Origin of the sequence: uncultured Kriegella sp. (assembly GCF_963975415.1) — a bacterium.
Classification (GTDB): Bacteria; Bacteroidota; Bacteroidia; order Flavobacteriales; family Flavobacteriaceae; genus Kriegella.
In genome coordinates this window covers 230,686-288,356 of sequence record NZ_CAXBGN010000004.1, presented here as the reverse complement: position 1 = coordinate 288,356, position 57,671 = coordinate 230,686, and the positions used below count along the sequence as shown (strand labels likewise).

Annotated in this window: 55 protein-coding genes (2 of these 55 only partly in view); 24 read left to right on the top strand and 31 right to left on the bottom strand. The window is 41.1% G+C overall.

Annotated features, from left to right (window positions below):
• From AACZ88_RS10870 to AACZ88_RS10850, 5 genes are all read right to left on the bottom strand, one after another.
• Positions 1 to 1,058, bottom strand: the 5' portion of a protein-coding gene (locus AACZ88_RS10870; RefSeq protein ID WP_339709837.1) for an adenylosuccinate synthase. It extends 214 nt beyond the left edge of the window; 1,058 of the gene's 1,272 nt are visible here — the first part of the coding sequence; its start codon is at positions 1,056 to 1,058; its stop codon lies beyond the left edge, outside the window.
• A 16-nt stretch (positions 1,059 to 1,074) separates the two neighbouring features.
• On the bottom strand, positions 1,075 to 1,530 hold the full coding sequence (locus AACZ88_RS10865; RefSeq protein WP_339709835.1) for a transcriptional repressor: 456 nt from the start codon (positions 1,528 to 1,530) through the stop codon (positions 1,075 to 1,077).
• 47 nt (positions 1,531 to 1,577) lie between these two features.
• On the bottom strand, positions 1,578 to 3,782 hold the full coding sequence (locus tag AACZ88_RS10860) for a RelA/SpoT family protein (protein WP_339709832.1): 2,205 nt from the start codon (positions 3,780 to 3,782) through the stop codon (positions 1,578 to 1,580).
• Positions 3,783 to 3,924: 142 nt separating this feature from the next.
• Positions 3,925 to 5,157: a M48 family metallopeptidase gene (locus AACZ88_RS10855; RefSeq protein WP_339709829.1), complete on the bottom strand. Its 1,233-nt coding sequence runs from the start codon at positions 5,155 to 5,157 to the stop codon at positions 3,925 to 3,927.
• A gap of 94 nt (positions 5,158 to 5,251) precedes the next feature.
• Positions 5,252 to 6,061 (bottom strand): RNA methyltransferase, encoded by an 810-nt coding sequence (locus AACZ88_RS10850; RefSeq protein WP_339709826.1) that lies wholly within the window; start codon positions 6,059 to 6,061, stop codon positions 5,252 to 5,254.
• Between the two features lie 86 nt (positions 6,062 to 6,147).
• Here AACZ88_RS10850 and AACZ88_RS10845 point away from each other — a divergent pair, with 86 nt between their 5' ends.
• The 9 genes from AACZ88_RS10845 to AACZ88_RS10805 all read left to right on the top strand — a co-directional run bounded on the left by AACZ88_RS10845 (position 6,148) and on the right by AACZ88_RS10805 (position 12,832).
• Positions 6,148 to 6,957 (top strand): DUF6503 family protein, encoded by an 810-nt coding sequence (locus AACZ88_RS10845; RefSeq protein ID WP_339709824.1) that lies wholly within the window; start codon positions 6,148 to 6,150, stop codon positions 6,955 to 6,957.
• Between the two features lie 63 nt (positions 6,958 to 7,020).
• On the top strand, positions 7,021 to 7,263 hold the full coding sequence (locus AACZ88_RS10840; RefSeq protein WP_339709820.1) for a MoaD/ThiS family protein: 243 nt from the start codon (positions 7,021 to 7,023) through the stop codon (positions 7,261 to 7,263).
• Complete coding sequence (locus AACZ88_RS10835; RefSeq protein WP_339709817.1) at positions 7,263 to 7,682, top strand: molybdenum cofactor biosynthesis protein MoaE; 420 nt, start codon at positions 7,263 to 7,265, stop codon at positions 7,680 to 7,682. Before AACZ88_RS10840 ends, AACZ88_RS10835 begins: the two co-directional genes overlap by 1 nt.
• A gap of 83 nt (positions 7,683 to 7,765) precedes the next feature.
• A complete protein-coding gene (gene moaA / locus AACZ88_RS10830) occupies positions 7,766 to 8,749 on the top strand; it encodes a GTP 3',8-cyclase MoaA (RefSeq protein ID WP_339709814.1) in 984 nt (327 codons plus the stop codon).
• A complete protein-coding gene (gene moaC, locus AACZ88_RS10825) occupies positions 8,750 to 9,223 on the top strand; it encodes a cyclic pyranopterin monophosphate synthase MoaC (protein WP_339709811.1) in 474 nt (157 codons plus the stop codon).
• On the top strand, positions 9,156 to 9,806 hold the full coding sequence (locus tag AACZ88_RS10820; RefSeq protein WP_339709808.1) for an NTP transferase domain-containing protein: 651 nt from the start codon (positions 9,156 to 9,158) through the stop codon (positions 9,804 to 9,806). Before moaC ends, AACZ88_RS10820 begins: the two co-directional genes overlap by 68 nt.
• Positions 9,803 to 10,876 carry a HesA/MoeB/ThiF family protein gene (locus AACZ88_RS10815; RefSeq protein ID WP_339709805.1) on the top strand — a complete coding sequence of 358 codons (1,074 nt, stop codon included), beginning with the start codon at positions 9,803 to 9,805 and terminating at the stop codon, positions 10,874 to 10,876. The genes AACZ88_RS10820 and AACZ88_RS10815 overlap by 4 nt, the downstream gene beginning before the upstream one ends.
• Positions 10,854 to 11,636, top strand: coding sequence for a sulfite exporter TauE/SafE family protein (locus tag AACZ88_RS10810; protein ID WP_339709802.1), 783 nt, complete (start codon positions 10,854 to 10,856; stop codon positions 11,634 to 11,636). The genes AACZ88_RS10815 and AACZ88_RS10810 overlap by 23 nt, the downstream gene beginning before the upstream one ends.
• Positions 11,633 to 12,832, top strand: a complete 1,200-nt coding sequence (locus AACZ88_RS10805; protein ID WP_339709800.1) for a molybdopterin molybdotransferase MoeA — start codon at positions 11,633 to 11,635, stop codon at positions 12,830 to 12,832. Before AACZ88_RS10810 ends, AACZ88_RS10805 begins: the two co-directional genes overlap by 4 nt.
• 46 nt (positions 12,833 to 12,878) lie before the next feature.
• On the opposite strand, the gene AACZ88_RS10800 is transcribed toward AACZ88_RS10805, so the two are convergent.
• Entirely contained in the window at positions 12,879 to 13,340 is a 462-nt protein-coding gene (locus AACZ88_RS10800) for an Lrp/AsnC family transcriptional regulator (RefSeq protein ID WP_339709797.1), read from the bottom strand.
• A gap of 156 nt (positions 13,341 to 13,496) precedes the next feature.
• Here AACZ88_RS10800 and metE point away from each other — a divergent pair, with 156 nt between their 5' ends.
• On the top strand, positions 13,497 to 15,812 hold the full coding sequence (gene metE, locus AACZ88_RS10795) for a 5-methyltetrahydropteroyltriglutamate--homocysteine S-methyltransferase (protein WP_339709794.1): 2,316 nt from the start codon (positions 13,497 to 13,499) through the stop codon (positions 15,810 to 15,812).
• A gap of 131 nt (positions 15,813 to 15,943) precedes the next feature.
• Here metE and AACZ88_RS10790 read toward each other — a convergent pair whose 3' ends face one another.
• On the bottom strand, positions 15,944 to 17,011 hold the full coding sequence (locus tag AACZ88_RS10790; RefSeq protein WP_339709791.1) for a DUF3810 domain-containing protein: 1,068 nt from the start codon (positions 17,009 to 17,011) through the stop codon (positions 15,944 to 15,946).
• Positions 17,012 to 17,174: 163 nt separating this feature from the next.
• On the opposite strand from AACZ88_RS10790, the gene AACZ88_RS10785 reads away from it, so the two are divergent.
• Positions 17,175 to 18,635: an aminoacyl-histidine dipeptidase gene (locus AACZ88_RS10785; RefSeq protein WP_339709788.1), complete on the top strand. Its 1,461-nt coding sequence runs from the start codon at positions 17,175 to 17,177 to the stop codon at positions 18,633 to 18,635.
• Positions 18,636 to 18,638: 3 nt separating this feature from the next.
• On the opposite strand, the gene AACZ88_RS10780 is transcribed toward AACZ88_RS10785, so the two are convergent.
• Complete coding sequence (locus AACZ88_RS10780) at positions 18,639 to 20,027, bottom strand: TlpA disulfide reductase family protein (protein WP_339709786.1); 1,389 nt, start codon at positions 20,025 to 20,027, stop codon at positions 18,639 to 18,641.
• A 118-nt stretch (positions 20,028 to 20,145) separates the two neighbouring features.
• Between AACZ88_RS10780 and AACZ88_RS10775 the strand changes: the two genes are divergently transcribed.
• On the top strand, positions 20,146 to 20,613 hold the full coding sequence (locus tag AACZ88_RS10775) for a CBS domain-containing protein (protein WP_339709784.1): 468 nt from the start codon (positions 20,146 to 20,148) through the stop codon (positions 20,611 to 20,613).
• A gap of 87 nt (positions 20,614 to 20,700) precedes the next feature.
• On the opposite strand, the gene AACZ88_RS10770 is transcribed toward AACZ88_RS10775, so the two are convergent.
• The 3 genes from AACZ88_RS10770 to AACZ88_RS10760 are packed head-to-tail and all read right to left on the bottom strand — an operon-like array spanning position 20,701 to position 23,430.
• On the bottom strand, positions 20,701 to 21,852 hold the full coding sequence (locus tag AACZ88_RS10770) for a peptidylprolyl isomerase (RefSeq protein ID WP_339709782.1): 1,152 nt from the start codon (positions 21,850 to 21,852) through the stop codon (positions 20,701 to 20,703).
• A 10-nt stretch (positions 21,853 to 21,862) separates the two neighbouring features.
• The gene (gene gldI / locus AACZ88_RS10765; protein WP_339709780.1) at positions 21,863 to 22,423 is read right to left on the bottom strand and encodes a gliding motility-associated peptidyl-prolyl isomerase GldI; all 561 of its coding nucleotides are present in this window, start codon (positions 22,421 to 22,423) and stop codon (positions 21,863 to 21,865) included.
• The gene (locus AACZ88_RS10760) at positions 22,414 to 23,430 is read right to left on the bottom strand and encodes a bifunctional oligoribonuclease/PAP phosphatase NrnA (protein ID WP_339709778.1); all 1,017 of its coding nucleotides are present in this window, start codon (positions 23,428 to 23,430) and stop codon (positions 22,414 to 22,416) included. Before AACZ88_RS10760 ends, gldI begins: the two co-directional genes overlap by 10 nt.
• Positions 23,431 to 23,612: 182 nt before the next feature.
• Here AACZ88_RS10760 and AACZ88_RS10755 point away from each other — a divergent pair, with 182 nt between their 5' ends.
• Positions 23,613 to 24,032, top strand: a complete 420-nt coding sequence (locus AACZ88_RS10755) for a nucleoside-diphosphate kinase (RefSeq protein WP_339709776.1) — start codon at positions 23,613 to 23,615, stop codon at positions 24,030 to 24,032.
• Between the two features lie 48 nt (positions 24,033 to 24,080).
• On the opposite strand, the gene AACZ88_RS10750 is transcribed toward AACZ88_RS10755, so the two are convergent.
• Genes AACZ88_RS10750 through AACZ88_RS10740 form a run of 3 tightly spaced genes read right to left on the bottom strand, consistent with a single transcriptional unit; the run spans position 24,081 to position 25,877 of the window.
• On the bottom strand, positions 24,081 to 24,377 hold the full coding sequence (locus tag AACZ88_RS10750) for a DUF721 domain-containing protein (RefSeq protein ID WP_339709774.1): 297 nt from the start codon (positions 24,375 to 24,377) through the stop codon (positions 24,081 to 24,083).
• Positions 24,377 to 24,796 carry a hypothetical protein gene (locus AACZ88_RS10745; RefSeq protein ID WP_339709772.1) on the bottom strand — a complete coding sequence of 140 codons (420 nt, stop codon included), beginning with the start codon at positions 24,794 to 24,796 and terminating at the stop codon, positions 24,377 to 24,379. Before AACZ88_RS10745 ends, AACZ88_RS10750 begins: the two co-directional genes overlap by 1 nt.
• 1 nt (position 24,797) lies before the next feature.
• A complete protein-coding gene (locus tag AACZ88_RS10740) occupies positions 24,798 to 25,877 on the bottom strand; it encodes a DNA replication/repair protein RecF (RefSeq protein WP_339709770.1) in 1,080 nt (359 codons plus the stop codon).
• 127 nt (positions 25,878 to 26,004) lie between these two features.
• Between AACZ88_RS10740 and AACZ88_RS10735 the strand changes: the two genes are divergently transcribed.
• The 7 genes from AACZ88_RS10735 (at position 26,005) to AACZ88_RS10705 (ending at position 32,210) form a co-directional block, all read left to right on the top strand.
• Entirely contained in the window at positions 26,005 to 26,775 is a 771-nt protein-coding gene (locus AACZ88_RS10735) for a tetratricopeptide repeat protein (RefSeq protein WP_339709768.1), read from the top strand.
• Positions 26,776 to 27,258: a 6,7-dimethyl-8-ribityllumazine synthase gene (gene ribH / locus AACZ88_RS10730; protein WP_339709765.1), complete on the top strand. Its 483-nt coding sequence runs from the start codon at positions 26,776 to 26,778 to the stop codon at positions 27,256 to 27,258.
• Between the two features lie 156 nt (positions 27,259 to 27,414).
• Positions 27,415 to 27,714, top strand: coding sequence for a riboflavin synthase subunit beta (locus tag AACZ88_RS10725; protein WP_339709762.1), 300 nt, complete (start codon positions 27,415 to 27,417; stop codon positions 27,712 to 27,714).
• Complete coding sequence (mutL, locus tag AACZ88_RS10720) at positions 27,714 to 29,561, top strand: DNA mismatch repair endonuclease MutL (RefSeq protein WP_339709759.1); 1,848 nt, start codon at positions 27,714 to 27,716, stop codon at positions 29,559 to 29,561. Before AACZ88_RS10725 ends, mutL begins: the two co-directional genes overlap by 1 nt.
• Complete coding sequence (locus tag AACZ88_RS10715) at positions 29,562 to 30,296, top strand: rhomboid family intramembrane serine protease (protein WP_339709757.1); 735 nt, start codon at positions 29,562 to 29,564, stop codon at positions 30,294 to 30,296. It begins immediately after the preceding gene.
• A 2-nt stretch (positions 30,297 to 30,298) separates the two neighbouring features.
• Positions 30,299 to 31,174, top strand: coding sequence for a rhomboid family intramembrane serine protease (locus AACZ88_RS10710; RefSeq protein ID WP_339709755.1), 876 nt, complete (start codon positions 30,299 to 30,301; stop codon positions 31,172 to 31,174).
• 205 nt (positions 31,175 to 31,379) lie between these two features.
• Positions 31,380 to 32,210 (top strand): endonuclease/exonuclease/phosphatase family protein, encoded by an 831-nt coding sequence (locus tag AACZ88_RS10705; protein ID WP_339709753.1) that lies wholly within the window; start codon positions 31,380 to 31,382, stop codon positions 32,208 to 32,210.
• On the opposite strand, the gene AACZ88_RS10700 is transcribed toward AACZ88_RS10705, so the two are convergent.
• From AACZ88_RS10700 to udk, 9 genes are all read right to left on the bottom strand, one after another.
• Positions 32,187 to 32,510, bottom strand: a complete 324-nt coding sequence (locus AACZ88_RS10700) for a DUF6122 family protein (protein ID WP_339709751.1) — start codon at positions 32,508 to 32,510, stop codon at positions 32,187 to 32,189. The two genes, AACZ88_RS10705 and AACZ88_RS10700, sit on opposite strands and share 24 nt — an antisense overlap.
• Positions 32,503 to 33,135 (bottom strand): WbqC family protein, encoded by a 633-nt coding sequence (locus AACZ88_RS10695; RefSeq protein WP_339709748.1) that lies wholly within the window; start codon positions 33,133 to 33,135, stop codon positions 32,503 to 32,505. The genes AACZ88_RS10700 and AACZ88_RS10695 overlap by 8 nt, the downstream gene beginning before the upstream one ends.
• Positions 33,136 to 33,329: 194 nt before the next feature.
• Positions 33,330 to 35,033 (bottom strand): signal peptidase I, encoded by a 1,704-nt coding sequence (gene lepB, locus AACZ88_RS10690; protein ID WP_339709745.1) that lies wholly within the window; start codon positions 35,031 to 35,033, stop codon positions 33,330 to 33,332.
• 200 nt (positions 35,034 to 35,233) lie between these two features.
• The gene (gene dapB, locus AACZ88_RS10685) at positions 35,234 to 35,935 is read right to left on the bottom strand and encodes a 4-hydroxy-tetrahydrodipicolinate reductase (RefSeq protein WP_339709742.1); all 702 of its coding nucleotides are present in this window, start codon (positions 35,933 to 35,935) and stop codon (positions 35,234 to 35,236) included.
• A 2-nt stretch (positions 35,936 to 35,937) separates the two neighbouring features.
• Positions 35,938 to 36,603, bottom strand: a complete 666-nt coding sequence (locus AACZ88_RS10680) for a DUF5683 domain-containing protein (RefSeq protein ID WP_339709739.1) — start codon at positions 36,601 to 36,603, stop codon at positions 35,938 to 35,940.
• Positions 36,596 to 37,501 carry a ParB/RepB/Spo0J family partition protein gene (locus AACZ88_RS10675; protein WP_339709736.1) on the bottom strand — a complete coding sequence of 302 codons (906 nt, stop codon included), beginning with the start codon at positions 37,499 to 37,501 and terminating at the stop codon, positions 36,596 to 36,598. Before AACZ88_RS10675 ends, AACZ88_RS10680 begins: the two co-directional genes overlap by 8 nt.
• Positions 37,502 to 37,510: 9 nt before the next feature.
• A complete protein-coding gene (locus AACZ88_RS10670; RefSeq protein ID WP_339709733.1) occupies positions 37,511 to 38,284 on the bottom strand; it encodes an AAA family ATPase in 774 nt (257 codons plus the stop codon).
• Positions 38,285 to 38,495: 211 nt separating this feature from the next.
• Entirely contained in the window at positions 38,496 to 38,816 is a 321-nt protein-coding gene (locus AACZ88_RS10665) for a septum formation initiator family protein (RefSeq protein ID WP_339709730.1), read from the bottom strand.
• Positions 38,817 to 38,822: 6 nt separating this feature from the next.
• Positions 38,823 to 39,431: a uridine kinase gene (gene udk, locus AACZ88_RS10660; protein WP_339709728.1), complete on the bottom strand. Its 609-nt coding sequence runs from the start codon at positions 39,429 to 39,431 to the stop codon at positions 38,823 to 38,825.
• A gap of 268 nt (positions 39,432 to 39,699) precedes the next feature.
• Between udk and AACZ88_RS10655 the strand changes: the two genes are divergently transcribed.
• Positions 39,700 to 40,920, top strand: a complete 1,221-nt coding sequence (locus AACZ88_RS10655) for a multidrug effflux MFS transporter (RefSeq protein ID WP_339709726.1) — start codon at positions 39,700 to 39,702, stop codon at positions 40,918 to 40,920.
• 208 nt (positions 40,921 to 41,128) lie between these two features.
• On the top strand, positions 41,129 to 41,581 hold the full coding sequence (locus AACZ88_RS10650; protein WP_339709724.1) for a toll/interleukin-1 receptor domain-containing protein: 453 nt from the start codon (positions 41,129 to 41,131) through the stop codon (positions 41,579 to 41,581).
• A gap of 44 nt (positions 41,582 to 41,625) precedes the next feature.
• Here the strand turns inward: AACZ88_RS10650 and AACZ88_RS10645 are convergent, their stop codons facing one another.
• From AACZ88_RS10645 to AACZ88_RS10625, 5 genes are all read right to left on the bottom strand, one after another.
• Complete coding sequence (locus AACZ88_RS10645) at positions 41,626 to 43,083, bottom strand: toll/interleukin-1 receptor domain-containing protein (protein ID WP_339709721.1); 1,458 nt, start codon at positions 43,081 to 43,083, stop codon at positions 41,626 to 41,628.
• A gap of 397 nt (positions 43,084 to 43,480) precedes the next feature.
• Entirely contained in the window at positions 43,481 to 45,388 is a 1,908-nt protein-coding gene (gene acs / locus AACZ88_RS10640; RefSeq protein WP_339709718.1) for an acetate--CoA ligase, read from the bottom strand.
• A 38-nt stretch (positions 45,389 to 45,426) separates the two neighbouring features.
• Entirely contained in the window at positions 45,427 to 47,121 is a 1,695-nt protein-coding gene (locus AACZ88_RS10635; RefSeq protein ID WP_339709716.1) for a sodium:solute symporter family protein, read from the bottom strand.
• A 96-nt stretch (positions 47,122 to 47,217) separates the two neighbouring features.
• Positions 47,218 to 47,478 (bottom strand): DUF4212 domain-containing protein, encoded by a 261-nt coding sequence (locus AACZ88_RS10630; protein WP_339709713.1) that lies wholly within the window; start codon positions 47,476 to 47,478, stop codon positions 47,218 to 47,220.
• A gap of 99 nt (positions 47,479 to 47,577) precedes the next feature.
• A complete protein-coding gene (locus AACZ88_RS10625; protein ID WP_339709711.1) occupies positions 47,578 to 48,654 on the bottom strand; it encodes an anhydro-N-acetylmuramic acid kinase in 1,077 nt (358 codons plus the stop codon).
• 387 nt (positions 48,655 to 49,041) lie between these two features.
• Between AACZ88_RS10625 and AACZ88_RS10620 the strand changes: the two genes are divergently transcribed.
• A complete protein-coding gene (locus AACZ88_RS10620) occupies positions 49,042 to 50,928 on the top strand; it encodes a family 16 glycoside hydrolase (protein ID WP_339709709.1) in 1,887 nt (628 codons plus the stop codon).
• Positions 50,929 to 50,942: 14 nt separating this feature from the next.
• Positions 50,943 to 52,901 carry a plastocyanin/azurin family copper-binding protein gene (locus AACZ88_RS10615; RefSeq protein WP_339709707.1) on the top strand — a complete coding sequence of 653 codons (1,959 nt, stop codon included), beginning with the start codon at positions 50,943 to 50,945 and terminating at the stop codon, positions 52,899 to 52,901.
• A 112-nt stretch (positions 52,902 to 53,013) separates the two neighbouring features.
• Here AACZ88_RS10615 and AACZ88_RS10610 read toward each other — a convergent pair whose 3' ends face one another.
• From AACZ88_RS10610 to nagB, 3 genes are all read right to left on the bottom strand, one after another.
• Positions 53,014 to 54,588, bottom strand: a complete 1,575-nt coding sequence (locus AACZ88_RS10610; RefSeq protein ID WP_339709705.1) for a glycoside hydrolase family 3 protein — start codon at positions 54,586 to 54,588, stop codon at positions 53,014 to 53,016.
• A complete protein-coding gene (locus AACZ88_RS10605) occupies positions 54,581 to 55,855 on the bottom strand; it encodes an MFS transporter (RefSeq protein WP_339709703.1) in 1,275 nt (424 codons plus the stop codon). Before AACZ88_RS10605 ends, AACZ88_RS10610 begins: the two co-directional genes overlap by 8 nt.
• A gap of 223 nt (positions 55,856 to 56,078) precedes the next feature.
• A protein-coding gene (gene nagB, locus AACZ88_RS10600) for a glucosamine-6-phosphate deaminase (RefSeq protein WP_339709701.1) crosses the window boundary here: on the bottom strand, positions 56,079 to 57,671 show its 3' portion. Its footprint extends 339 nt past the window's final position; only the last 1,593 of its 1,932 coding nucleotides appear in the window; its start codon lies off the right edge, out of view; its stop codon occupies positions 56,079 to 56,081.

The window sequence follows — 57,671 nt, the reverse complement described above, 5'->3', positions numbered from 1 at the left end:
TCCTCACCTTTGTATTTGTAAGCGGTACAGACCTTTATTTTTTCGAATCCGCTTAGAACATCACCTTTCATCATCATTAGTTCGGTGACCCCATTGATTTGTACGGCATATTTCAGTGCTACTAAGTCGAGCCAGCCACAACGCCTCGGGCGTCCGGTAGTCGCTCCGAATTCATTGCCTACACGCCCCATGGTTTCTCCATCTTCATCAAAAAGCTCCGTAGGGAAGGGGCCACTGCCCACACGGGTGGTATAGGCCTTGAAAATTCCTTTTACCGCCCCGATCTGATTCGGTGCAACACCCAAACCGGTACAAGCACCGGCGGCGGTGGTATTCGAAGAAGTTACAAAAGGGTAGGTGCCAAAATCAATATCCAACAAAGACCCTTGTGCGCCTTCGGCCAGTATTTTTTTACCTTCTTTTTGTGCCTTAAAGAGGTATTCTTCGCTATCGATAAAAACCAATTTCTTTAATGCCTCGATACCTGTGCAGAATTCCTTTTCCAATTCTTTAAGGTCATATTCAATATCAACATTGTAAAAGTCGATCATGGCCTCGTGCTTATCTGCCAAGGCTCTGTATTTTTCTTTCCAATCGTCAAGTTCAAGATCCCCGACACGCATTCCGTTTCTTCCGGTTTTATCCATGTAGGTGGGGCCTATTCCTTTTAGGGTAGATCCGATTTTGGCTTTTCCTTTGGCGGCTTCGGAAGCGGCATCCAACAAGCGATGTGTTGGCAATATCAAATGCGCCTTGCGTGAGATAAAAAGTTTAGACTTAATGTCAATATTGAACTTTGCCAGGGCATCGAGTTCTTTCTTGAAAATAACAGGATCGATAACCACCCCGTTACCCACGATGTTTATAGCATTTTTATGAAATATACCCGAGGGGATCGTATGTAATACGTGTTTGATACCATCGAATTCTAAGGTGTGCCCGGCATTGGGGCCTCCTTGAAAGCGGGCGATAATATCATAATCTTTGGTAAGTACATCAACAATTTTTCCTTTTCCTTCGTCGCCCCATTGGAGCCCTAACAATAAATCTACTGCCATGAATACGTATCTCTGGTTAGCTGTTTGTGTTTTCTTTTTGGTTTTTAGTACCGTAGAAGTAAAGTGAATGGGTATTGATCTTAATATCGAAAACCTCTTCAATGGTTTTCTTTATCGATTGAATTCGGGGGTCACAGAATTCCATAACCTCGCCCGTATCCGTTAAGATAACATGATCGTGTTGTCGGTCGAAATACGATTTCTCGTATTGTGCCTGATTTTTACCGAACTGATGTTTTCTGACCAGTTTGCATTCCAATAAAAGTTCAATGGTATTGTATAAAGTGGCTCGACTTACCCTATAGTTCTTGTTTTTCATATTGATATAGAGCGATTCTATATCGAAATGTTCTTCACTATCGTAAATTTCTTGTAGTATGGCGTAACGTTCGGGCGTTTTTCTATGCCCATTGTCCCCCAAAAAGGTGGTGAATACATTCTTTACGATTTCTTGGTTCTTATTCGAAGCCATAACTATAATTTCCTACGTCAATCAATTTACAAATGTACAGCTAAAATTTAAATTCTACTTACTTTATCGATCCCGTTGATTTCCTTTAAATTTCCGATCAATTGTTTCAATATTGAATTGTTTTTGACAACGACCGTAATCCTTCCTGTAAAAGTGCCCCCATCGGTACTAAAGTTTAGATTGCGCATGTTCACATGCATATCATCTGAAATAACCTCGGTAATGTCACTTATAAGTCCGAGGTTATCGATACCTGTCAGTTGAATATCAGCCCTGAATTCTTGTTGGGTCGAGTCTATCCATTTGGCACTGATGATGCGGTAGGCATAGTGCGCCTGCAAGGCTATCGCATTAGGGCAGTTTTTTTTATGCACCTTGATCCCATCGTTCACACTGATAAAGCCGAAGACTTCGTCACCGGGAATGGGGTTGCAGCAGGGTGACAGTTTATATTCCAGTTTTTCCTCTTCTTTACCAAAAACGAGTACATCATATTTAGAGGTAATCTCGTCTTTGTTTATATTTTCGGGAACCGGGTTGCGTCGTATTTTGTTCTTAAAGAAACTGATAAAGGCATTGCTATAGGAGGATGCAAAGTCTTTGATCATTTGGTTGTCAATCACCCCGATACCCACACGATAGAACAAGTCTAAACTGGTCTTGAGTTTAAAGAAGATCACCATTTTATTGATTACATCTTCGTTAAGCGTAATTTTTTGTGACTTCAGTTTTCTTCGTAGCGTTTCCTTGCCCTCTTGAGCGGTCGATTTTTTTTCTTCGCGCAACGAAGATTTTATTTTGGCCCTTGCTCTGGCCGTCGCTGCATAATCTAGCCAGTTCTGGTTGGGTTTGGCCTGGTCGGAAGTCATAATTTCGACTTGATCGCCGCTATTTAGAGTCGTGTTCAGTGGTACCAGTTTGCCATTCACTTTGGCGCCCCGCGTACGCATGCCCACTTCGGTATGAATGTTAAAGGCGAAATCAAGCGGCGTGGCACCTTTCGGCAGCGATTTAAGATCCCCTTTTGGTGTAAAAACAAAAATCTCTTTGGAATATAGGTTGAGCTTAAATTCCTCCACAAAATCAACGGCATTGGCATTGGAATTTTCCAAAGCCTCTTGTAGTCGATTGAGCCATACCTCGATGCCTTGTTCCTTTTGGTCGCCATGTTTATATTTAAAATGTGCGGCGTATCCTTTTTCCGCAATTTCATGCATTCGTTCACTGCGAATCTGTACTTCGACCCATCGGCCTTTCGGACCCATTACGGTGATATGCAATGCCTCGTATCCGGTAGATTTTGGTGATGAAATCCAATCGCGTAGACGCACGGGGTTGGGGGTAAAGTGGTCGGTGACGATGGAATAGATTTTCCATGCCAAAAACTTTTCATTCGCACGATCCGATTTATAAATGATCCGAATGGCAAACTTGTCGTAGATCTCGTCAAAGGTTACATTTTGGGCCTTCATCTTTCTGCGGATGGAAAAAATGGATTTCATCCTGCCTTTGATGTCGTAATTAAGCCCTTCCTTTTTCAATGACGCGTCGATCACTCCGGAAAACGCATCGATATAGGCTTGTTGTTCTTCCTTGGAATCTTCTATTTTGTCATAAATATCACGGTAAACGTTGGGCTCGGTATATTTAAGACTTAAATCTTCGAGTTCGGTCTTGATATTGTAGAGTCCGATGCGATGTGCCAGCGGTGCGTAGATATATAGCGTTTCCGACGCCATTTGCACCTGCTTGTGTTCGGGCATGGCATCCATCGTCAGCATGTTGTGGTAGCGATCGGCTATTTTAATAATGATGACCCGAACATCGTCATTCAAGGTCAATAGCATTTTTCTAAAGTTCTCCGCCTGTTGCGAGGTACTCATGTCCTTTTTCAGGTGGGCGATCTTGGTAAGTCCGTCGACGATACGGGCTACCGTTTCCCCGAACATACGGTCAATATCGTCTAAGGTGTATTCGGTATCCTCTACCACATCATGCAACAAGGCCGAGGCAATCGAAGTAGCATCGAGACCGATTTCTGAGGCTACTATTTTGGCGACCGCAATGGGGTGAAAGATATAAGCCTCCCCAGATTTTCGTCGTTGCTCTTTATGAGCGTCAAGTGCAACCTCAAAAGCCGCACGTATTAGTTTTTTATCGTCATCCGATAGGTTCTGATAACTGATGCGCAGCAGTTCTTTATATTGCTTGGCAATTTCTTTATTTTCCTTTTCTAGTGCAGCTTGAGTCATTGAATCTAAATTACCATATTACTTTCTAGTATACAACAAAAATTATGCCCGAAAGCACCAGAAAATCGGGTAGTTGTTGAATATCAAACTGATAGACTAAAAAAGTATAATTTCAACAAGCTTTTAATGTCTTATTCGACTTTTAGCTGATCAAATTTCGAATTCGAGCAATTAATGGAGGATGCGAATAATGCATAAACACATAGGCCGGATGCGGCGTAAGGTTGCTCAGACTATTTTTAGAAAGTTTTTTAAGGGAAGTAATCAGGGGCATACGGGCGAACGTCGTTTTGGCATAGTCGTCGGCCTGAAACTCAAACTTTCGTGACAAATAGTTCATAATAAGTCCCGTTACTTCGGAAATGGGGCTATATAAAATACCAAACCCGATCAGGGCGGCATGGAAACTTGGCAGTTCCACACCGATTGCCAGGGAAACCTCGGGCGTATTGATAAAAATTGATAAAATGAACAGTGTGAGCCCGGTCAACAAAATCGATGCGCTAAGGTTGAAAATAATATGCTTGCGTTTGTAATGCCCTACCTCATGGGCCAATACGGCAACGATTTCGTCTTCATCAAGGTCGTTGATCAAGGTGTCGTACAAGGTCACCCTTTTCTCTTTACCAAACCCTGAAAAATAGGCATTGGCCTTGGTCGAGCGTTTAGAGCCGTCGATGACGAAAATATTTTTTAAATCGAAACCGACTTTCTGGGCGTAAGCTTCTATTTTTTGTTTTAGGGAGCCCTCTTCCAACGGATGTTGTTTGTTGAAGAGTGGTACGATCAACTTGCTATAAAATAAGTTCATAAAAACGGTAAAGGCTGCTATAAGCGCCCAGGCATACACCCAAAAATTGGAGCCGGCCCACTGAAAGAACCATATAACAAGGGCTAACATGCCCCCGCCTAGAATGCTCATCATTAGCCAACCTTTTAGCTTGTCGAGAAAGAAAGTTTCCTTGGTAGTCTTGTTAAAGCCGAATTTTTCCTCAATAACAAAAGTACCATAATATGAGAATGGAGTAGTGATGATGTCACTTCCGATCATGATGATGCCAAAGAAAATCAAAGCGATTAGAATGACGTTATCGGTAATACTTCTGGCTATCGAATCGATCCACTCAAAACCTCCAAAAATAAGAAAACCAAGGGTTAAAAGCAGTGAGAAGGTAGAGGTGACAAGCCCAAATCGATAATTGGTCTTCTTATAACTTTGCGATTTTTGGTATTCTTCGGAATCAAAGACATCATTGAGCTCCTCAGGAACGGGATCATCATAATGGCGTGCATTAAAATGGTCTAGAACGGTCTCCAGTAAAAATTGGGCGATCAAAATGCCGATGATAATATAAAATAAGGTGTTGTGGTCCATTAAGAAGTTTTAAAATTTGTGGTGGCGTTCATGGAGACTTTTAATCAATGTTCACTGTCAATTTTCATCTTTAACTTTTAAAAGCCAATGCCTCTTATTTGAAATCACGTTGTCGTTTCGCCTCAAAGATAAGTATTGCAGCCGATACCGACACATTCATAGAGTCTATCTCGCCCAACATCGGTATAATAATATTTTTTGTAGCATTCTGCAACCATTCCTCGGAAAGTCCTGTGGCCTCCGTACCCACAACAATAGCGGCACTCTGTTTGAAATCGATTTGGGTATATCTTTCAGATGCTGTTAAGGCTGCACAGTAAATGGCCACATTATTTTCCTTGAGAAAGGAAATAATTTCCGAGGTGCTGCCCATGGCGATCTTGGTAGTAAAGACGCATCCAACACTAGATCGAATAATGTTAGGGTTGTAAAGGTCTCCTTTGGCATTGGCGATAATGATCGCATCGAGATTCGCAGCATCGGCAGTGCGTAACAAAGCACCGATATTTCCGGGCTTTTCAGGCGCTTCCGCCACTAAGATAAGTGGATTCTTATTCTTAAAGTCAAGCGCACTTAAGGCATGTGGTTCCGATTTGGCAATGGCCAAAATACCTTCGGTGGTCGCTCGATGCGCAATTTTCTGATAAATCAGTTTTGAAATGGCTATCACCTCTAAAGTAGCTTTACCGTTCAGTAGCTCTCCTACCTCGAATTCTTTGATTATTTCAGGACAGAAAACCAAGGTTTGAATTTGGTAATCGGCTTTCAGGGCCATTTGAAGCTCTCGGGCTCCCTCTAAAATAAATAATCCCAATTTCTTACGTTCCCGTGACTTTTCTTTAAGTAACAGTATTTTTTTGACCAAAGGGTTTTGGGCACTACTAATATGTTTAATTTCGTTCATCGATGCAAAAATAGCGCAATGAACTCGTTTAATATGTAAATTATATCAAAAGCAAGCGACCTATTGCTAAATCTAAAAACAAAAACATGAAATATCAATTAGCCCTTATTCTTTTCGTCGTATTCTTCTCTTCTTGCAAAGAAAGGTCCAAGGAAGTGAATTCAGATGTCAAAGAAATGCCCGAAGTGCAGGTCGTTAACAAAGCAACCAATTATCCAGAAGCTTTGAACAAGGTGTTCGATGCCCATGGAGGACTTCAAAATTGGAGAAGTAAAAAAACGTTGGAGTTTGATATTCCAAAGCCTGATGCCCGGGAACGACATATTGTTGATTTATATTCAAGAAAAGATAAAATTGTGCTCCCCAACGTAACTTTGGGTTATGATGGTGAAAATGTATGGTTGTTGGATGAAGACAAAAATTATAAGGGCAATGCCGAGCTGTACCATAACTTGATGTTCTACTTCTTTACAATGCCCTACGTGTTTGCCGATGACAACATCAATTACAAAAAAGCGGAAGATTTAGAGTTTGAGGGAAAATCATACCCAGGCGTGCACATCAGTTATAACGATGGGGTAGGGGCTTCTTCGAAAGATGAGTACTACCTTCATTATGACCCCGAAACGTATCAAATGGCATGGTTGGGATACACGTTCACCTATGGATCTGACGAACCTTCCGATGATGTACGTTGGATTCGATACGATAATTGGATGCCCGTTTCAAACGTAGTACTACCGAAATCAATAACCTGGTATGCTTACGAAGGAAGGGAAATAAAAGCACCGAAACGTACCGTTTCATTTGAAAATGTGACAGTAGGCGAAATGGCTAAGCCTGATGGTTTTTTTGAGAAACCTGAAAAAGCGGAGATAGTAAAGGGGAAAGGTTAAAAATGACCTAATCTGGGTCGCAAGCCGCTTTTTTTTGTTTAAATTTAAGATCATCTTTGCAATATGGAAGTATTATTATTTGGTATAGCCAAAGACATTGTCGGGAAATCTGAAATCCGGTTTTCCGAAGCCGATACGGTACCCGGTTCGGTGGGGGACCTCAAGCGAATTTTGGCGGAGTCTTATCCTGAATTCGGTAAGCTTTCTTCTCTAGCGGTGGCCGTGAATAGCGAGTATGCCGCCGATAGTGTGTTTTTGACAAAGAATGATGAAATTGCAATAATTCCACCTGTAAGCGGAGGTTAATGGAGAAACTGACAATAGAAATAGTAGATAATATCGAAACGGCGAGCGTTTTCAATGAGCTCTCCCACCCGCAAAGTGGAGGTATCTGTGTTTTTGTGGGTTCTGTTCGTGAGTTTACCGATAATGAAGAAGTAGTGGCTTTGGAATTCGAGACCTATAAGAATATGGCACTGAAGGAAATGGAAAAAATTGCTTTGGAAGCCTTGGAGAAGTGGACACTTAATAAGGTAGTTATACGGCATGCCGTGGGAACCAAAAAGGTTGAAGAACCTGTAGTCGTCGTAGGGGCTTCTTCGGCACATCGAACCGCATGTTTTGAAGCCAGTCGATTTTTAATCGATACCTTAAAAGAGAAAGTGCCGATCTGGAAAAAGGAAATTTTTAAAAATAAATCGGTTTGGGTTTCCGCACATCCTTGAATCAAAGGTTGGCCACTGCTCTTTATCATAATTCCTGAGCAAAAGCTTGGTTTTGAACCTAGGGAAGTTGAACTTGAAAGTATATGTTGATAGATAATCACAATAGAAAAATAAACTACCTGCGATTGGCGGTGACCGATCGTTGCAACCTGCGCTGCAATTATTGTATGCCTGCGGAAGGCGCCGATTTTGCCAAGAACGACAAGCTGTTTACGATTGATGAATTGTCGCGATTAAGTGAAATACTGGTTGCTCAGGGCATCGATAAAATTAGAATTACGGGTGGCGAGCCTTTTGTACGTAAAGATTTGATGGTGTTGCTACGCAAACTAGCAAAGCTGGATGGGCTGAACGATATTTCGGTTACGACCAATGCCACGGTCATCGGTCCGTATATCGATGAGTTGAAAGAATTGGGCATATTGAACATCAATGTCAGTATGGATGCCATAAATCGGGAAACATTTGAAAGAATTACCCGTCGCGATCAATACGATACGGTACACGACAATATTTTACGTTTGATTACCGAAGGGTTTAATGTCCGTATCAATTTTATTGCTTTGGAAGGGCAGAATACCGAAGACATCATTCCTATGTTGGAACTGACCCGACATTTCGATGTATCGGTCCGATTTCTTGAAGAAATGCCTTTTAATGGCGGTTCTAAAACTTTTGAAAAAATAGCTTGGGATTATAAACGTATTTTAGCATTTGTACGGGAGGCCTATCCCGATTATTATAAATTGGATTCACCCGAAACTTCAACCTCAGTAAATTATAAAATTCCTGGTTTTAAAGGATCTTTTGGAGTGATCCCTTCCTTTAGTCGCACTTTTTGCGGTAGCTGCAATCGGCTTCGAATTTCGGCTACAGGCGATGTGATCACTTGTCTGTACGCCAAACCCAGTATGAACCTTCGGGAAATTCTGCGCTCGGAAAACGCTGAGAAAAACGTAAAAGAACAAATTTTAAAAGCCGTAGGAAACCGGTCTAAAACCGGATTCGAGGCGCAACAAAAATACAAAGGTGTTTTTAGTAATTCAATGACTTCAATTGGCGGATAAATGGACAGAACACTTTCACATATAGATGCATCGGGTAATGCTGAGATGGTTGATGTTTCCCATAAAAATATCACGGTACGTACGGCCATGGCCTCGGGAAAGGTCATTTTTCCGCAAGACGTATTCGATACGCTGGCGGCCCAAGATTTTTTGGGTAAAAAGGGAAGTATTCTTCAAACTGCGATTATAGCAGGTATTCAAGCCGTAAAAAAAACTTCGGAATTGATACCCTTGTGCCATCAATTAAGTCTTTCGAAAGTTGACATTGATATCAAACCTATGGGGAATATGTTGTCGATTAGCTGCCTGGTAAAATGCAATGAGCGCACCGGGGTTGAAATGGAGGCTTTAACAGGGGTTTCGGTAAGCGCATTGACCATTTATGATATGTGCAAGGCGCTTTCGCATGATATTAAAATATCTGAAATTCAATTGGAACAAAAAACAGGAGGAAAACATGATTTTGGGAGGTAAGATATACGGCTTGGTACTGTCGGGTGGAAAGAGTACCCGTATGGGAACCGATAAAGGGCTAATAACATATCACGGAATGCCGCAACGCGAATACCTGTATCAGTTGTTGGATAGGGTCTGTGATCAAACTTTTATCAGTTTACGTAAAGAACAAGAATCGGAAGTACCTTTCGGTTTTGCTACCATTGCCGATGAAGATAAATACAGAGGGCCTTATAATGGCTTATTGTCCGCACATAGCAGGTATCCCGAGGTTGCCTGGTTGGTATTGGCCTGTGACCTGCCTTTGATTGACTTACTTGCGTTGCAACAATTGATTGCCGCGCGTGACCCTAACGCCGTAGCAACCGCTTTTGCGCAAAAAGACGACCCGTTACCAGAGCCCTTGTGTGCCATTTGGGAAGCGAAAGCGCTAGAAGAATCCGTGCGTTATTTGAATGAAGGTAACGGCACATGTCCACGTAAATTTTTGATCAACAATGACCATGTCAAACTGGTTTTTCCAGAAAATGAAAGTGTATTGCTGAATGCCAATTCAGAAGAAGAATACAAAGCTGCACTGCTCAAGTTGGCTACATCATGAATCATGAACGTTACATCAGACAGACTGTTTTAGACGGTTTTGGTGATGAGGCGCAACGCAAGCTTTCGTTGGCCAAGGTGTTGGTTGTAGGTGCAGGTGGGCTGGGTGTACCCGTACTAACCTATCTCAACGCCATGGGCATAGGTACTTTAGGTATCGTTGATAACGATGTGGTGGCCCTTACCAATTTACAGCGTCAAGTACTTTATAGTGAAAAAGATATCGGATTTCACAAAGTGACCGTAGCGATTGAAAAATTACGGCAACAGAATTCTGAGACCACTTTGAAAGGGCATACAACTTATTTGAGTCGAGAAAATGCGCTTGATATTCTGGCCGATTACGATATGGTGGTCGATGCCTCAGACAATTTTCCGACACGTTATTTGATTAACGACGCTTGTGTTATACTTGATAAACCTTTTGTATATGGGGCGTTACATAGTTTCGAGGGGCAAGTAAGCGTTTTTAATTATAAAGGCGGGCCTAGTTACCGCTGTCTTTTTCCAAAAATGCCCCAAGCTAATGAAGTCCCTGACTGCAATGAAAACGGGGTATTGGGGATTATTCCCGGAATTATCGGAAATTTTCAGGCCCTGGAAGTGATAAAGATGATTACGGAGGTGGGAGCGGTGTTGTCAGGAGAACTCTTGTTATTCGATGGTTTGTCACAAAACTCAAGAAAAATTAAGTTTCCCGTTGTCCCGGAAAATTTAGATATCAAGGCTCTCAATCCCAGTTATGATTTTGAATGCTCAGTTGTTGAATCGACTATATCATCCGAAGCATTTTTGAACTTGCTGCACACTGATGATATTCAGGTGATAGATGTTAGGACTTCAAAAGAATTCAATCGGGTTCATCTTGAGGAGTCGTGTAATATACCCCTATCGGTTATAGATGAATCTTTTGAAAAAATAGCCTTTGATAAACCGATTTATGTGATTTGTCAATCGGGAATTCGCAGTAAAAAAGCAATTTCAAAACTTCGAGAAATAAGACCGAACGCCACCCTGATCAATGTTAAAGGAGGTATGAACAATTTAAATGTCCAAACTGTTGGAAATTGAAACACTCATCGTATTGTGTCTCGGCTTTTTTATTGTGGCCACACTATATTCGTCGGTAGGTTTCGGGGGCGGATCCAGTTATTTGGCCCTTTTATCTCTTTTTATCGCCAGTTTTTTTGCCATACGGTCTATTGCCCTTGTATGCAATTTGGTAGTGGTTTCAGGTAGCACTTATTTATATTTTAAACATGGCCACGCCAAGTTGCGTGATTTTCTTCCCTTTGTATTGACCAGTATACCTATGGCTTTTTTGGGAGCTTCGTTTCGATTGAAAGAGGAAGTGTTTTTTATTATTTTGGGATGTTCTCTAATTATTTCAGCAGTGTTACTTGCTTGGCAGACGTACATTGGTATTTCTGCTTCGGAAAATATTAAGATCTACCCGAAATATTTTAGTTATGTGATTGGTGCTGCAATCGGCCTCTTGTCCGGAGTAGTCGGTATTGGAGGAGGTATCTTTTTGGCCCCGGTGTTAAATCACATGAAATGGGCAAAATCGATTAAAATAGCGGCCTTGGCCAGCTTTTTTATTTTGGTAAATTCCATTTCCGGTCTCGGTGGATTAGTTACCGCCCATACTTTGGAGTTACCGCTAAAAGAGACCTTGGTACTGGTAGGAGCGGTACTCCTCGGTGGGCAGGTAGGTATTCGCGTAAGTTTAAAACGATTATCGCCCAATGGTATTAAACGAATAACAGCTTTGCTTGTATTTGTTGTCGGTATTCGGGTATTGTTAGTAAATGGTTTAGGATTGTTATGATAGATTTTGACGAAGCTTATAAAAAAGTATTGCAGCATACGTTCGATTTGGGAGTTGAAACGGTGGCATTGACGGAAAGTACCGGGAGGGTACTGGCCGAAGATATCAAGGCCGATCGAGATTTTCCACCTTTTGACCGGTCTACGAAAGACGGTATAGCACTGAATTATGAGGCGGTTGAAAAGGGAACAATGACTTTTGACGTGCAAGGGGTGTTGAGTGCCGGTATGGCACAACAAACACTACCCCACGGACCGAATTGCTACGAAATAATGACTGGTGCCGTAGTGCCCAACGATGCCGATACCGTAGTTATGTATGAAGAGGTAGCCTTAGAAAATGGTACCGCCACGATTTCAAAACAGCCGCGAAAGGGACAGAATATTCATGTCAAAGGAAATGACGAGAAATTTGGGGCTATACTTTTAAAGAAAGGCAAACGTATTTCAGCGGCCGATATCGGAGTATTGGCATCTGTAGGAAAAGCCGAGGTAGAGGTCAAAAGAAACCCGAAGATTTGTGTGATTTCTACAGGGAATGAACTTGTGGAAGTTTCAGAAACGCCCTTACCCCATCAAATACGAAAATCGAACACGCTTTCTTTGGCTGCTGCACTGTCTAACGAAAACATACAGGCCACAAGCCTACATTTTTTAGATGACCGCGAAATTATTGAAAAAGAACTCAAGAAAGCCTTGAAGCATTATGATGTTCTATTGTTGAGTGGAGGGGTTTCAAAAGGAAAATTCGATTTTATTCCGGAAGCCATGGAGGGCCTCGGCGTACGGAAAGTTTTTCATAAGGTGTGGCAACGACCGGGTAAGCCTTTTTGGTTTGGTGTTCAAAAGGAATTTAAAACGGTGGTGTTTTCTTTTCCAGGCAACCCAGTTTCCACTTTTGCGAACTACCATGTGTATTTTCTACCATGGCTATCCAAAGCCATGGAGTTGCCAGCGGTCGAGCATCAGGTAATTTTAGATGAATCGATACAAGTCGATCCCCCGTTTGTCCGTTTTGTACAGGTTACCGTACATTGGGAGCGGGCATGTTTACGTGCCCGGCCCCTAAAAGATGGAGGTTCGGGCGACTTGACCAGTTTATCAAAATCGGCGGGATTTGTATTGCTTCGACCAAAGGCAAAAGCCTATGAAAAAGGTGAATTGGTGACTTTTATTCCCACTCGACATATAGTTTAAATACGTGACTTTTGTTTAAGTCGGGTACATTGGTACAAAGCCAAATCTAGAAGGGAACGGCATTGGTGTGTTTTATTTTGCCCATGGCAAAAGTGCTTTGTACACTGCCTATATTTTGAACAGAACCCAGCTGATTCAAAACAAAGTCTTGGTAATGCTTCATATCCCTGACCAATACTTTCAATAAAAAATCGTAATCTCCCGAAATGTTGTAACATTCGGTAACTGCACTTAATGATTGAATATCTTGAACAAACTGATGACCTATCGCTTTGGTGTGCTCCTTCAATTTAACATGACAAAAAACGGTCAACGCCCGATTCAGTTTTTCTTCACTTAAAATAGCGATGTATTTTTCGATATAACCTGCTTTCTCCAGTCGTTTGGTGCGCTCGAAAACAGGAGTAGGGGATAGGTTGACTTTTTTGGCCAACTCTTTTGTAGTGATATTAGAATCATTTTGTAAGATTTTTAATATCTCAATATCTGTGGCGTCGAGGTTTTTCATAGAATATTTTTCTAAAGTCGTTCCGTAATGGATAGCTTAAAAGATTTTAAAAACATAAAATTAATGAAATATAGGTTTTTCTTCCTACTTTTTGTTTTTAATTGGATTAAAGTTCGTTATCTGTAATTTTGAACAGAATTTAACACTTTAATAAATATGAAAACCAACGTATTGGGTTTCCCTAGAATAGGGGAAAAGAGAGAATTAAAAAAAGCATCTGAAAACTATTGGAAAGGAATAGGTTCTGTTGATGACCTTTTGGCAACAGGGTCACTTATTAAACATAAGAATTGGCTGTTTCAGAAAGAATCCGGTATTGACCTGATTCCATCCAATGATTTTTCGTTTTACGATCAGATGCTTGATATGTCATTGACCTTAGGGTGTATTCCAAGGCGCTTTTCCGAAGTTAAAAATAGTAAAAGTAAACTTGACTTGTATTTCGCAATGGCGCGGGGCATACAAAAAGACGGTTTTGACATCAAAGCCATGGAGATGACAAAATGGTTCGATACCAATTACCATTATATTGTACCTGAATTCGATAGAGACCAGACGTTTAAACTATTTTCCTCTAAAATTGTTGATGAATATAAAGAGGCATTGGCGTTAGGAATAAAAACCAAACCAGTGTTAATCGGCCCCATTACGTACCTTTTGTTAGGAAAGGAGAAAGAGGCGGGCTTTCACAGACTTGAACTGCTCGATAAACTCTTTCCTGTCTATTTTGAACTTCTCGCACAATTGCAGGAACAAGGTGTTGAGCATATTCAATTTGACGAACCATGTTTGGCTTTAAACTTAAATCAAAAGGCGCAAAAGGCCATCGACAAGGCATATCGTGAAATTGCCGAAAAATTCCCTGAATTAAAGATAATCATCGCGAATTATTTTGAATGTTATGGAGAGAACCTAAAGACCGCCTTGGCCCTTCCTGTGCATGCCTTGCATTTAGACTTGGTGCGTTGCCAGTTGCAACTAGATGATATATTGGAAGCAGAATACATCAATAAAGAGTTGACACTTTCGTTGGGTGTCGTCGATGGCAGAAATATTTGGAAAAACGACTTTGAAAACACCCTGCATACCATCAAAAAAGCTGTTGATGTATTGGGTGCAGATAAGGTTTGGGTAGCTTCTTCGTGCTCTTTTTTACACTGTCCGTATAACCTTGATTTAGAAAACAATGCTCAAAGTCTACCCAATGAAGTAAAGGAGTGGTTGGCCTTTACCAAACAAAAGGTAGCGGAATTGGTCACCCTTAAAAAATTGGCAAATGAAACTATATCAGAAGCGCTAGCCGAAAAACTTCGGGCGAACCAATTGGCCAATAGCAATCGAAGAAACTCAAAACTGGTACATGATCAAAAAGTGAAATTGCGCATGGAAGGTGTAACGGCAGAACATGCGCAAAGATTATCTGGGTTTACAGCACGTCAAAGAGAGCAGAAAAAAGCACTTGGTCTCCCATTGTTTCCGACAACTACCATCGGCTCTTTTCCTCAAACCAAGGAAGTACGCCAATGGAGGTCGAAGTTTAAAAGAAATGAATTGACCAAAGAGGAATACGATTTTCTTTTGTGTAAGGAGACCGAAGAAACGATACGTTTTCAGGAAGAAATCGGGGTAGACGTGCTAGTGCACGGTGAATTCGAACGTAACGATATGGTCGAATATTTTGGGGAGAAGCTTGAAGGTTTTGCCTTTACAAGTTTTGGTTGGGTACAAAGCTACGGCAGTAGGTGTGTAAAACCGCCCATTATTTTCGGTGATATTTCCCGAACGGCCCCAATGACCGTGAAATGGTCGGCATACGCCCAATCACTTACGCCAAATCCTGTAAAAGGAATGCTGACAGGCCCCGTGACTATTTTGCAATGGTCTTTCGTGAGAAATGATCAACCGAGGTCGGCTACCTGTCAACAAATTGCCTTGGCCATTCGTGATGAAGTTTCCGATTTGGAAAACGCGGGATTAAAAATCATTCAGATAGATGAACCGGCCATTCGGGAAGGTTTGCCGCTGCGTAAAGAAAATTGGGATACTTACCTGAATTGGGCGGTGACATCATTTAAAATTGCATCGAGCAGTGTAAAAGATTCCACACAGATTCATACCCATATGTGCTATGCCGAATTCAATGACATTATCGGTAGCATAGCCGACCTTGATGCCGATGTGATTACGATTGAAACTTCACGTTCTGAAATGGAACTATTAGACGTTTTTGTCGATTTTAAATACCCGAACGAAATAGGTCCTGGGGTATATGACATCCATTCCCCACGGGTGCCATCGACAAAAGAAATGAAGGCATTGTTGGTTAAGGCCAGTGAATTACTGCCTATAGAACATATTTGGGTGAACCCAGATTGTGGACTAAAGACCCGCGATTGGCCAGAGACAAAAACAGCACTTGTCAATTTGGTCGAGACTGCCAAAATTATGAGAGAAGGGGTAGCGGTGTATTGATTTTATTATAAGATTCATTAGTACTGATCTTTCGCCCATCACATCGGATGGGCGAAAGTGAAGTAATTCAATGGTTGTAGCGTTCAGGTTGCCCCATAATTTGTAAGGCAGCAAGGGGTTCCATAATCTCCTTACAGCGGGTGTTTTTTGTAATAGCTGACCAAAAGCGAAACCACCTTGCTATAACTTTGAATGCCATCTTCTTGGTTGTTTGCTTTTAAAAAAGAATTGAAAATTGACTTAAAAACTGGTTCCAGGGGATTTTCAAAGCTTTTCCAGAAATCGGCCATTTCTTGGTAGTTCTTCCGAACTCCTGGATGTAATTCGGAAAATAAAAGCTGAAAGCGTGCTTCGTCCCTTATTTTAATATTATTTAGACAATAGCCCAACGCGTAAGCAGACGCCGAATATTGAAAATAAAGATCTTTGTTCGAAGCGGTAACCAAATATCCAATAAAATTAGTCTCGTTCTCTGCCGAATAACCTACTTGATGGCCAATTTCATGGCCACTGACCACAGGGAATCTAAAATTGGGCAGTCTTCCGTTCACTTGCCCTTCCAAGGTAAAAGGGTTTAAATAGCCACCATATCCCATATAGGTCAAGAGGGTGCTAAAGAGAGATTTTTTAATGCTTGGATGTTTATAGGCCAAAAAAGGAAGTTCAGCTTCCAACTGTTGATAACCTTGGAGGGTTTTATCGAAGATTTCTTTTTTTGTATAAGGTATCACGACCATTTGTGCCGTATCGGCCGTAATTTGAAATTGAAGCCCATTGGTTTTATCGATAAGCCTTTCAGTAAGTGTGGTCAGTTCTTCTGGAGTATGGGTTTCCTCAAGATTTAAATTTTCGGAAATGGGCTGCCGGTAATAATTAAGTCCCCAGAGCAAATTGAATGAGAAATAGGCTACGGAAAGTACTAAAAATATATTCCGAATAAATAACAAGGGGCGGGCGGCAATATACTTTCGATTGATGATAACAAAGCGTATGGCAATAAAAGCAAGTGCAAAATAGAGAAAATCACCAACTGAAAAAGGAATCCATCCGAATAAAGTTCGGAAGAACCTTGAAATGTAAGGGTAAAGTCCGTGACTATAATATTTTTCAATTATTTCCGGATAATAGCCCAGCCATTTCACAATAATAATCTGTGGGACAAGGCTTAAGGCGATACCTGTTTTTAATTTATTTTCCATCGGACCAAAATTAACCATAATAATTACTTTCCGAATTTTCATTCCGATAAAATCATCCAACTGTTAATACTGTGCCAATTATATTTTTAATAGGATGTCGCTCCCTTAAAATAGGGGGTTTTAGGGATTCAAGCCTTATCTTTACGAGCAAAAAGAAAAGAAGATGCATAACGATATACGAGAATTGGAACCCCGATCTGTTTGGAATAGCTTTGTCGAATTAAATGCTGTTCCCCGACCTTCTAAAAAAGAAGAAAGGGTAATACGGTTCATGCTTGATTTTGGGAAATCTTTGGGCCTAGAGGCCGTCAAAGATGAAGTAGGGAATGTTATTATCAGGAAACCGGCCAGTGCTGGAATGAAGGATCGCAAAATAGTGGTACTGCAATCCCATCTAGATATGGTACACCAAAAAAATGCGGGTACTAGTTTTGATTTTGAGACCGAAGGTATACAAATGAGGGTCGATGGTGATTGGGTCAAGGCCAATGGTACTACCTTGGGTGCTGATAATGGTTTGGGCGTGGCTGCCATTATGGCCTTGTTAAAGAGTTCTGATGTTTCACACCCCCCTCTGGAAGCTCTTTTTACCATTGATGAGGAAACTGGAATGACGGGGGCGATGGGCCTTAAAGGAGGTTTGTTAAAAGGGGAAATACTATTGAACCTTGATACTGAAGAAGATGATGAGGTTGATATTGGCTGTGCGGGAGGCGTCGATGTTACTGCGACCCGTTCTTATGCAGAAAAGCCCGTTCCTCGAGGTGTTCTCGCCTACGAATTAAAACTGCGTGGTCTAAAAGGCGGACATAGCGGTATTGAGATTCACAAGGGTTTGGGAAATGCCAATAAAATAATGAATCGTTTATTATATCGGAGTGCCAAGGAATATAATGTACGTATTGCCGAAATTGATGGTGGCGGGTTGCGTAATGCCATACCTAGGGAAAGTACGGTCAAAATAGTTGTAGATAAAGCGCATAAAGACGATTTCGAAAAAGATTTGGAGCAGTGGACCGAAACTATCAAAGACGAACTCAAAATAATGGAACCAGACCTGCAGTTAAGTTTTAAGACCATTACTAAGCCAAGGAAAGTGATGGGACTCGGAGCGCAAGAAAAATTGCTCAACGCCATATATGCCGCGCATAACGGTGTTTTTGGTATGAACGCTGCAATACCTGATTTGGTAGAGACCTCCAATAATGTGGCGCGGGTCATTTTAAAAGGTGGGAAAATAAGAATTGGTTGCCTAACCCGATCATCGGTAGACTCGGCAAAAGCAGATTTATCCAATGCACTAAGGGCTACTTTTGAAATGGGAGGATTTGATGTAACCTTATCAGGAGATTACCCAGGCTGGCAACCCAACCCCAATTCCCGAATTCTTGAGGTCTTAAAGAATAAATACAAAGAGCTATTTAACGAAGAGCCACAAGTAGTGGCTTGTCATGCCGGACTCGAATGTGGTATTTTGGGTCAGAATTATCCCGAGATGGATATGATCAGTTTTGGCCCAACAATCAAAGGGGCGCACTCTCCCGATGAACGGGTCAGTATCTCTTCGGTTCAGAAATTTTGGAAGTTTTTGTTGGAGGTCTTAAAGGAAACGCCGCGTGCATAGCGTCTATATATCCAATAGTTCGTTCAAGAGGGGCTTTAGTCCAACATTAGAAGGTGCCGGGGCTTTGGCGTTGACAATTTTTCCTTCCGGATCTATTAAAATAAATCGGGGTATGCCCATGATCTGATACGCTTGGACAAATTTTGATTCCCAGGCGTTTTCAGCTATTAGCTGTATACCACCAAGGGCTTTTTCAGTTACCATGTCACGCCAAGCTTGATATTGCTTTTTATTGTCGATCGAGATACTTAGAAAAGCTATGTTTTTGCCGGAATAAAGTTCTTCCATTTCTTTTAAGGCCGGTATTTCGGCGATGCACGGTGCACACCAAGTAGCCCAGACATCGATATATACATATTTCCCTTTAAAATCAGAAAGCGAGGCGGTGCCACCGGCGTGGTTCTCCAAATCTGTAAATACAGGAGAAACTTCGCCGGATGCCAACATTTTTAGTTTGTTGAACGAGGCGGTTATTTCTTTTTTATGATAGGTACTTGTTGAGATTTCCATAAAACTTTGATAATCGGCATCCATATTTTTCGAATAGGGCAATGAATATTTTACCCCATTAAACAATAAGGCATTGCGAATGTTGTCAATTGATATGTTCTTCATGGTTTCTAAAAAGGCGGTATTATAAGCTACACTGTCTTTTTTGGAAAGCTCTTCGGCTTTGTTGGCATAATACCTTCGCGCTAGGCTCCTGTATCTTTTTGAATAGTTGAAATCTTCTTCAATGTCATACGCCAAGCTATCAAGCGGGCCGGTTATTTTTTCGGATGCTTTAAAATTGGAGTTGTTCGTAAATTCAGCATGGGCACTATCTAAATAACTGCTGTAAATAATAAGGCGCTCGTAGTCGATATTTCTTGATTCTTTTTTCCTTATTTCTTCAGGAATACTGTCGGTGTTTTTCAATAGTTCTTTTAAAGCATTGCTCAATCCCTGCATTTTAGCGATAAATTCGGGCTCTTTTAAGCTATATACTTTTTCAGCATCACCACCCCAGATTTCAATAGTTTTTTTCTGCTTTACATGAAAGTATTCGTTCAGTGCCGAACCTGTTCCCCTAAATTTCAAGGTGTTCTCATAGTGCTTAGCGTCGTAGGTAAGGATGAGGTCATACCCGTTTTCAAAATAGAGGTCGATAAAATGAGTACCGTCCGATAGCACATACGGTACTTTGGGAAATAATCTCAAGGTATCTCTAAATATACCATTGTCTTCTACAGGGATTTGTTTTTTAAATTCCCCGTTAATGGCCGTCAAGCTGACTTCTTTACTGTCTAGATTTGAAATTTTCCCGGAGATTATGACATAATCTACAGGATCTTTTTTCGATTGGCAAGCCAACAGACAGTATAAGACCAAGACCGAAAGAGCTTTTTTCAAGACTGAATTTTCTATAAAAGTAGGAAATGACTGTGAATATTTAGCAGTTGTTTTTTGATAAATTCAGTAAAATTTCGTATGTTTAAGTAGCTCCCTCATCATCCTAAAATTGACAACTATGGCAATCAAAAGTTTTCAAGGCGCAAGAAGGCAATCACAGCCTACAGAAGATATCCCGCTGAAGGTCAGTGATTATATGAGTACAAAGTTGATTACCTTTCATCAGGAGCAATCTATTGAAGAGGTTATAGAGTCCCTTATAAAATATAGAATATCTGGTGGCCCGGTGGTCAATGATAAAAATGAATTGATTGGAATAATTTCAGAAGGGGATTGTATCAAACACATCAGTGAAAGCAGGTATTATAACATGCCTATGGAAAACAATACCATAGAAAAACGCATGGTAAGAAATGTTGAGACCATAGATGGTAATATGAATATATTTGATGCTGCTAATAAATTTTTAAATGAAAAGCGACGTCGTTTTCCAATCGTTCAAAATGGAAAATTGGTGGGGCAGATCTCCCAGAAAGATATTCTTAAGGCGACAGTAAAATTAAAAGGTCAGCAGTGGGGTAAATAAACGGTAATGCGGTAGCAAAAAAACCGATGGCCGAAAAACATATGTTTTTCGGCCATCGGTTTTTTTATACCTTAAATAATTAGCGTTTCAATTCAGTATTTCGGTAAGCTCTAAATCAAAGATTAAATCAGCGTTTGGCGGAATAACTCCTCTGGAGCCCTGTGGCCCGTAGCCCAAGTGTGGAGGGATGAACAAACGTATTTTATCACCAACTTTCATGGTCATCATACCCTCTTTAAAACCAGCGATCAATGAAGCATCGGGACTATAGTCCATGGGACTAGGTTCGTAGCCCATCTGTTGTTTTCTGGCTTCGTCATATTTGCCATATTTTGTAGCTACTTCTTCGTAATTGCTATCGAACAAAGATCCATCGCTCAAATATCCGGCATAATGGATACCCACTTGTTGACCAGGTTTTGGCTTAGGGCCGGTACCTTCGCTAAGTGCTAGTATTTTAAGTCCTGATGGTAACGCTTCCGCTTTTTCCTTTTGTTCCGCAAATTCATCGGCCATATCGGATTTTAGTTTTTCAATTGCAGCAATTTTTGCTTTTTCCGCCTCAAAATAATCGCTCATCACCTGAATGGCATCAAAGTTTTTGGCAGCCCTGCCATTTCGAATGATTTCAACGGTTTTCATACGTACCGTATCGATGGGTTTGTCGCCTGTAGCTGTTTCAACATTGGCAATGGAATCTACAACGTCCATTCCCTCAATGACCTCTCCAAAAACGGTATGACAACTTACTCTGGGATTTTGACAGGGCTTAAGCACACCGTTTTCATAACCGTCAAGAAAGGGGGTCGCTTTATGGGTAATAAAAAATTGGCTGCCATTGGTTTCGAAGCCCGCATTGGCCATAGACAATATTCCCTTTTTATCATGGTGCAATGAATCGGTAAGTTCGTCTTTAAATTTATACCCAGGATTGCCACTTCCCGTGCCAGTTGGGTCTCCTCCCTGAATCATAAAGTCTTTTATTACCCTATGGAAAATAACACCATCGTAGTACTTCTTGTCTTTGTATTCCTCACTAACGAAGGGGCTTTTTCCTTCTGCCAAAGAAATAAAATTTGCTACGGTGATGGGGGTTTGTTCATAGGCTAGTTTAACGATAATATCGCCTTTATTGGTATGGATACCGGCAAAGAGACCATCTCCTAAGTCGGCATGTTGAGTTTTACAACTGGCCAAAACCAAGGTTAGGATCAATAAGAGTACATTCGTTTTTTTCATGCTAATTATTTTAATTTTGAATTTGCTCGTTTGATTTTTCTATTTTCAAGAGTGAAATAGTCGCTTTAATAGGTACGCTTACCCCTATTTTATTATTGTCGCCATGATAACCATAAGCCAGGGATGAAGGAAACAAAAAAGTAGCCGTCTCATTTTCTTTCAATAGCTTAACACTATTTCTAAGTCCTTGAAATAATTCTTGCTTGTCTACTTTGTATTTGATAACCCCAATATCCTCATTGGAATACAGGGTATCGTTATCAAAAGTCACGATGTTATAGGTCAAGGTCACCAAATCATCGGGTTGTGGCGTGTAATCGTCCGACTTATTATTTTGGTCATAATAGTACCATGACCCATACGAACTGTGTTGATAAGTATGGGTTGTATCTTTTGCTATTATTTCTTGTATTGTCGCTTCTTCTTGCGCCAAAAGTTTTTTGCTCCGGTCAGTCGAGGCCTTGAAAAAACTTCCTGTTTTGACCTTTACCGGTCTACGGGGCTGTGGTCCTTCACAACTTGATAGGCCCATAATTAGACATAGTAAATAACAGCAACGCCTTAAATCCATAATCTATCCGTATAATTAGGTAATAAAGATTCAAAAAATTTGGTAGTTTCCGCTATGGAAAGATCACTTTTGCCACCTGCAGCATTGTCGTGTCCTCCTCCTTGAAAATGTTTTCGGGCAAATTCGTTTACTGAAAAATCGCCTACAGAACGGAATGAAATTTTAATTATTCCTTCTTCCTTATTTTCAATGAAGATTACCGCAAATATTATTCCGTCAAGGGTTAAACCATAATTTACAAAACCTTCGGTGTCACCCTTTTTATATTCGTAGGCATCCAATTCTTCTTGGGTAAGTGTGATATAAACGGTACGATACTTTTCTAATATCACCATATTCTTTAGTGCGCAACCTAAGAGATGTAAGCGATTTGGCGTATTGGTGTCGTAAATTTGGTGATGTATCTTTGTGTTTTCGGCACCTTTGTCGATCAGGTCGGCGATTACTCTATGGGTTCTACTCGTGGTACAGGCAAATTTAAACGACCCGGTATCGGTCATAATACCCGTATAAAGACAATTGGCAATCTCTGAAGTGATGGTTTGCACTGCGCCCAGTTTCTCGATAAATGTGTAGACCATTTCACATGTCGAGCTCATGGTCACATCGGAATAGGTGATTTTTGCATAATCGGCCGGTTCTTGATGGTGGTCTATCATTATAAATGTGGCCTTTGCGTTCTCTAATTCGGATTGCATCTGGCCTATACGGCCTAAATGGTTAAAATCGAGTGTAAAAATTAACGTTGCTTGATTAATTTTTTCTTTGGCCTCTGAATTTTTACGTTCAAAATTGATAATGTGCTCGTTTCCGGGCATCCACTTTAAAAAACGGGGGTAATCGTTTGGAACGATAACCGTAGCGTCTTGTCCATTATTTTTTAGAAAGTGCCAAAGTCCCAAGGTAGAGCCGATAGCATCGCCATCAGGGTTTTTGTGGGGTACAATTACAATTTTTTGCGGTTTGGAAAGCAGTGCTTTTACCGCGTTAATTTCCTCAAAATTCATGCGTGCAAAGATACAATAATAATAAAACTAACAGGTTGCTTTTGTCTTGATATCACTTGACTGTTTTATACGTGGTACATCCTAACAAAATCAAGGGAAGAACAGCCTTTTTGCAAAGGACTTCGGAAGTGTATGCTTGTGAGTTGTGGAATAAAACGTATTTTTGCCCAAAATTTTAAAAAATGAGTACGAACAGAACTTTTACGATGATAAAGCCCGATGCTGTTGAGAACGGCCATATTGGTGCAATACTTGAGAAAATAGCTTCAGCAGGTTTTAAAATCGTTGCTATGAAATATACCCAATTAAGTTTGAGGGATGCGCAGGAATTTTATGCGATTCATAAAGAGCGGCCTTTTTTTGGTGAATTGGTTGAATTTATGACCCGTGGCCCTATTGTGTCTGCTATTTTGGAAAAGGAAAATGCAGTTGAAGATTTTCGCGCTTTGATCGGTGCTACCAATCCTGCCGAGGCAGCGGAAGGTACCATTCGAAAACTATTTGCTAGTAATATCGCAGAGAATGCGGTACATGGTTCCGATAGTGATGAAAATGCCGCTATTGAAGGTGCTTTCCATTTTTCAGGAAGGGAAATATACTAAATGATTCAGGCCTGGCAAGTTTTTAAGATTTGCCAGGTTTTTCGATATTTACCTAAGTACCAGCTTCTTCACTACCTCTTTGCCCATTTCTTCATTGAACATTACGATAATTCTTGATTTTCCGTGGCTAAGCTCTTCGCGTAGCACGGAAGAAGAAAGTGCTACAAATAAGGTTTCGTTACGCAGTTCTACCGCGGTGGTATAATTATTGACCCCATTTCCCATAAGTCTCGCCCAAGCCTCTCGGGCATTTACCTTATCAATACCGTTTTGTAATCGGTTTTCTTTCAAAAATTCTTGTAGGGCGTCACCCAAGGGTAAATTTGTGTTCTTTCTTCTAACCATTATTTCTGTATGTTAATGGGTTCATAGCGTCTGTAGTGGTAGGTTGAATTATTTTCTCCGATAACAGCAAAATTAGTTTGTGATAATTGGGTGAGCGACTCTGACCATTCGCTCAAATTATTTTGGTAATACATGACAAAACTATCATTTTTCTTTTCTATTGTAAAGAATTCTGCGTCATTTGAAGTGTCGTATGTGCCATCGAATTTTGGTTTTACTTTTTTCCGATAGCCTTCAAAGCCATCGATTTCAATGTAATCAACGGTAGTGTTTACATTGTAGGTTTTGGTGCTCCCGTCACTAAAGGTCACATTTTCAATTTCCCAATAGCCGTTCAATTGTTTTAAATCGGCATCCGAAATTTTTTTTGAGCATCCGAATGTTACGAAAATCAATAGAATATATAAAAATCGTTGCATGTTATAATTTAAATATCTTATAAGATTGGTGTATGTTTTTAATGATATTTTCGGTGCGCTCTGCATGCGTATCGCTGATAAAGAGTTGCCCAAAATTTTCATGATCTACTAAATTAATAATATGGGAGACCCTATTTTCATCCAGTTTGTCAAAAATGTCGTCCAATAATAAAATTGGGGTGGTTTTGGCCAGTTCCTTTATAAAATGGAATTGGGCAAATTTCAAAGCTATCAAATAGGATTTTTGCTGCCCTTGGCTTCCGAATTTTTTAATAGGATGTCCGTTGATCAAAAAACTCAAGTCGTCTTTGTGTACGCCGACCCCTGTATATTGTGAGAAGCGGTCTTTTTCGATATTGTTTTTTAAAAGTGTGCGTAAACTGCTGTCTCTCAATTTACTGTCATAGGTTAAGGATACTTTTTCATTTCCGCCCGAAATAACGGCATATTGCGCTTCGAAAATGGGAATAAATGTTTCTATAAAATCTTGGCGTTTGTCGTGAATAGCCGATCCATAACTGTTTAACTGCTCGTCGTAAACAGATAGGGTGGCCTCGTCAAATGTCTGGTTGGCCGCGAAATATTTAAGAAGTGAATTGCGTTGTGCCAGGGTTTTGTTGTACTTGAGTAGGTCTTGTAGGTACTTTTTGTCTGATTGGGAGATAACGCCGTCTATAAACTTACGCCGGGTATCGCTGCCTTCTATGATAAGGTCTCTGTCAGCGGGAGAAATAATGACCAATGGCAACAATCCGATATGATCCGATAAGCGGTCATAAATTTTACCATTTCTTTTGATAATTTTTTTTACACCTTTTTTTAGGCTGCAAACTATTCTCTCTTCCCTGTCGTTTTTTTCAAATTCTCCGTCGATTACAAAAAAATCTTCGTCATGGCGAATGTTTTGGGTCGCAATGGGGTTAAAGTAGCTTTTGCCAAAAGAAAGATGGTAGATTGCATCGAGAATATTGGTCTTGCCAATGCCGTTCGGTCCCACAAAACAGTTTAGTTTGGTATCGAATTCAAAGTTTTGGGAACTGATGTTTTTATAATTGACAAGGGCTAAATTTTTTAGAAACATTTCGAAAATCGTAGGATTTTATTTTAGTGACCAAATAAGGAACATGCAAAATATCCAAAAATAACGAATAAATACCCTTTAGGATTTCAATAAAACCTTTATTTTTGCGCGATTAATAAAATTTTAGATGGCTACATACAAGAAGCGGGGTTTTAAGCCCAAAACTAAAGAAGAGGAGAACCAGTTAGATGTGCAGGATAGTACAACCGCTGAAGTTTTTACTACCCTTGATGAAAGTGCCTCGAAGACAGAGGCCTGGGTCTCTACCAATCAAAACTATATTCTAGGGCTCATTGGGGTCGTGGCAGTGGCGGTATTGGGCTATTTGGCTTATAATCAATTTGTGCAGAAGCCTAAAGAGGCCAGTGCGGCAAATGAAATGTACTACCCTCAGCAGTACTTTGATCAGGCATTGAACAGTACAACAGCTAAAGATTCTTTGTATACATTGGCATTGAACGGGGCAGAGGGTAAATACGGCTTTCTTGATATTATTGATGAATACCCGGGTACTAAAGCCGCCAACCTTTCCAACTATTCGGCAGGGATGGCTTATTTGAGCATGCAAAAATATCAAGAGGCTATCGATCATTTGGAAGATTTTAATTCAGATGACGATATTTTGGGAGCGTTAGGGAAAGGCGGTATAGGCGATGCTTTCATGCAACTGGGGCAACCCGATGATGCTTTGGGTTATTATGAAGCGGCGATTGCCCATAGCAATAATAACTACACTACACCAAGATTTTTATATAAAGCGGGTGTTACAGCTCTTGAGCTTAATGAAAATTCAAAAGCCTTGAAATTCTTTCAAAGAATACGGGACGAGTTTTCTTCTTCCGATCAGGCTAATAATATCGATACATTTATAGGGATGGCCAATAGCAACAACCAATAAATGGCTACAGCTAATAAAAATTTATCGGTCTATAATAAGGCTGAAGTGCCCGATGCGAAAGGGTTGCGTATCGGAATTGTGGTCGCAGAGTGGAATGAATCGATAACCGAGGGACTTTTTAATGGCGCTTCCGAGGCCTTGCTTGATTGTGGTGTGCAATCGGATAATATTATTCGATGGAATGTTCCCGGAAGTTTTGAGTTGACCTATGGTTGTAAGAAACTTATAACTTCAAAAAAAGTAGATGCTGTTATCGCTATCGGGAGTGTTATTCGTGGAGAAACACAACATTTTGATTTTGTTTGTAGCGCGGCTGCCCAAGGTATCAAAGATTTGAATGTTAAGTTTGATGTTCCAGTGATTTTCTGTGTATTGACCGACAATACCTTGCAGCAAGCACAAGAGCGAAGTGGTGGTAAACATGGTAATAAGGGTACCGAAGCGGCCATTGCGGCGATAAAGATGGCTAAACTGGGCTCATAGTCTTTTTAGTTTGCAACATAAAGATTGGTTTTCTTAGACAGGTCTTCTTCAATTATTCGCATAAAACTGCGAAAACTTCGAATTTTCGAGTACTGTTAACAAATTTTGACACTAGGTTAACGGCATGTTTTTTGATTTTGAGTAACTTTGAAATTCATGGGAATGTTTTCAAAATTTACAAAGTTACGAAAGAACAAGTCGTTCAATTATTCGCCCCGTTACTACGATGACAAAGGGGAGGGGAGTCCTTATAAATTAGAACATCGATTTGATAAGTTTCGTTCTACCGCACACACTACTAGAGGACTGAAAAATAAATTCAGTAATGCAATGAACGATATGAAAGTGGTAGGTGACCGTAACCTTAAAATTAGAATGCTCATAATAATCGCAGTGTTGGTATTTATTTTTCTGTACATTATCGATTTTGAGCTTTCTATATTCTTCCCGAAATAATGGCAGATATCATAAAACTCTTACCCGACCATGTTGCAAATCAGATTGCGGCAGGAGAAGTAGTACAGCGCCCGGCCTCGGTTGTGAAAGAACTCTTAGAGAATGCAATAGACGCGCAGGCTACTGAAATAAAATTAATTATTAAGGATGGTGGCAAAAGTTTGATCCAAGTGGTTGACAACGGCATTGGCATGAGTGTTACCGATGCACGATTGAGCTTTGAGCGCCATGCTACGTCGAAAATTGAAAAAGCTGAAGACCTATTCCGCTTAGATACGAAAGGTTTTCGAGGGGAGGCCTTGGCATCGATAGCGGCTATTGCCCATGTAGAGATGCTTACCAAAACTGATCATGATGAAGTCGGTACGCATTTAAAAATTGAAGGGAGTAAAATCGTTCATCAAGAAGTGGCCGTAACGCCTAAAGGAACTTCCTTAACGGTCAAGAATCTGTTTTTCAATATTCCGGCAAGAAGAAATTTCCTAAAATCACATCAAGTTGAGCTTCGACACATTACCGATGAATTTCACAGGGTCGCTTTGACGCATCCGAATATTGAATTTCATTATTATAATAACGGTAGTGAACTTTTTGGGCTGCCTAAGGCTAATCATAGACAGCGAATCGTTCATGTTTTCGGTAGTAAGACCAATCAAAAATTAGTACCGATTCATGAAGAGACCCAAGTGGTGAAAATTAGTGGTTTTATAAATAAACCACAGTTTGCCAAACGAAGTAGGGGCGAACAGTTTTTTTTCGTAAACCATCGGTTTATTAGAAGTCCTTATCTGCACCACGCCGTCGTTGCAGCGTTTGAAGGGCTGATTAAGTCAGATACGCATCCCGGGTATTTTATTTATTTGGAAGTAGACCCAGCTACGATTGATATCAATATTCACCCTACTAAAACCGAGGTAAAGTTTGACGATGAACAAACTTTGTATGCCATTTTGCGATCGTGTGTCAAACACAGTTTAGGGCAATTCAATATTGCACCAGCGCTTGATTTTGAACACGATGAGAACATGCAGACGCCCTATGCCTATAAAAACAAAACGATTGTTCAACCCAAGGTTACGGTTGACGCGGGGTTCAATCCCTTTGTAGAAACAAATCAAAAAGCCCCGGCAAATCGAACTTACGGCAAACCTAATACCCAAAGTTGGGAGAATTTATATGTTGGGTTAGAGTCAAAAATGGGTAACCAAAACCCCAATGATGTTTACTTTGAATCAGATACCATTACGGGGTCTATTTTTGAAAATCAAAAAGAAGAGATAGAATCGGTTGCTACAACTTTTCAGCTACGCCGAAAGTACATTGTGACGACCATAAAATCGGGTATGGTTGTTATTGATCAAAGTCGGGCACACCAACGGGTGCTTTACGAAAAATTTTTGAGGAATAGTACTATAAAAGAAGCGGTAAGCCAGCAATTATTATTTCCTTTGTCCCTTTCTTTTTCGAAAGCGGATATGGCAATTTTAAAAGATATACAAAATAACCTGACCGCTATCGGTTTTGCATTTGAGGAAATTCAAGGGGAATCGTTTCAAATTACGGGCGTACCCTTAATGGTAGCAGAAAGTGAAGCGGGTATGGTGTTAGATCAGCTTATTTCAGATTATCAGCTCGAGGTTGACGAAAATAGTTTTTCCCAGGCAGATATACTTTCGAAAACTCTTGCAAAAACGCTGTCTGTTAAAACCGGTGAAGTTTTAGATAATGAATCGCAGCTAGCACTGGTCAATGATTTATTTGCTTGTAAAGAGTCTAGGGTAAGCCCATTTAACAAGCCCATATTTGTGACCATAACGGAAGATGAAATTGACAAAAAATTTATGTAAATGGGAAATATGACCGATGCGGTAAAGCATCTTCTGATAATAAATATTATATTTTTTATCGCTACGCAGATTTATGGAGATCAGATGTACCTTTGGTTGGCGCTATGGTTTCCTGAAAATGGCAATTTTCAATTCTGGCAGGTAGCAACCCATATGTTTATGCATGGTGGTTTTATGCATATTGTATTTAATATGTATGCCCTATGGGCTTTCGGTACGCCGTTGGAACGTATGTGGGGGCGTAACAAGTTTCTTTTCTTTTATTTTTCGGCAGGTCTTGGTGCGGCATTACTTCATACGGCTATGAACTACTATAGCTTTAATAGCGGCTTGGATGCATTGGTCGCGAATGGCATACCTAAAAGTCAAATTATTGACATAATAGCGAGCGGAAAATATAGCCCAGGATGGAATGATGTCATCGGACAGGCTAAAGTCGATAGTTTTTTAAGTGCCTATAATACGCCTGCAGTAGGCGCTTCAGGGGCGATTTATGGTATTCTTGTCGCCTTTGCTTTTATGTATTCGGAAGCAGAATTAATGTTGATTTTTTTACCCATTCCCATAAAAGCAAAGTATTTCGTTCCTTTGATGATTGCTGGAGACCTCTTTTTTGGTTTTAGTAGCTATTCAACGGGGATTGCCCATTTTGCACATATTGGTGGCGCCATTGCCGGTTTTATTATGATGTGGTATTGGAAAAAGAATCAGTTCAATAATAAGCGTTGGGACTAACTATGAATTCAGGTAACCTAAGATATCAAATTGCCAGGCTGAACGTAGCTGAAAAGCTTATTGCCATCAATGTTCTTGTTTTTATCTTGAACGGTTTGATTCCCTTTTTAATGGGAATGAATAAAAATAGCATCGTTCAATGGTTTCAACTTCCCAACGATTTTTTTGATTTTCTTGTACAACCGTGGTCGTTGGTCACCTATTCTTTTTTTCATGGTGGGTTGAGCCATATTTTCTGGAATATGCTGGTGCTTTATTTTGTGGGGCGAATTTTTCTCAACCTATTCGACGGCAAACGATTTTTAAACGTCTATTTATTGGGCGTTATTTTGGGAGGTCTCTTTTTTATGTTGGGTTACAATATATTCCCTGCCTTTTTTGAAGTCAATGCTGTTTTAGTAGGCGCATCGGCGGGAGTAAGGGCTGTTTTGATATTTATCTGTGCCTATATTCCCAATCAAGAAGTAAGGGTAATTTTTTTCAACGTAAAACTATGGTACATTGGCGCATTTGTGGTCTTGTTAGATTTTATACAAATGCCGTATGGCGGAAATGCAGGAGGGAACCTTGCCCATTTGGGCGGTGCGCTTTTGGGGTATATGTACGCTCGTCAATTGGCTAAGGGGCATGATATTGGAGGTGGTTTCGCCAAGGTATTGGATGCGGTTGCCAATCTTTTTAAAAAACGGGAGAAAAAGGCTCCCCTTAAAACGGTATATCGAAAACAAAAAACCACGACTCGAGCCAAAGGAAACTCCGATAAAGAAAACCATCAGCGGAAGATAGATGCCATTCTTGATAAAATAAGTAAGTCAGGATACGAGAGCCTTTCTAAGGCCGAAAAAGATTTTTTGTTCAAAGCAGGTAAAGAAGACTGAATAGGTGAAAGGATTGTCATTTTTAAATAAAATCGTTTTCTTTTTTAATTTCATTGCTGCATTCCTACTACTATTGGCCTGTTTGGTTCCGCATATATCTACAGAACATTTTGCTTTTTTGTCAATATTGAGTTTGACGGTACCTGTTCTTGTGGGAGTCAATTTTCTATTTCTGTTTTTCTGGATTTTAAAAAGAAAGCGGCAGATGCTATTGTCATTATCGGTACTCGTATTGGGGTATGTGACGATGGGGGCCTTTGTTAAATTTGACTTCTCGGCCGATTCCGAGGTGCAAGACCCTGATTTGCGGGTATTGAGTTATAATGTGCGAACTTTTAATAATGATGGTCATATTGATAGTCCAAGAATTTTTGAAGATATTAAGGCCTTGGTAGATCGTGAAGATCCCGACATCGTTTGCTTTCAGGAGGTGGGGTATTCAAGAAGAAAAGAATACGTAAACTACCCTTATCAATATCTAGAATATGTGCATAACGAAGGTCATTTGCTTCTGGGCATTTTTTCAAAATATCCCATTATCGATGCACAACTATTAAATTTTCCGAAAAGCTATAACAATGGCGCCTATGCCGATATTCTTTTTAAAAATGATACCATACGAGTTTATGACCTTCATTTAGAGTCGTTGGGAATAACACCCGGTACCGGGGTGCTTAGGTCTGAGGCTTCCGATAAGTTATATCGAAGGGTTACCAGTAGATTTAAAAAACAGGAGGAACAGGCTAAGCTGGTACGGGAGCATATGCAAAAGGTAACACACAAAACAATAATCTGTGGCGATTTTAACAATACCCAATTTTCTAATGTATACCATATAATCAAAGGAGATCGGCAAGATACTTTTATAGCGGAAGGAAGTGGTCTAGGGCGAACCTATGACTTTCTGGGCATTCCGTTGCGAATCGATTTTATTTTTGCTGATAGCTCATTTGAAGTTCTTGAGCATAAAAACTTCAATGTGAAATATTCAGATCATTTTCCGGTAATGGCGTCATTTCGGCTGAAAAGTGATTAGCCAGCAATCGGCCCAATCGGCGAGTATGTGAATCAACAGTGCTAGTCCGATTATTCGCGTCTTTTTTACTACGAAGAGTCCGAAATAAAGGACGATGGCCCCATAAGAATGCAAGGGATGAAAATTAATGCTACAACGTTCCGAATCAAAAATCGGATTGGCAAAAAGATGATCTACATCGATTAGAATTCCCGCTAATAGAATAAGCGTAACTCGAATCCGATGTTCTTTAAAAAAAAAGAACCCTATGGCTATCGGCACCAGAAAATGTATGCCGTAATGAATAAAGAGCCTAAGCATTTAGAAAGGATAAATGCAAGTTTTGAAGATACCCAAGGGCATTTGTTCCTTCATTAAAAAGCAAATCTAAAATACTACAGTTTTTTATGAACCCGTGGCGGTCACCAAAAACCTGAACATATGATGCTTGTTCCAGAAGCGGATTCTTCTTGGCGTTGACCAAGAATCGGGCATCTATCAAGGCTTGAGGGGTACGTTCGAAATTTTGAGATTTTTCCAAAGGCATTGCAATCTGAAGACAATCGGCGATGGTTGCAATAGTTTTTAGGTTATAGTCAAGTAATAGATCGAACTTTTTTTCGAACAAGGGTGCAATATCATCTTCATAGAATTCAAAAAAGGGAGAAGTTCTATAGGCAGTTTGCAATGTGCGCCAATGTTGGCGTTGCCATTGGTAGGAGTTGTCAAGTAGCACATCGTTATATTTTTGCCGCCCCTCTTTTCCTCCTACATGGCGGATCGGAATACTGAGCATATGCCTGCCGAAATCAGTAGCGATATAGCATCGGTTACGGTAGGTCTGCTTTTGGTAATTGTCTTTGACTTCCCATTTTACGTCATTTTGTACTATCGTAGCAAACGTTGCGATATCAGGAAAATATGTAGGATGAAGCAGGGTTTTCACTATTAGAAAAGAATTATAGTTGTATGGTAAAATATATTCAAGACGAAAAACTCATTTGAACCGATTAATTTGTTGCCCACATTTCCCTTGCTTTCTGAAAGGGATTTTGACAACTTTCTAAATTTCGTCTTTTTTGTGTTTTTCAGGTGCGTAATTGATTTTTTAAGCCATAAAAAACGCCACGAATTACAAAATCACCCTTTTTCTTTGAGTCGTTTTTTTCTGAAATAATCGAATACGAACCAGGCGGCCAATGCAATCAAAAAGTATTTAAAGTACGATACGGGTTCGCCTTCTCCATTAACGGTAGTAAATACCCTGTCCCAACGAACTTCCCAATTGGCAAGCCCATCATTGAAATTTTCAATGCTCATCCAAATAAAAATTGGGGTACCTACAATATGATTTTCAGGAACATACCCCCAAGCACGACTGTCTTCAGAGTGGGCCCTGTTATCACCCATCATCCAGTAGTAATCTTGTTTAAAGGTGTAGGTGTCCGCTGGTTCGCCATTAATACTGATTTGATTTCCTGAAACGCTAATGGTGTTGCCTTCGTAGTCACGAATGATTTTCTTGTACAATGGGAGTACTTTAAGGTTCAAATCCACCGTTTTTCCTTTTTCAGGAATATAAATGGCTCCCATATTATCATAGTTCCAGTCGTAATCGGGATTTTGGGGAAACAAACCAATTCCTCTTTGACCTTTGGGCGTTACGATACGCACTACAGAATCAATAGCGCTGTTGCTTTTAAGTTTGTTTACCATTTCATCGGTAGCCGTAATAATACGGGTTCTATCGGCTATCTCTTGTAAAGCCAAACGATTCTGTCGAATAAGTTCAGGGGAGATGCCTTTATGGTCCGTTAAAATAACAACACCCGACTGACCTTGATCATATACACCATATCCATTTCTTTGCAGGACTATTCGCTGGGGCTGGCTCAAAGATTGGGCAACATACTGTCTATTAAAATCGGAAAGTCCCACTTCTGAAAGTATCCGGGAGGAAACCCCATTTTGTGCATATACCCTATAATCGTACTGGGGTCGTGCCCTATCGGAAAGTTTTAATTGTTCACCATTGATGAAGACATAACCATCGATTACGGCTAGGGAATCTCCAGGGATACCCACACATCGTTTGACATAGTTCGATTTTTTATCGATAGGTTTTTTTACACCAGCCTCCTTTTTGAAAAACACACGCACGGTGTCTGCCGGCCAACTGAATACCACAATATCGTTACGATCTACTTTCGTAAAACCAGGCAATCTAAAATAAGGTAGTTGCGGTTTGTTCAGGTATGAGCGAATACCCAATTTCGGAATTGTATCATGAACCATAGGAGCGGCAATAGTGGTCATTGGTGCTCTGGCTCCATAGTGAAACTTGCTTACAAAAAGAAAATCGCCAACACGCAGGGTTCGCTCTAATGAAGGGGTTGGTATTACATAGGGCTGAATAAAATAGGTGTGTACCAATGTGGCTGCCACAATGGCAAAGACAATAGAGCTGACCCATTCGCCTAAACCGGTCTTCGGATGTAGGTCTCGGTCTGCTATATACTTAGTGTCAAGAACATAATTGACATAGTAGATATAGAAGCCTAATGTTAAAATGACTAGCCAAGTTTCAAGAAGGCTATTTTTTCCAAAACTTCTAATGGTCTCTACCCAAAGAACAGGGAACATCAATAAATTAATGATGGGGATAAAAAGGAGGATTACCCACCACTTCGGGCGGTTGATGATTTGCATGAGCACCACTGCGTTGTAGATCGGTACTGCAGCTTCCCAAGCCTTTCTACCTGCTTTGACATACAACTTCCAGGTGCCTAAAAAATGGATGACCTGTATTATGAGTATAAATATGATCCACTGTGTCGTATCCATGTTTGTTCTTTAGATTTGGTATTATGAAGTTTGGTTACTATTTGTTACTTTTTTGACCAAAGGTCTTGTTTTTGGTTACATCCAACGTCTTTGCAAAGTTGTTTGAGGCTAAGGGAAATCATATTTGATATTCCGATTTATCTTAAATCCCGAAGAATTCTTTGCAAATAAGTACATTTATGCCATAAATGGGCGATTTGTTAACCAAGGTTTAACACATCTTTCATTGTAAAAACACCTTTTTTTCCAACAATCCACTCGGCTGCAATGACCGCACCTAGGGCAAAACCCTGACGGTTATGGGCCGTATGGACTATAGTTATAGTATCGACCTCACTTTCATAGTCTACAGTATGGGTCCCTGGGGTGTCGGCAATACGCTTTGAGGTAATGGGTATTTCGCCTGTGGGCGCTTTATCAAGTTTCCAACCTGTATAATCGGTATTGGATATAATGCCTTCTGCCAAGGTTATGGCAGTTCCGCTGGGGGCATCTAGTTTTTGGGTGTGGTGAACTTCTTCAAGAGCAACATTATATTGCTTCAAGTGTCGCATCATTTTGGCCAAATACTCGTTTAGTTCAAAAAATACGTTCACGCCAAGACTAAAGTTCGAAGCGTAAATGAAAGCACTTCCTGTTTCTTCACAACGTGCAAGTGCCTTGTCAAAATCTTGTAACCAGCCGGTGGTGCCGGATATAACGGGAATACCGTGTTCAAAACATTGGGTTATGTTTCCGTAAGCGGCACTTGGCATGCTAAAGTCAATGGCCACATCCATATTTGAAAAATCTACTTCTACGGTATCTACATCAATTTTTGCCACAATTTCATGGCCTCTGTTTTTGGCGATCTGCTCGATCATCTTGCCCATTTTTCCGTATCCGAATAATGCGATTCTCATGTTTAAAATTTTATAATAAAAGCCATCCCGTAATGCGGATTGCTGGTTATCGGATTCAACTCTAAGTATGGCCTCATATCTAGACTAAGGTCTTCATCAATATTAAATTGTTTGAGATGTGCATCGACGTTGGCGTCCACAATGTTCAAAACATACATGGCGACGGTAATCAGCAACGCCAAATCACGATCTCGCTGAAAGCGCTCTTGCTGACTTTCTAGGTCGTCTACATCTAAGTCGGGTTCCGCAGGAACTATTCCATCATCTGGTGTTCTAAGATCCCAGAATTCATCATCGCTAAAACCCGCTTGTCTTCTTTTAAAGGCCGCCCGAAAACGGTCGTAATAGTCGTCATTGTAAAGGTAGGTGTAAACACCGGTTCCAATAACACCATAGACCAAAGGCACTTTCCAATAGCGTTTGTTGTATACTTGTCCCAATCCGGGCAATAAGGCAGAGTAAAACGCCGCCTTGCTCGGAGCCAGGGGGTTTATCGTTTTTCTTTTTTTGACTTTTCCCTCTTTTACGACAATACCCTCTTTTTTTAGATTCTTTTGAATAGAATCTGTTTCGCTGTTTTTACCACTGGCATTAGGCTCTTGCTCTTGTGCGTAGCAGAGTATTGCGAAAAAGCAACAAAAGAGGTTTGTAATTAGGTTTTTATTCACCTACGATCAATTTTTTTATTCGAAGGAATTCCTCTTGGGAATTAAATGGGATGGTCACTTTGCCCTTGCCCTTTTCAGAGCTTTTGATATCGACTTTGGTCGAAAGGTAATCGGTGAGTTTTTTAATTTCTTCTTTTGCAAAGCTCGGTACGGCAGAAGATTTTGGGGTGCTTTTTGATGCCCCCGTAGCTTTGCCCTGGTACTCTTTTACGGCGCGTTCGGTATCTCGAACGGAAAGGTTTTGGCCGACTATTTTTTCGTAGAGGGCGAGTTGTTCCTCTTTTTTGTCGATATTGACCAAAGCCCTGCCATGGCCCATGCTTACGAAACCATCGCGCATTCCTGTTTGAATTATCGGGTCTAGTTTTAATAACCGCAGATAATTGGCAATGGTCGAACGCTTTTTGCCTACGCGGTCACTCAAGCGCTCTTGGGTCAATTGAATCTCATCGATCAACCGCTGATACGATAGTGCAATTTCAATAGGGTCTAAATCTTGGCGTTGAATGTTCTCTACCAAAGCCATTTCCAACGATTCTTGGTCATTGGCTATGCGAATATACGCCGGTATGGTTTCTAGGCCGACCAATTTTGAGGCCCTGAACCTTCTTTCCCCCGAAACCAATTGATAGGAATCAAAGCCTAGTTTTCGAACGGTAATAGGCTGAATAACACCTAATTCTTTGATCGAGGTAGCCAACTCGCGTAAAGCCTCGTCATTAAAATTAGAACGTGGTTGAAATGGATTAACTTCAATTGCGCCGACTTCCAACTCGACAATATTGCCAACAACCTTGTCCGCATTTTTGTCGGATGCAGATTTAATATCATTTTCAGGGTCTTTTAAGAGTGCCGACAGGCCTCTTCCCAAAGCTTGTTTTTTTGTTGCTTTCGCCATTGTATTGTTTTACACCGTCTCCTTATTCTTCTTTACCATTTCATCGGCCAAGTTCAGGTAGTTGGCCGCCCCTTTACTGCTGGCATCATATTTAATAATACTTTCGCCATAGCTGGGTGCCTCGCTCAATCGTACATTGCGTTGAATAATAGTGTCAAAAACCATATCTGCAAAATGCTTTCTTACCTCTTCTACCACTTGATTGGATAAGCGTAAGCGCGAATCGTACATGGTGAGTAGCATACCTTCGATATCAAGATCGGGGTTATGTATCTTCTGAACACTTTTTATGGTATTCAGTAATTTACCCAAACCTTCCAAAGCAAAATATTCACATTGTATGGGTATGATTACTGAGTCCGAGGCCGTTAAAGCATTTAATGTCAGTAGGCCCAAGGAAGGGGCACAGTCGATAAGTATGTAGTCGTAGGTGTCCCTGAGGTGGGAGATGGCCTTCTTCATCATATATTCCCGCTCGTCTTTATCTACCAATTCAATTTCTATGGCGACTAAGTCGATATGGGAAGGAATGAGGTCTACATTCGGTGATGAAGTCTGCATAATAGCTTCCTCGGCACTCCGGGTATGTTCCAATAGCTGATAGGTACCTAACTCAATACCTTCAACGTCGATTCCCAACCCAGATGTGGCATTGGCTTGGGGGTCGGCATCGATCAACAATACCTTTTTTTCCAACACACCCAATGAGGCAGCCAGATTAACGGTCGTAGTTGTTTTTCCTACCCCGCCTTTTTGATTCGCAATCGCAATGATCTTGCCCATTATTCCACTTGATTAAGGGGTAAAAATACGATTATTTACGGTGCGATAAAATGTATTTTGTTAACAGCAGGTGAATAACTTGGGTCGCTAACGTTAAAGTTTATTAAAGTTGGAATGCCTAGACGGTTTTTGACCACAATTTTTGTGGGGTTTTTAAACTATTGGTTTTGGCTTGGAAAGCATGTCCTTTAACCGACGATCGATAAACGAATTACTGGTCTAGGCTGTCTTCATATTCGATAAGATAGATTTCTTCGTTTTTCTTTTTCAGGTAGTATTGTTCCCTAGCGAATTTTTCCAATTCTTCGGGATCAGACAGTTTTTCAATTATTTTTTTGTCCTTTGCGATCTCATCATGCAAGAATTCTTGCTGTTTTTCGAGTTTTTCGATTTCCTTTTGCAACTCTAAATGAATAAGAAACGAGTTGGTATCAAAAAAAACCATCCAGACAAAAAATACCGTCAACACCAGAATATAGGCGTTAGTGGCTATTTTGAACCATTTTTTTTTCTTGATATCGGTAAAGGCCATGAAGCGCTAGGTTAATTTTTCGTTGATTATGCCACGTACAATATCAACTGCAACTGTATTGTATTTATTGTTGGGGATAATAATATCGGCATATTCTTTTGAAGGCTCGATAAATTGATCATGCATCGGTTTAAGCGTATTTTGGTAACAGTCTAAGGTGTCGTTCAAGTTCCACCCGCGCTCGTTGATGTCTCTTTTCAGCCTTCTGATCAAACGCTCGTCGGAGTCTGCATGCACAAATATTTTGATGTCGAACATGGCGCGGATTTGCGGATTGGTCATGATTAGTATACCTTCTACCAGCAATACTTTTCTAGGGTGTATGACGACCATTTCGTCGGTACGGTTACATTCTAAAAATGAATACACGGGCTGATGTATCGACTTTCCTTCTTTAAGCAGGGTCAAGTGTTCTTCCAGAAGAGGAAAATCAATGGCTTTCGGATGGTCGAAATTCACTTTTTTGCGCTCGGTAAGCGTCAAGTGTGAAAGATCGTTGTAATAAGAATCTTGTGAAATGACACCGACTTCTTCATTGGGTAACTCGTTGATAATCTGATTGACCACCGTTGTTTTTCCACTACCAGTACCTCCGGCAATTCCTATAATCAACATATTCGCTTATTTAGATCAAAAATACATATTCTACGTCTTTCTAACGAAATTTTATCTAACCCCACGGTCTGTAAACAGGCTGGTTATTTTCGTTTATAAAGCCTTTTTTGTTAAAATTTTAAACGATACGGCGATTAGTACACCGTAATTTTATCGTTCTGTATTGAAAAGGCGGGCTAAACTTACAATGCCGAAAATCGGATTGCCCCAATTTTAAAATTGAAGTTTTGTTAACAGCTTTTCAGGGCCATATCCGTATTTTTGCAGGATGCAAACTGAACAGCCGAAACCGAACTTCGAATTTGTAGCTTTAATGGCTTCGTTGATGTCAATTGCTGCCTTGTCTATAGATGCCTTGTTACCTGCACTATCGAATATCGGAATTGCTATTAACAGTTTTGATTCGACTGAACATCAGCTGTTGATCACCATGATTTTTTTGGGCTTGGGCGTCGGACAATTGTTCTTCGGGCCGCTGTCGGATAGCTTTGGTAGAAAACCGATTGTGTATATGGGTTTTACCGTATTCGGTATCGCCAGTATTATGTGTGTTTTCGCCCCGTCTCTCGAGTGGATGATCGCTGGGCGTATTCTTCAAGGAATTGGCCTATCGGCACCTAGAACCATTACCGTTTCTATTATTCGAGATTTGTATAAAGGAGATTATATGGCACGGATCATGTCGTTTGTTACGGCCTTCTTTATTTTAGTACCTGTAGTTGCCCCTGCCTTTGGGAAATTGATTATGGATAGTATGGGGTGGGAAGCCATTTTCTACATGCAACTCTTTTTCGGGCTATTGATTGCACTTTGGTTTTGGAAACGACAGCCGGAGACCCTTAAACCAGAACATAAGATTCCATTTTCGGGAAATATCTTTTTAGACGGATTAAAAGAGGTGGTCAAGCATCGGGAAACAATGGCTTTCACCATGATATCCGGGTTGATTACCGGGGCTTTTTTGGTGTATTTGAGTGCCTCGCAACATGTTTTTGAAGATCAGTACCATTTGGCCGATGAGTTTCCGTTTATTTTTGCGGGCTTATCGATTTCCATTGGGTTGTCTACTTTTTTAAACGGAACACTCGTACTCAAATTCGGCATGCGTAGACTCGCTTTTATGGCCTTGGGCGGTTTTTTTAGTATCGCTGCAATCTATGTGTTGATGTTTTGGAACACCCCGGGCAACCCCGATCTATGGGTGTTGATTATTTTCTTATCCACGCAATTCTTTAGTCTGGGCTTTATTTGGGGTAACCTAAGATCGATAGCCATGGAACCTATTGGTCATATTGCCGGTATCGGCGCGGCCATCACCGGGTTTATTTCGACCCTTTTATCGATACCCATTGCCACCTATATCGGTAGTTTTGTCGATACTACGGTGCTGCCGCTTTTTCTCGGCTTGGCCATTTGCGGACTCGTTTCACTTATTATTTTTGCTGTATTTCGGCAACGTTCCGCATTTTTGCAACGGGCGGTTCGGTAGTTTATGGCTTTGGTTTTTAGGGAGTTTGGTATTTAGTTTCCACGCTTCTAAAAAAATCTTGCGCGTTTGTAATTACTTGTCGTTCGATTTGTCAACTATTTTTATTCGTAGGGTAACTTTTATAAGTATATTTAGGGGTGGCGTAATCGGTTCCCGTATGCACCATTAATTCTTCCCCCGCCAAGAACCTTTAAAACCAACTAAAACAATGAGCAAAGCCTATATTTTTACTTCGTATGCCCATGAAGACGAAGCCCTAAAAACAGAAATGGACAAATACCTAAAAGTCTTAAAGCGTTCGGGTAAAATAGATACGTGGAACGACAGGGTGCTTATGGCCGGGGAAGAATGGGATAAAACTATTATGGACGAACTGAACAAGGCCAATATCATTTTATTGTTGGTCAGTGTCGACTTTAATGCCTCCGATTTTATTTGGGAGAAAGAACTGACAGAGGCCATGCGACGCCATGAAGAAGGCTCTGCATACGTCGTGCCTATCATTTTGCGAAAATGCCAGTGGACCAGCTTGCCTTATGCCAAACTCCAGGCACTGCCCCGCAATGCCCAGCCCATTACCGAATTTGCAAATCGAGATGCCGCGTTTACCGAAGTGGCCAATGGTATTGAAAGGTTGGTAGACCACATACTTGCAAAATAAAAATGGTTACAAGGAAATGGTCGACCCTTGTGCGACAGCCTTAACTAATAGTTGATTTTTACCCAAACACCGGGTTTTATATCAGTAATCACGGCAATTTTGTTTTTCTGTAACGATTCGATAGGGTCTTTCTCTGCATTGGGTACGTTCCTTATATTGATTCCTTTCTGAACCTGTATAAGGTCTCCAATTTTCGGGTTTCCATCTTTTTCACCTTCGAATAAATCAAAATAACGACTGTTGTTCATTCTTTTATCGGCATTTAATTTGCCATAATATGCCCAACCTTGCTTTTTTAAAAGAGGCTTGATTGCTGCTATGGCCTCATCTCGATGAAGTCCGGGACTGTATTCTTTGATATATCGAAGATAGTCAGGTACGGTGTTGGTGGTCACTGCCTTCTTCCAAGTTTCGTTATCCCTTTCAGCGACCTTAAGTTCCGCTATTTTTTCGTTCGCCTCGGCCACATAGTCTCCTTCAGGGTACTTATGTACATACTTTTGAAAACTAAATACATTATTGTTTTTTAGCGCGTTATCCCATTCCGTATCATGCTCTTTCGCAAGGTTGGCGGTTGCGATGGCGGTACTGTCATTTTTTAATTTTTTGATAAAACTGTTGGCCTCGGTCATATATTTACCTGCTGGAAATTTCCGTAGATACTCGGAAAATGCATTGATTGTATTTTGGGCCTTTGCCCTGTCGTAGGCTTCGGCGTCAGTAGCATTTTTATCATTTTCGGTTGAGCTTGTCGAGGTTTCTGAATTCGTGACTTCAGGTTCTTTGTCGCCAATCGTAGTCGCGTCATCAGTTGTTTGACCCGAATTTGTTTCTGTGGTATCTACTTTTTCATCGTTTAGCCGATCACTGTTCATAAGTATGAACCCTGTCAGCCCGATCAAAAGAACGGCAAGCACGCCAATACTGACCATCAAAGTTTTTTTATTGGATGAGGGTTTAGCCGAATCACTCGAACTTGATACCGGTCGGGGTGGGACAGTAGCCATGGGCTGCACGGTTTTTTTTAATTCTTCCCTAGCCTCTCGGGCATCTTCATCACGTATGGAAAGTGCCAATTTCTTAAGTCCTTCGGCGATATTCATATACGCATTATCACGACTGCCCCAGGCCGGGTCGTCAACCGGTTTAGATTGGTCAGGAAGCATACTGAATTGGGCATAGGCGTCACTTAACATACAGGCCCTAATCTTTATCGGTACCAGTCGGGTTCCCTTTTTTGCCTTTAAGGCAAAAGCCATTTCCTCCAATTCAATGCCGTCATCAGAACCTACAAAATCGGCGCTTAACAAAAGTGCGATGATATCACATCGGCTCATTCTTTTTCTTAGATCGCTCATTAGATTGGCGCCGGGAAGTATTTCTCCCGCAGTCCACTCGCTTATATAACCTTCTTCTTTAAGTGCCGATAGGTGTTTGCTAAGCTGTACCTTGTACTCTTCGTCTTCAGAGGCATAGGCCATAAACATTTTAATTTCCTTCATCAAACTAGATTTAGTTTTGGTTGGTTGGCGGAATACCGCTATTTAATTTGTACTATGTATGTTAGACAAATGAAAGCACATTAGAATGCCTATCCAATAGGTCTAAAGGCCATATCTGTTAATTGCCAAAGGCAATGACCTTGGCCGACGTTATATAGTATTCAATGTTTTCCCTCTATGAAGAAGGTGACTTTTTTGTCCAACGGACTTTAAAGACTTGTTGAGGGAACTGGTTTAAAACAATGGTACTAATATAGGTATTTTTAGTACATTTTTCAGGTGAAAAAAAAACAAAAACCTCTAGCCCGACTCAGGTGGACTAGAGGTTTATAATGAACTAATGGGCAACACGTGCAGATTGCTTCGCACACGTGAAGTCACTTTTGACTTTGTTCGGCTAAAGGGCGTTGTTCATGATCTCTTTAACAACTTCAGGATTTAACAGCGTACTGGTGTCTCCCAAGTTCGAAGTGTCTTTACTGGCAATTTTACGAAGAATACGTCGCATAATTTTACCACTTCGTGTTTTGGGGAGCCCGGAGACAAACTGAATTTTATCTAGTTTGGCGATGGGCCCAATATGTTCGGTAATCTGTTGGTTGATTTCCTTACGCAGGTTATCACGGTCACGGGTCTCACCGAATTCCTTTAAAATCACATATCCGTAAAGTGCATTGCCCTTTACATCGTGTGGGAAGCCTACAATAGCCGATTCGGCTACTGCCGGATGCTCGTTGATCGAATCTTCGATTGGTGCCGTACCCAAATTATGCCCTGAAACAATAATGACATCATCGACGCGGCCAGTAATACGATAATAACCAACACCATCGCGTAATGCGCCGTCTCCTGTAAAATACTTGTCTTTATAGGCGGTAAAATAAGTGTCACGGTAGCGTTCGTGATTGCCCCATATGGTTCTTGCTATGGATGGCCATGGGAATTTAATACATAAACGGCCATCGACCTGATTGCCTTTGATTTCCGCACCGTTTTCGTCCATTAAGGCGGGTTGAATGCCGATAAAAGGTAAAGTCGCATAGGTGGGCGAGGTAGGGGTCACATACGGGATGGGCGAAATCATAATACCTCCGGTTTCGGTCTGCCACCACGTATCAACAATGGGGCTATGTTTTTTGCCGACATTGTTATTATACCAGTGCCATGCTTCCTCATTAATGGGTTCGCCTACCGATCCCAATACTTTTAAAGAAGATAAATCGTGTTTTTCCACGAAATCAAGATTTTCCTTTGCCAGAGCTCTAATGGCCGTTGGAGCGGTATAAAACTGGTTTACCTTATGTTTTTCTACAACTTCCCAAAAACGGCCGTAATTAGGGTACGAGGGCACGCCTTCGAACATCACGGTAGTAGCCCCGTTTGCCAGTGGCCCGTAGACAATGTACGAATGTCCGGTAATCCACCCGATATCCGCAGTACACCAATACACATCGTCTTCCCGGTATTGGAATATATTTTTAAAGGTATAGGCGGTGTAGACCATATACCCGCCAGTCGTATGCACCATACCTTTTGGTTTTCCGGTAGATCCCGATGTATACAGAATAAATAAGGGGTCTTCCGCATCCATAATTTCGGCTACACAATCGGCATAGGCTTCATCAAGTAGAGGTTGTAGCCATTTGTCACGACCTTCCTTCATTTCAATTTCCGTATCGATACGCTTGGCAACAAGCACGGTATGAACACCTGGACAGTCATCCAGCGCTTTATCTACAATGCCTTTTAGGTCAATGGTCTTATTGCCTCGAAATGAACCATCAGAAGTCAAGACCACTTTACAGTCACTATCATTGATACGGGTCGAGAGCGCATTGGCCGAGAAACCGGCGAACACTACGGAATGAATGGCGCCGATACGTGCACAGGCCAATAACGAAATGGCCAATTCAGGAATCATAGGAAGGTAGATACACACACGATCTCCTTTTTTAACCCCATTATCCTTGAGAACGTTTGCCATACGGCATACACGCTCATGGAGTTGTCGGTAAGTAATATGTTCAGCTTCTTCGTTAGGGTCGTTCGGTTCAAAAAGAATAGCCGTTTTTTCGCCACGGGTAGGTAAATGCCTGTCGATGCAGTTTTCGGTAATATTGAGCTTAGCTCCCTCGAACCATTTTATTTCGGGTTTTGAAAAATCCCAGCTTAAGACATTGTTCCATTTCTTGCGCCATACAAAATGCTCTTCGGCGATTTCCTCCCAAAATCCTTCAGGGTTGCGAACGGACTTTCGGTATACCTGAAAGTATTCTTCTAAATGTTTGATGTGATAATTACTCATACTAATATGCTTATATATACTAAAAAATAGATAAATAGTTAATGACCAGTGGCTTCGCCGGCGCCGCTGGGAATGCGAATATCTTCGACGATTTCTTGAACGTCTTCTGGCGGTTCTGGCGTAAATTTCATGACGATTACGGCAACAATAAAGTTAAGCAACATAGCGACGGTTCCAAAGCCTTCGGGTGAAATTCCGAACCACCAATCATCGGCGGTACCTCCTCCGAACATATCGAACTTAAATTTCAACATATACAGAAGCATCGATACAATACCGACGACCATACCGGCAATGGCTCCTTCCTTATTCATTTTTTTATAGAAAATTCCCAACACAATGGCAGGAAAAAACGATGCTGCCGCAAGACCAAAGGCCAAGGCGACAACTGCGGCTACGAAGCCGGGTGGATTGATACCGAAATAACCGGCAATCACAACGGCAACCGTAGCGGAAAGACGTGCGGCCCACAATTCACCTTTATCCGAAATATTAGGTTTGAATACTTTTTTGATCAAATCATGGGAAATCGAAGAGGAAATCACCAATAAAAGTCCTGCGGCAGTAGATAAAGCCGCTGCAAGCCCACCGGCGGCAACCAACGCAATTACCCAAGCAGGAAGATCCGCGATCTCAGGATTTGCCAATACCATGATATCATTATCAATGGTGAGTTCATTGGCCTGTTCGTCGGCGACATATTGAATTTTGCCATCATTATTCTTGTCATCGAAAGTGAGAAGGCCTGTGGTTTCCCAGTTTTTAAACCAAATTGGCATTGAATCATAAGCTTTGTCGCTTACGGTATTGATTAAGTTGGTCTTGGCGAAGACCGATACCGCGGGCGCGGTCGTGTACAATATGGCAATCAATAAAAGAGCGATCCCAGCCGATTTCCGGGCGTCTTTTACGCGTTTTACGGTAAAAAACCGGACAATTACATGCGGAAGTCCGGCTGTACCGACCATCAAGGCGAAAGTAATGGCAAACACATCGATAACACTTTTAGAACCACTGGTGTATTCGGCAAAGCCTAGCTCGGTTGATAGTCCGTCTAATTTATCCAACAAAAACATTCCCGACCCATCGTTTACCGTGGCACCCATGCCTAGCTGTGGTACTGGGTTTCCGGTCATTTGAATGGAAATAAAAATAGCAGGAACCATAAAGGCGAATATCAGTACGCAGTATTGGGCCACTTGCGTATAGGTGATGCCTTTCATACCTCCTAAAACAGCATAGAACAATACGATGATCATTCCGATAATAACCCCGGTATTGATGTCGACTTCCAAAAATCGGGAGAAAACAACGCCCACGCCCCGCATTTGTCCCGCTACATAGGTAAAGGAAACGATAAGGGCACAAATAACGGCCACGATCCGTGCAGTTTTTGAATAGTAACGATCCCCTATAAAATCGGGCACCGTAAATTTGCCAAATTTACGAAGGTAAGGTGCCAATAGCAGGGCCAAAAGCACGTAACCGCCTGTCCATCCCATTAAATATACCGACCCGTCGTAGCCTGCAAAAGAAATAATACCGGCCATTGAGATAAATGATGCTGCGGACATCCAATCTGCGGCGGTGGCCATACCGTTGGCCAGGGGCGAGACCCCGCCTCCGGCAACATAAAATTCTTTGGTCGATCCCGCCCTTGACCAAATGGCGATGCCGATGTAAATTGCAAATGTAATGCCCACTAGTAGGTACGTCCAGATTCGAACACTCATAATTATTGGTTTTTTGATTCTTCCGAGACAACGGAAGTTTTCAGGTTGTTGGTTTTTATTTTTTTTGTTCTAGTACTTTGTACAAACCCGATAGGCCTATTCATTGTAACCATATTTTTTGTCCAATTTGTTCATCAGTCGTACGTAAACGAATATCAAGATGACGAAAACGTAGATTGAACCTTGCTGGGCAAACCAGAAACCGAGTTTGAAACCACCGATTTGAATGGTGTCAAGTGCATCTTTAAAAAGTATTCCGGCGCCGTAAGAAACAGCAAACCAAATAAATAGAAGTATGAATAAGTATTTCACGTTTTCTTTCCAGTACGCGCTTGCCTTATCTTGTTTCTCCGACATGGTGTTGGGTTTTTTAAATTGGTTTCCGAATATAGTGATTTGAGTACAAACTCAAACGTTTTCGCCTGCTCGTGTTTTAAAAAAAAATAAAATGCGAGGTTAACTTGGGAAAAAAACAACACCGCTCGAAGAATCTCTTTTTGCTCCCGTTACAGAACACAGTACATTAATGTCGTGTTCCAAGCGCAAAGCGCCCATGAGAGCAAAAACAAGTGCTTCTTTAAACGCTATGATAGTTTTTGACGGAATGACCACTTCAACGGTTGTACCCAGTTTCTCTTGCAGTGTTTCTATCAGAAAATGGTTCAGGGCACCTCCGCCGGTAACCAGAAGGGTATTTTTAGATTTGGTGGTATTCGCCTTGACTTGAATTGCAATTTGTTCACAGATATGGTGAATACTTGTGTTCAAAAGGTTTTTCATGCCATCGGTCGTACTATCGACAATGGGCGCCACCTTTTCAATAAACCATTCATAACCTATAGACTTTGGAAAAGGAAGTCGATAATACTCCAATGCATTCAATTGCCGAAGCATTTCGGGGTTGGTTATTCCCTGCCTCGCCAATTGACCGCCCGCATCATACGATAACAGCTCTTTTTGTGTGATGTGGTTCAATATCATATTCGCAAGGCCTATGTCATAAGCCAAGCGCTGTCCTCGTTGTTCGAACGAAATATTGCTGATACCGCCTAAATTCAGGCAAAAATCATATTGCTCGAAAAAAAGACGATCACCAATGGGTACCAAAGGTGCACCTTGACCGTTGAGGGCGACATCATTGGTACGAAAATCACAGATTACTTTTTTTCCGCAGGCATTGGCCAGGTGTTGGCCTGAGCCGATTTGAAAGGTGAATCCTTTTTCTGGGCGGTGATGGGTAGTATGCCCATGGCTTGCAACACAATCGACATCCAATTTATATTCATCGATAAAGGTTTTAGTCTGTTCGCCCAGCCAAGTGCCATAAGTAGCATTGAGTTCTAACAAATCTTCTGCCGAAAGCGAGATGGCGTTTTTGAGTTTCCCGTGCATTTCTTGGGAATACGTTATGCTTTTGGCCTGTTTGATTTCAAATGACCAATTTTCAGATGCCTTCCAGATATGACAATATACAAGATCGAGACCGTCTAATGAAGTGCCCGACATTAATCCGATAATTTTTTTTGGTTCCATATAATTCGTTTTAACCTTTCATTTGACAAAAATGTTATTAGAATACTTGAAGTATTATTTTTCACCAGTCGTGACATGGTGATACTCTAAAAGGTTTTCATCTGACGGCAAAATCGTTAATTTTTGTTTCAACTACGAAAAGCTGACGTTTGTCCATTATTATATTTTTGTTTTCGGCTCTCTTTTTTCAAAAATACACAAAACTACGGCAGCTATTTTTCGAATTGCGCTAACCTTAAAAAAAGAATCTGCCTCTTGTTAGTTCCTTTTTGCACTAAACTCAAAAAGACATACATTAGCGCTGTTAATTTTTCAAAGTATCGGTTTATTCTTTGGATTTAATCGATTAAATCTGAAAACTGTTGCTCTTTTTCTTAAAACCACCTGATGAACTATTCTAAATATCCCATTTGCCTTTTATTGCTTTCAATAGTTGTTTCATGTACCGAAAAAGCTTCGGAAGTAAAGGAAACATCCGAAGAACAACCCATGCAATTGTTGCCTTTTACAACGTTGGAATTAAACGATATGTCAGGCTTCAAAAAAACAACGGACAATTGGCAAATTGTCGGAAGTGCCTATGCCGACCGTAATAAAGAGCAAACAATGACAGGAGCTGATGGTACCGGCGTATTAATTAATTTGCCTGATGATGCAAAAAAGGACCATCTTTTTACCGATTTTGAGCATGGCGATATCGAGTTGGAATTGGATGTAATGATGCCTGTTAATTCGAATTCGGGATTATATTTTCAGGGCCGCTATGAGGTTCAGCTTTTTGATAGTTGGGGGAAGAAAGAACCTGAGTATTCCGATATTGGCGGTATATACCAAGGTGATGATAAAGAAGGAAGAAAAGGTTTCGAAGGTCAAGCCCCTAGGGTGAATGCAGCGAAGACACCCGGTCTTTGGCAGCACTTTAAAATTATCTTTCATGCGCCCAAATTTGATTCCAATGGAAAAAAAACAAAAAATGCGTGGTTTGAAGAAGTACGCTTGAACGGGGAGCTGTTACATGAAAATTTAGAAGTCACGGGACCCACACGCGCTGCTGCCTTTACAGATGAAAAACCTATGGGGCCATTTATGATCCAAGGAGATCACGGCCCGGTTGCCATCAAAAATATAAGGTATAAGTTGTATCAAGATAAAAAAGTTTCTTTGGTGGGGGTTAAAATGGCGGAATATGAAAATGAATCAAAGACATTCCCAAACATAGATAGTTTAACACCGATTCGAGTGGTTACTACCGATTCAATTTCCTCTCTGATGGCAACCGGGGAAAGACCCCAGAAGCTATTGGTATATACAGGGGAGCTGTCCGTTCCTGAAGACGGTGACTACCTCTTCGACTTCAAGTTGAGTCAGGCGGGCGGAGCTCTATTGATCGATAATGATACGCTGATTAGCCTGAACGGAAATTACAATTTAGATGACCCTGGGTTTGCAACGATCTCTTTAAAAAAAGGTAATGTACCTTTCAAATTATTGTACAACAAGCATAACCGTTGGGCTCGTGGCTTAAAGTTGGCGGTAGAGGGCCCTGGATTGCAAAAGCAAAGTTTGACGGCAGTCGGTTCAATAGATTTCAACAGAGGGAAACCGGCCCGGGAAATTATGGTAGAAGTAGGCGACGAACCGATAACCCAGCGTGGTTTTGTAATGCACGAAGGCAAAAAAAGAACGCACGTCATTTCGGTAGGTATGCCCGAAGGTATCCATTTCGCTTATGATTTGGCCTTTGGCTCGCTTATAAAGGCCTGGGATGGTAGTTTTCTTAATACTACACAGATGTGGCATTCTAGGGGAATCGAACAATTGGCGGTACCGGCCGCTTTTAATGTTTCGGTACACGGTGATCCAGATTTTGAGTTCTTAAAGGATGACCTTACAGTATGGCCTGACACTATTCCTGTGAACGTGGTACAAAAACAATTGGGATATGAATTCGATGCTCAAGGAGTACCTACTTTTTCTCATGAGATTAACGGAACGGTCATTACGGACCGCTTTGTTCCGGTGAAGACCAATAGGGGCTTAAAACGTACGACTACAATTTCAGGAGAGGAGGAGATATGGCATAAAATAGCCGATGGTTCAAAAATAGAGGCATTGCCAGATGATACTTATATCATAAGTGATGAAAACTATTTTGTCGATTTTTCCGGTAACGACAATTTAGAGCCTATCATACGCCATGTAAACGGTAAAGACGAGCTACTTGTAAAAATAGACGCAGGGGAAGATACTATCAATTACAGCATTATCTGGTAAATAAAAAGAGAAACATGCAAATCAGTAAAAAAATAGCAGCATTAGTATTTTTAATAAATTTAGGCTCCCTTGTTTCGGCCCAAGACCTCTCTGAAATGGCGAGGAAGGAAACAGCCTATTACGATATTGTAGACGTTCCCATCCCTGATGATGTTTTATTGGAAGTTGGGGGGTTGGCCTTTAACGATAAAGATCAGTTGGGGGTTTCAACCCGAAGGGGAGAAGTGTGGGTTATTGATAAACCCTATGGAAAGAAACCTGTTTACAAGCGGTTTGCCCATGGTTTACATGAGCCACTCGGACTTAATTTTAAAGACAACAGCTTTTATCTTTCCCAAAGAGGAGAACTTACCCGTTTGGAAGACAAAAATGGGGACGGCAAAGCCGATTTGTACAAAACCGTTTACTCTTGGCCTTTATCGGGCAACTACCACGATTATTCTTATGGCCCTAAGTTTATGGATAATGGTGATATGTTGGTGACACTCAACCTCTCTTGGATAGGCCATGGGTCTAGTTTGGTAAAATGGCGTGGCTGGTTGTTAAAAATTACCCCAGAGGGTGACATGGAACCTATAGCTACTGGTCTACGCTCTCCCTCAGGTTTTAATATTAATGCGGAAGGCGATGTATTTTACACCGAAAATCAAGGCGATTGGGTAGCCTCCGGAAGAATGACCCATTTGGAAAAAGGCACTTTTGCAGGTAATCCGGAAGGGCTTCGATGGAGTGGGGAGCCCAATTCACCTTTGAAACTGAAACAAGATGAAATTGAAAAGGAATCAGGGCTGACGCTTTACGAATATGCTGAGAAAGTTCCTGCATTAAGGGCTCCCGCAATATGGTTTCCACATACGATTTTGGGTATTTCGACTTCCGATATCGTTTATGACACTACAAAAGGCAAATTCGGACCGTTCGAAGGTCAGATGTTCGTTGGTGACCAGGGACACAGCAAAATTATGCGGGTGTTTATGGAAAAGGTAAACGGTGTTTACCAGGGAGCAACATTCGCTTTTCGAGAAGGTTTTTCATCAGGTATTTTACGTATGCTGTGGGGTAGTGATGATAGTATGTTCGTTGGTATGACAAGCAGGGGCTGGTCGTCTACGGGAAAAGCGCCTTACGGACTTCAGCGTCTAAAGTGGACAGGGAAAATGCCGTTTGAGATAAAATCGATGAAGGCGTTGGATGATGGTTTCGAACTTGAATTTACGAAACCCGTTAATAAGGCATTAGCCAGTAATCCGGCGACCTATAAGCTTACTACCTTTACCTACAACTATCACTATATCTATGGAAGTGATATTATTGATCGCGAAATCGGTATGATAGCGAATGCCGAAGTGGCGCCAGACGGACGTTCGGTGAAATTGACCGCCCACGGCATGCGTCTTGGGTTCATACACCAATTGGAAATCCCAGAGCTGAAGGCGACCTCGGGAGAGTTATTGTTACATGACACCGGTTATTATACGTTGAACGAAGTGCCTGGAGGAACGCTAAAATCTCCTTCAATGTCAACCAATGCATCTTCTGATAAAAGCATAGTTCAGCCAAAAAGAACGGTTGAAATGCCCGAAAGTTGGGAAAATGGTGCGGAAAAACAATTGGTAATAGGTACCTCGCCGGGCTTAAAATATGACGTGACCGAAGTACGTGTGAAGCGAGGAACAAAACTCGAACTTACCTTTAACAATAACGACGATATGCTTCACAATCTCGTGATTACGGAAAAAGGAAAAGAGTCGGTTGATGAAGTTGGTAGATTGGCATTGCTTCTTGGTTTAGATGGTCCTGACAACAACTATGTGCCCGATACCGAATTGGTTCTGAACCACACCGGAATTTTACAACCGGAATCTTCTGAAACGATTTATGTACAGATTCCCGATACTCCCGGCGAGTATTGGATCGTGTGTACCTTTCCCGGGCATTCTTCAATAATGCGTGCCAAATTGATTGTGGAATAGTCTTCAGCTAAAAATGGGATTTTAGGGGAGGAGTTCGTCTTTCTCTTAATATATTGGAGAGAGAGAATTGAAATTGCGAAGCAATTAAAATCCTAGCAAACCCTTTTTGAGGTTATAGGTGTACCGGTAGTTTTCCCACGGCGTCAAATTCTCCTAAAAAGTGGGCAGCTGCAACTTTTTGAAACGTTTTAAAGTTTTGATATACGATGATGATGCCTTCGGCCTTTTCGGTATCAAAAAGATTAAGCAGATACGGATTTCCGAATAGGTACAACACTACATTTTTAGTGCTGAAAAGTGTGTTTATTGCTGTAATTTCTTCATCGGTAAACCCGAAATTATGGGCAGGCTTGACTTGTTGCGGGAATAAGGCCAAAAGAATATTTTCCTCACTGTTAGTGTTTGTTTCAGTACTATAAAATCGGTTAAACTTTTTATTTTCCGATAAATAATTAAAAAAATGATTCTCAATAGGTTGTGTGTTTTCAAGTCCTGCAAAAGATGTAGTCGAGAATTTAGCTAGCGCTTCTTCCGTGCCTTTAAAAAGAGTCAGACTCTTATGGGCTATTTTAAGGTTGAGTTCATCCGCGTTTGTGAGTGCCATGCTAGATTGCAACCCTTGAATTTGAATCGTTTTTTCTTTAAGCTTCCAAATGCGTTGAAAGCTTTCTTCAATTTGCTTTTCAGAGGCGTTTTTTAAGATAGCCTGAATACCTTCAGAACAATTTTCCGAGAAACAGAGCACATCATTTCCCGCTTCAAAGGCCAGCCATTCCAATTCGCCCTTAACCGGATAATCTTTTGATATGGCATGCATATTCAGGGCATCTGAAATGACAACTCCATTATATCCCATTTCTTTTCGCAATATTTCTTTAATAATAGTCTTGGAAATACTTGAAGGTGTCATTTTTCCCTCCGCTAATGCTGGTACGGATAAATGTCCGACCATAACGGAATCGACCCCTTCATCAATTAGTTTTTGAAACGGATAAAGCTCATTTTGGGCTAATTCTTCCTTTGATTTGCTGATCAGGGGTAGTCCCAAATGTGAATCGGTGGCCGTATCGCCGTGGCCTGGAAAGTGTTTTATGCTGGTTAAAATACCTTCGCTTTGTGTTCCTTTTATAAAAGCCAATGCCTTATCTGTAACTTGATCCTTATCTTCACCAAAAGAACGATAACCGATTACCGGATTATTGGGATTGTTGTTCAAGTCGACTACAGGGGCTAAATTCCAATGGATACCGGCCATTTTACAATCCAAAGCAATATTTCTACCTACTTCAAAAACAAGGTCACAATTGTTCTGAATAGCCCCAAGGGTAATGGCATAAGGGTATTGAGGGGTATTCTCGATACGCATGGCAAGGCCCCATTCGGCATCGATGGCAATCAAAAGGGGGTATTTGGCTGCTCTTTGATAACGTTGGATTAAATTTTGAAGCGTATCAAAACTCTTCGCGTTATGAACCACTTTCTTTTTACCCTCGAAATTGGTCGCGGCACTGGCACGACTGTGAAAAAAACAGAGTCCGCCAACGCCCTCTTTTGAAATCAGGTTTTCTATCTGCTGTATTTCTTGTTCGGTATCATTAATAAAAGCTGCGGGCATAAATAGTTGTCCGACTTTCTCGGATTGGGACAGTTGTGCACGGGCTATTTTTAACGAAGAATTACTATTCATTGGAAGCTGTTGTTTTCTTTCCGAAATCGGCCGGATATTTTATAAACTTCAATAATAGTAGCGCGGGTAGGGCGGCAACGACTACCCATACAAAAAAGCCACCATAGCCCAACCATTGCTGCATATACCCACTGATCATACCTGGTAACATCATTCCGAGAGCCATAAAACCTGTAGCAATGGCGTAATGTGAAGTTTTAGAAGGACCTTCCGCAATATAGATGAGATACATTAAAAAGGCCGCGAACCCAAAACCATATCCGAATTTTTCAAATACCACGGTTGCGGTTACCGCCACTATATTGGTTGTTTTGGTCATTGCCAGAATAGCATAAAGAACGTTTGGCAAATTAAGGGAGAGTACCATGGGGAGCATCCATTTTTTTAATCCGTCCCTTGAAATCAAAATGCCTCCCAGAATTCCGCCCAATGAGAGCATGATGACGCCGGCTGTTCCAAAAATAGTCCCCAATTGCTCTGTAGAATACCCCAATCCACCTTTTTCGGGGGTATCGAGTAAAAAGGGAGCTGCCATCTTTACCAATTGCGATTCTCCGAGGCGATAGGTAAGAATAAAAGCTAATGCGATTCCGATATTTGGTTTGGTAAAGAACGATGAGAACACCTCTAGAAAGCCTTTCGGTTTTTGTGTGACAATATCTGAAGATGTTTCATACTTTGGCGTAACAAAGAAGTTGGAAACGGTCAATAGCAACATTAGAAAAGCCGCGGCCGTCATGGTGATACTCCACGCCTTGGTATTGTCTCCATATTTGTTTTCAAGAAATCCGGCCAATACAACGATAAGCCCTTCGCCGGTGACCATGGCCAGACGATAGAACGTACTCCGCATGCCGACGAAGAACGATTGTTTTTTTTCCGTTAAACCGAGCATATAATAGCCGTCAGAGGCAATATCATTGGTGGCAGAGGCGAATGCGGCCATCCAAAAACAGGCCAAAGTGGTTGTGAAGAACATATTGGTCGGTAAGGTAAGACCAACCCCGAGCAAGGCTATGGCTATGAGCAATTGCATGCTTAAAAACCATTTGCGTTTTGTGCTTTTGAGGTCTACGAACGGACTCCATAATGGTTTTAATACCCACGGTAAATATAAAAGGCTGGTGTAGAGTCCGATATCTTCATTGCTGATTCCAAGCTTTTTATACATGATAACGGATACCGTAACGACCAGTACGTAGGGAAGGCCTTGGGTAAAATAGAGGATGGGCACCCATGCCCATGCCCATTTATCTTTTTGAACCATCGAATGCAATTTGGTTTAAATGTACCAAAATCGATTTGTTTTCCCATCTATAAAAGAGGAAAAGCCAAGCAAAAAACCTTTGTTCCCAGCTTTTTTTAGGAAGTTGATCCAGTGAAAGGATTTTAATAAAAAATCACCAATTGCAGGGAATAAAAAAACCGCCAAAAAAGTAAAATAATACATTACTTTTTTGACGGTTTGGTTTAAAATACCATTTGTTGTTTTAATCGAACTTATGGCGTACAAATGCTTCCATGGCAGCATAATCTGACAGTCCAAGTGCACGGTAACGTGACGCGGTATCTTTATTGCGTTCTTCGGCGCGCATCCAAAATTCCCTTGAATCGTCACCTTGAAACATCACCCCGTCTTTTTGTGATTGATGGCAGAATATGGCGAACCGTTTTTTGAGTACCTGATCTGGGCTCATCGGTACGGCCATTTCAATTTCATTGATATCCCATTCGTGCCAAGCACCTCGGTAAAGCCACAACCAACAATCACTCATAAAGGGCTCTTCTTTCAGGCGCTTCATGGCCTCGAAAACTGCATCTAGACAAACTTTATGGGTACCATGTGGATCGGCAAGGTCACCGGCTGCATAGATTTGATGGGGCTCTATTTCTTTAATAATATCCATGACAATTTTGATGTCTTCATCGGAAAGATTATTCTTTTTAATAGTTCCCGTTTCATAAAAAGGAAGATCTAAAAAGTGAACATTGGCATCATCAAGGCCTAAATATCTTGTGGCGGCATATGATTCACCTCTCCGAATATTTCCTTTTAAACTTCGTACCTCAAGAGAATCAAAACTACTTCCCTTTTTGGCTTTGATAGAATCTATTATAGTTTGTGCCTTTTCCGATGGCGCTATTCTCTTTGCTATTTCTGCAAACTTTAAAGCTTCGGTATCTGAAACCGCAATGTTACCAGAAGTCTGATAGACCACGTGAACGTCGTGTCCTTGTTCGATCAATCGATCGAAAGTACCTCCCATGGAAATAACATCATCGTCAGGGTGCGGACTGAATATAATGACTTTCTTTTTGGCGGGAAGTGCTCTTTCAGGTCTGTGCGTATCATCTGCATTGGGTTTGCCACCAGGCCATCCGGTGATGGTATGTTGCAGTCTATTGAACATTTTTATATTCAGGTCATAAGAATCTTCAAGAGCCAATAGCCCCGACATTCCATTGTCATTATAATCTTTATCGGTTAAGCTTAAAATTGACTTTCCTGTCTCGTTACAAAGCCATACGATGGCCTTTGCACTAAGATCTTCTGTCCATAGAAGTGATTCATCTACTAACCATGGCGTTTTGTTACGGGTTAGCTCTGAGCCGGCTCCATCATCCAATACAAAGGTGCAATTATCGTGTTGCTGTAAGTATGTAGCGGGTACATGGGAAGAAATATCGCCCTCAACTGTCTTTTTAATAATCTCGGCCTTATTTTGTCCCCACCCGAGTAAAACAATCCGTTTGGCACTTAGAACTGTAGCAATTCCCATTGTGATGGCCTTTCTGGGTACATTTTCTATACCTAAAAAAGCAGGTGCGGCATCGACCCTTGTTATATGGTCTAGGGTAATTACACGGGTGCCCGAATTATAGTGAGACCCTGGTTCGTTAAAGCCAACATGCCCTGTTCGGCCTATACCCAAAAGTTGAAAGTCGAGTCCGCCGCTATTCTTTATTTTCTTTTCATAAGCCAAGCAATGTTGAATGACTGATTCTCCAGTAACTGTTCCATCTGGAATATTAATGTTTTCCTCGGGTATATCGATATGATTGAACAAATGTTCGTGCATAAA

What these genes read in the sequence shown, in the direction of transcription:
- AACZ88_RS10865 (WP_339709835.1), bottom strand. Translation starts at nt 1,530, where the DNA reads ATGGCTTCGAATAAGAACCAAGAAATCGTAAAGAATGTATTCACCACC.
- AACZ88_RS10860 (WP_339709832.1), bottom strand. Translation starts at nt 3,782, where the DNA reads ATGACTCAAGCTGCACTAGAAAAGGAAAATAAAGAAATTGCCAAGCAA.
- AACZ88_RS10855 (WP_339709829.1), bottom strand. Translation starts at nt 5,157, where the DNA reads ATGGACCACAACACCTTATTTTATATTATCATCGGCATTTTGATCGCC.
- AACZ88_RS10850 (WP_339709826.1), bottom strand. Translation starts at nt 6,061, where the DNA reads ATGAACGAAATTAAACATATTAGTAGTGCCCAAAACCCTTTGGTCAAA.
- AACZ88_RS10845 (WP_339709824.1), top strand. Translation starts at nt 6,148, where the DNA reads ATGAAATATCAATTAGCCCTTATTCTTTTCGTCGTATTCTTCTCTTCT.
- AACZ88_RS10840 (WP_339709820.1), top strand. Translation starts at nt 7,021, where the DNA reads ATGGAAGTATTATTATTTGGTATAGCCAAAGACATTGTCGGGAAATCT.
- AACZ88_RS10835 (WP_339709817.1), top strand. Translation starts at nt 7,263, where the DNA reads ATGGAGAAACTGACAATAGAAATAGTAGATAATATCGAAACGGCGAGC.
- moaA (WP_339709814.1), top strand. Translation starts at nt 7,766, where the DNA reads ATGTTGATAGATAATCACAATAGAAAAATAAACTACCTGCGATTGGCG.
- moaC (WP_339709811.1), top strand. Translation starts at nt 8,750, where the DNA reads ATGGACAGAACACTTTCACATATAGATGCATCGGGTAATGCTGAGATG.
- AACZ88_RS10820 (WP_339709808.1), top strand. Translation starts at nt 9,156, where the DNA reads ATGATATTAAAATATCTGAAATTCAATTGGAACAAAAAACAGGAGGAA.
- AACZ88_RS10815 (WP_339709805.1), top strand. Translation starts at nt 9,803, where the DNA reads ATGAATCATGAACGTTACATCAGACAGACTGTTTTAGACGGTTTTGGT.
- AACZ88_RS10810 (WP_339709802.1), top strand. Translation starts at nt 10,854, where the DNA reads ATGTCCAAACTGTTGGAAATTGAAACACTCATCGTATTGTGTCTCGGC.
- AACZ88_RS10805 (WP_339709800.1), top strand. Translation starts at nt 11,633, where the DNA reads ATGATAGATTTTGACGAAGCTTATAAAAAAGTATTGCAGCATACGTTC.
- AACZ88_RS10800 (WP_339709797.1), bottom strand. Translation starts at nt 13,340, where the DNA reads ATGAAAAACCTCGACGCCACAGATATTGAGATATTAAAAATCTTACAA.
- metE (WP_339709794.1), top strand. Translation starts at nt 13,497, where the DNA reads ATGAAAACCAACGTATTGGGTTTCCCTAGAATAGGGGAAAAGAGAGAA.
- AACZ88_RS10790 (WP_339709791.1), bottom strand. Translation starts at nt 17,011, where the DNA reads ATGGAAAATAAATTAAAAACAGGTATCGCCTTAAGCCTTGTCCCACAG.
- AACZ88_RS10785 (WP_339709788.1), top strand. Translation starts at nt 17,175, where the DNA reads ATGCATAACGATATACGAGAATTGGAACCCCGATCTGTTTGGAATAGC.
- AACZ88_RS10775 (WP_339709784.1), top strand. Translation starts at nt 20,146, where the DNA reads ATGGCAATCAAAAGTTTTCAAGGCGCAAGAAGGCAATCACAGCCTACA.
- AACZ88_RS10770 (WP_339709782.1), bottom strand. Translation starts at nt 21,852, where the DNA reads ATGAAAAAAACGAATGTACTCTTATTGATCCTAACCTTGGTTTTGGCC.
- gldI (WP_339709780.1), bottom strand. Translation starts at nt 22,423, where the DNA reads ATGGATTTAAGGCGTTGCTGTTATTTACTATGTCTAATTATGGGCCTA.
- AACZ88_RS10760 (WP_339709778.1), bottom strand. Translation starts at nt 23,430, where the DNA reads ATGAATTTTGAGGAAATTAACGCGGTAAAAGCACTGCTTTCCAAACCG.
- AACZ88_RS10755 (WP_339709776.1), top strand. Translation starts at nt 23,613, where the DNA reads ATGAGTACGAACAGAACTTTTACGATGATAAAGCCCGATGCTGTTGAG.
- AACZ88_RS10750 (WP_339709774.1), bottom strand. Translation starts at nt 24,377, where the DNA reads ATGGTTAGAAGAAAGAACACAAATTTACCCTTGGGTGACGCCCTACAA.
- AACZ88_RS10745 (WP_339709772.1), bottom strand. Translation starts at nt 24,796, where the DNA reads ATGCAACGATTTTTATATATTCTATTGATTTTCGTAACATTCGGATGC.
- AACZ88_RS10740 (WP_339709770.1), bottom strand. Translation starts at nt 25,877, where the DNA reads ATGTTTCTAAAAAATTTAGCCCTTGTCAATTATAAAAACATCAGTTCC.
- AACZ88_RS10735 (WP_339709768.1), top strand. Translation starts at nt 26,005, where the DNA reads ATGGCTACATACAAGAAGCGGGGTTTTAAGCCCAAAACTAAAGAAGAG.
- ribH (WP_339709765.1), top strand. Translation starts at nt 26,776, where the DNA reads ATGGCTACAGCTAATAAAAATTTATCGGTCTATAATAAGGCTGAAGTG.
- AACZ88_RS10725 (WP_339709762.1), top strand. Translation starts at nt 27,415, where the DNA reads ATGGGAATGTTTTCAAAATTTACAAAGTTACGAAAGAACAAGTCGTTC.
- mutL (WP_339709759.1), top strand. Translation starts at nt 27,714, where the DNA reads ATGGCAGATATCATAAAACTCTTACCCGACCATGTTGCAAATCAGATT.
- AACZ88_RS10715 (WP_339709757.1), top strand. Translation starts at nt 29,562, where the DNA reads ATGGGAAATATGACCGATGCGGTAAAGCATCTTCTGATAATAAATATT.
- AACZ88_RS10710 (WP_339709755.1), top strand. Translation starts at nt 30,299, where the DNA reads ATGAATTCAGGTAACCTAAGATATCAAATTGCCAGGCTGAACGTAGCT.
- AACZ88_RS10705 (WP_339709753.1), top strand. Translation starts at nt 31,380, where the DNA reads ATGCTATTGTCATTATCGGTACTCGTATTGGGGTATGTGACGATGGGG.
- AACZ88_RS10700 (WP_339709751.1), bottom strand. Translation starts at nt 32,510, where the DNA reads ATGCTTAGGCTCTTTATTCATTACGGCATACATTTTCTGGTGCCGATA.
- lepB (WP_339709745.1), bottom strand. Translation starts at nt 35,033, where the DNA reads ATGGATACGACACAGTGGATCATATTTATACTCATAATACAGGTCATC.
- dapB (WP_339709742.1), bottom strand. Translation starts at nt 35,935, where the DNA reads ATGAGAATCGCATTATTCGGATACGGAAAAATGGGCAAGATGATCGAG.
- AACZ88_RS10675 (WP_339709736.1), bottom strand. Translation starts at nt 37,501, where the DNA reads ATGGCGAAAGCAACAAAAAAACAAGCTTTGGGAAGAGGCCTGTCGGCA.
- AACZ88_RS10670 (WP_339709733.1), bottom strand. Translation starts at nt 38,284, where the DNA reads ATGGGCAAGATCATTGCGATTGCGAATCAAAAAGGCGGGGTAGGAAAA.
- AACZ88_RS10665 (WP_339709730.1), bottom strand. Translation starts at nt 38,816, where the DNA reads ATGGCCTTTACCGATATCAAGAAAAAAAAATGGTTCAAAATAGCCACT.
- udk (WP_339709728.1), bottom strand. Translation starts at nt 39,431, where the DNA reads ATGTTGATTATAGGAATTGCCGGAGGTACTGGTAGTGGAAAAACAACG.
- AACZ88_RS10655 (WP_339709726.1), top strand. Translation starts at nt 39,700, where the DNA reads ATGCAAACTGAACAGCCGAAACCGAACTTCGAATTTGTAGCTTTAATG.
- AACZ88_RS10650 (WP_339709724.1), top strand. Translation starts at nt 41,129, where the DNA reads ATGAGCAAAGCCTATATTTTTACTTCGTATGCCCATGAAGACGAAGCC.
- AACZ88_RS10645 (WP_339709721.1), bottom strand. Translation starts at nt 43,083, where the DNA reads ATGAAGGAAATTAAAATGTTTATGGCCTATGCCTCTGAAGACGAAGAG.
- acs (WP_339709718.1), bottom strand. Translation starts at nt 45,388, where the DNA reads ATGAGTAATTATCACATCAAACATTTAGAAGAATACTTTCAGGTATAC.
- AACZ88_RS10635 (WP_339709716.1), bottom strand. Translation starts at nt 47,121, where the DNA reads ATGAGTGTTCGAATCTGGACGTACCTACTAGTGGGCATTACATTTGCA.
- AACZ88_RS10630 (WP_339709713.1), bottom strand. Translation starts at nt 47,478, where the DNA reads ATGTCGGAGAAACAAGATAAGGCAAGCGCGTACTGGAAAGAAAACGTG.
- AACZ88_RS10625 (WP_339709711.1), bottom strand. Translation starts at nt 48,654, where the DNA reads ATGGAACCAAAAAAAATTATCGGATTAATGTCGGGCACTTCATTAGAC.
- AACZ88_RS10620 (WP_339709709.1), top strand. Translation starts at nt 49,042, where the DNA reads ATGAACTATTCTAAATATCCCATTTGCCTTTTATTGCTTTCAATAGTT.
- AACZ88_RS10615 (WP_339709707.1), top strand. Translation starts at nt 50,943, where the DNA reads ATGCAAATCAGTAAAAAAATAGCAGCATTAGTATTTTTAATAAATTTA.
- AACZ88_RS10610 (WP_339709705.1), bottom strand. Translation starts at nt 54,588, where the DNA reads ATGAATAGTAATTCTTCGTTAAAAATAGCCCGTGCACAACTGTCCCAA.
- AACZ88_RS10605 (WP_339709703.1), bottom strand. Translation starts at nt 55,855, where the DNA reads ATGGTTCAAAAAGATAAATGGGCATGGGCATGGGTGCCCATCCTCTAT.